The following is a 54,053-nucleotide window of genomic DNA, read 5'->3' on the forward strand; positions in this document are numbered from 1 at the left end:
GCCTTGCACCGTGACCGCGCCGAAGCGGGCCTGCAGATGGTCGGCGATGGCCCGCAGCAGGGCCGCCACCCGCCAGGGGCCGCGCGGGCCCAGGCCACTTGGGGAGTCGAGGAAGGACATGCGCTGGATTCCCAAGCTCGATGCGGGGTTAAAACTCCACAGCCGCGCCAGACAAGGCTTTGCGAGGCGTTGTCGCTGTCATCGCCTTGTCATGTCGTCGCAACTCGTTGATTTGATGATGTTTTTCAGTGCTCACGGATGCAGCAATCTGTCGGAAGCCTCGTCGCTGGGCCACTTTGCGGGGGCTCGCCCCAGGTTTCCCACAAAGTTATCCACAAGATTCGTGGATGACCGGCCGGTCGAACCACGGGGGACGTCGCGGATGTGCAGCACCTCACGGCCGATCGGGTCGCCGTCCCGGCGCTTGGGGTCATAATCGCCCCCGTTGTGCCCCCAGGACCCTCACCCCGCGAGGAGGATGCTCGTTGTTTTCGATCATACAAGCCGCCGGCTGGCCGATCTGGCCGCTCATCGCGTGTTCCATCGTGGCCCTGGCCTTGATCATCGAACGTTTCTCCAGCCTGCGCGCCTCGCGCATCGCCCCGCCCAAGCTGCTGGACGAGGTCCTGTCGGTCACCCGGGCCAGCCTGCCCTCGCCCGAGGTGGTGAACAAGCTGGCCGCCAGTTCACTGCTGGGGCAGGTGCTGGCCGCCGGGCTGCGCAGCGTCATCGCCGAGCCGCGCATCAGCGAATCCAACCTGCGCATCGCCTTCGAGACCGCCGGCCGGGCCGCCGCCCACACGATGGAGCGCTACCTGAACACATTGGGCACCATCGCCGCGGCGGCGCCGTTGCTGGGCCTGCTCGGCACGGTGATCGGCATGATCGAGATCTTCGCCTCGCAAGGCGGCGCCACCGGTGGCAACCCGCAGCAGCTCGCCCACGGCATCTCGATCGCGCTGTACAACACGGCCTTCGCGCTGATCATCGCGATCCCCTCGCTGATGTTCTACCGTTACTTCCGCGGCAAGGTCGATGAATACGTGCTGGACTTCGAGCAGGCCGCCGAACGCATGGTGCCCCACCTGATGCGCTTCACCGTCCAGCGTTGAGACCGCAAAGGCCGCCTGTGAAGAAGATGAACTTTCACCACCGCCGCATGGAAGAGCCGGAGATCGCGCTCATTCCGTTCATCGACGTGCTGTTGGTGATCCTCATCTTCCTGATGCTCACGACCACCTACTCCAAGTTCGCCGAACTGCAGGTGAACCTGCCGGTGGCCGACGCGCAGCCCCCGCGCGACCACCCCCGGGAGGTGATCGTCTCGGTCTCGGCCGATGGCCAGTACGCCGTCAACCGGCGCGTCGTGGACGGCCGTGCGGTGGATCTGCTGGCCGCCGAGCTGCGTGCCGCGGCCGGCGGCACCGAGGCCGTGGTGGTGATCTCGGCCGATGCCAACGCCGCCCACCAGAGCGTGGTCAACGTGATGGACGCCTCGCGGCGGGCGGGTTTGAACCAGCTGACCTTCGCGACCCGGCTGAGCGAGCCCGCGCGGGGCCGCTGAAGACCGTCAGCCCCGCGCGCGCGCCCATGCCCGTGTCTGTCAGGGTCTCGACACGCCTGCAGGCGGCATGGACCCGGCGCAGCGCGCTGGCTTGCCTGCTGTGGCCGCTGTCGTGCCTGTACCGGGCGCTGGCCACACTGCATGGCCGCGCCCACGCCTGGGGCTTGCGGCGCACCGAACGCCTGCCCTGCCCCGTGATCGTCGTGGGCAACGTGGTGGCCGGCGGTGCAGGCAAGACCCCGACGGTGATCGCCACGGTGCGCGCGCTGCAGGCCGCCGGCGAGCACCCGGGCATCGTGTCGCGGGGCTACGGGCGGACCGGCCGGGGGCTGTGCGAGGTCACCCCGGACAGCCCCGCGACGCAGGTGGGCGACGAACCTCTGCTGATGCGGCTGCGCACCGGCGCACCGGTGGTGGTGGGCCGCGACCGCGTGGCCGCCTGCCGCTTGCTGCTGGCCCGTCATCCCGACCTCACCGTGATCGTCTGCGACGACGGCCTGCAGCACCCCCGCCTGGCACGCGACATCGAGGTGCTGGTGTTCGATGAGCGCGGCATCGGCAACGGCTGGTGGCTGCCGGCCGGGCCGCTGCGCGACGATGCCGGCCGCCGCGCCGATCTGGTGCTCTACAACGCCCCGGCCCCATCCACGACGCGCCCGGGCTGGCTGGCACGGCGGGCCCTGGGCCCGGCGATCCCGCTGGCCGCCTGGTGGTCGGGCGCCCGCGCGGGACGGCCCCTGCCCGCGCTGGCCGGCGCTCGGGTGCTGGCCGTGGCCGGCATCGCCCATCCGCAGCGCTATTTCGGCATGCTGCGCGCCGCCGGACTGCAGGTGGAGACACTCGCGCTGGCCGACCACCATGTCTACACCGAGGCGCCCTGGGCGGACCATCCGGCCGAGGTGGTGCTGTTGACCGAGAAGGATGCCGTCAAGCTGCCCCCCGGCTCGGCGCTGGCCGACGACCCCCGGCTGCATGTGGTCGCGCTAGACTTCGAGCCCGATCCGCACTATCACTTGGCCTTGCAACGCCGGCTGCAGGGCGTTCGCGCCGCACAGGCGGCGCAGGAAGACCGCCGATGGACACCCGATTGATGGAACTGCTGGTGTGCCCTTTGTGCAAGGGGCCGCTGGAACACGACCGCCAGGCGCATGAACTGATCTGCAAGGCCGACCGCCTGGCCTACCCGATCCGTGACGGCATCCCGGTGATGCTCGAGGGCGAAGCGCGCACGCTCGATGGCCCTGTCACGACGCCAGCCGAGGTCGACACCCCGTGAGCTTCACTGTCCTCATCCCCGCGCGGCTGGCCTCCACCCGCCTGCCCCGCAAGCCCCTGGCCGAGATCGCCGGAATGCCGATGGTGGTGCGCGTGGCACGCCAGGCGCAGGCCAGCGAGGCCCACCAGGTCGTGGTGGCGGCCGATCATCCCGACATCGTGCGCGCCTGCGAGGCCCATGGCGTGCAGGCCCTGCTGACGCGCAGCGACCACCCCACTGGCAGCGACCGCCTGGCCGAGGCCTGCGAACGGCTGGGCCTGGACGGCCACGACGTGGTCGTGAACGTGCAGGGCGACGAACCGCTGATCGACCCGGCCCTGATCGATGCGACGGCGGCAGCGCTGCTGATGCGCGAGGACTGCGTGATGAGCACCGCCGCCCACGAGATCAGCTCACCGGCCGAGTTCACGAACCCCAACGTGGTCAAGCTGGTGTGCGATGCCGACGGGCGTGCGCTGTACTTCTCGCGCGCGCCCCTGCCCTGGTGGCGCGACGGCTACGCCCAGGGCATCCACACGCTGAGCCGTCCGGCGCCCTTGCGCCACATCGGCATCTATGGCTATCACGCGGGCTACCTGCGGCGCTTCCCCCTGCTGCCGCCCAGCCCGCTGGAGCAGATCGAATCGCTGGAGCAGCTGCGCGTGCTGTGGCACGGCGAGCGCATTGCGGTGCACGTGAGCGAGACGCTGCCCGGCCCGGGCGTGGACACCCCCGAGGACCTGGAGCGCGTGCGGGCGCTGCTGGGCGGCTGAACACCCTGGGCCATCACGGGGAAACCCCTGTCGGGCGCGTCAGTTTCGCGCAGGGGACCCCGTGATATCCTCGCCCGCAACTGGTGCCGGGCGTCTCGCGCCCGGTACGGCATTTTCCAAAGGATCCCCATGCGATTGATACTCTTGGGCGCACCGGGCGCAGGCAAAGGCACGCAAGCCGCATTCATCTGCCAGAAGTTCGGCATTCCGCAGATCTCCACCGGCGACATGCTGCGTGCGGCCGTCAAGGCCGGCACGCCCCTGGGCCTGGAAGCCAAGAAGGTCATGGACGCCGGAGGCCTGGTGAGCGACGACATCATCATCGGCCTGGTCAAGGAACGCATCGCCCAGCCCGACTGCGCCAACGGCTTCCTCTTCGACGGCTTTCCCCGCACCATTCCGCAGGCCGATGCGATGAAGGCCGCCGGCGTCAAGCTCGACTACGTGCTCGAGATCGACGTGCCCGACGAGGCCATCATCGAACGCATGAGCGGACGGCGCGTGCACGCGCCCTCGGGCCGCACCTACCACGTCAAGTACAACCCACCCAAGGTGCCGGGCAAGGACGACGTGACCGGCGAGGACCTGATTCAGCGTGACGACGACAAGGAAGACACCGTGCGCAAGCGCTTGCAGGTCTACCAGAGCCAGACCCGTCCGCTGGTCGACTACTACTCGCAGTGGGCCGCCACCGGCGACCCGCAGGCCCCGAAGTACCGGCGCATCGAGGGCCTGGGGTCGGTCGAGGACATCACCGCGCGAGCCCTCGCGGCCCTGGCCTGAACCGGCCTCAGGCGTCAGGGATCACCGCCGTCACTTCGATCTCGACCTTGGCACGGTCCTCGACGAGGGCCGACACCTCGATGGCGGTCATCGCGGCGTTGTAGCTGCCGATGAGTTCCTTGTAGGCCTGGCCGATCTCGCGCTGCTGCGCGAGGTACTCGCGCTTGTCGGTCACGTACCAAGTCATGCGCACGATGTGCTCGGGCCTGGCGCCCGCCTCGGCCAGCACCGCGACGATGTTGGCCAGAGCCTGTCGCACCTGGCCGGCCAGGTCGTCGGTGTGGAAGCGGCCCTCGGCGTCCCAGCCGATCATGCCGGCGACGAACACCATCTGGCCGCGCACGGCCACACCGTTGGCATAGCCCTTCGGGCGCGGCCAGCCCGGGGGTTGCAGGATCTTCATGTCCGATCTCCGTGTTGTCGGGGCGCAAAGCCCATCAGCGCGCGTCGCATGTCCTCGGGAATGGGCATGGCGCGATGGGTGTCGAGCGATGTGGTGACCAGCACCTGGCGGGCCGTGACGCGGGCTTCGTCGCCGCGGCGCACGCCCAGGCGCAGACCGATCGAGGCTCCGCCCACGCGCTCGAGCGACAGCCCCAGCGTCACGACCTCGCCCATGCGGCTGGGGGCGGTGAAGTCGCAGGCCAGGCTGACCGTGGGCAATCCCGTGCGACGCTCGCCCAGGATCTCGGCATAGGGCAGGCCCAGGGCCTCGGTGAACCAGTCCTCGACCAGTTGGTTGAACATGACCAGGTATTGGGGGAAGAACACCAGTCCGGCCGGGTCGCAGTGCGAGAAGCGGATGGGCTGCTCGCGCTCGAAGGCATGGCGCTGCGCGATCGCTGGCATGACGGCCCTCACACCCCGATGTAGCGGTGCCACAGCGCCGGGTCGGCCCCGAGCTGCTGCGAATCGCCCTGCCAGACCACCCGGCCGCGCTCGATGATGGTGTGGCGGTCGGCCAGGCGCATCAGACGCTGCACGTATTTGTCGATCACGAGGATGGTCTGCCCCTGGTCACGCAGGGCGGCCAGGCAGCGCCAGATCTCCTCGCGGATCAGTGGGGCCAGGCCCTCGGTGGCTTCGTCGAGCACCAGCAGGCGCGGGTTGGTCATCAAGGCCCGGCCGATGGCCAGCATCTGTTGCTCGCCACCGGAGAGTTGGTTGCCCATGTTGGCGGCACGCTCCTTCAAGCGGGGAAAGAGGGTGTAGACGCGCTCGAGCGTCCACGGGTCCTTCGCGGCGCAGCGGTTGGCCGCAAACGCCAGCAAGTTCTCCTGCACCGTGAGGTTGGGAAAGATCTGCCGGCCCTCGGGCACCACGGCCAGGCCCATGCGCGCGATGCGGTCGGGGTCGCGGCCGTCGATGCGCTCGCCGAGGAAGCGCACCTCCCCCCCTTTTGCACGCACCAGGCCCAGGATCGACCGCACCGTGGTGGTCTTGCCCATGCCGTTGCGGCCCAGCAGCGTGGCCACCTCGCCGGCGGTCATGGACAGATCGATGCCGAAGAGCACCTGGCTGCTGCCGTAGGCGGTCTCCAGGCCGCGGACTTCCAGCAAAGCACTCATGTCCCGATCTCCTCGAGCTCGTCGCCCAGGTAGGCCCGCTTCACCTCGGGGTGCTCGCGGATGGCCTGCGGGCTGCCGCTGGCGATGATGCGACCCGACACCAGGGTGGAGATGCGGTCGGCCAGGCGGAAGACCGCGTCCATGTCGTGCTCCACGAGCAGCACGGTCAGCTCGCGGCGCAGGCTTTGCAGCAGGGCCACCATCTGCTCGGACTCCTCCGGTCCCATGCCGGCCATGGGCTCGTCCAGCAGCAGCAGCTTGGGCCGCGTAGCCACCGCCAGCCCCACCTCGAGCTGGCGCTGCTCGCCATGGGCCAGGGCCCCGGCCAGGGCGCCCAAGCGCGCCCCCAGCCCCACGCGCTGCGCGATGGCGGCAGCCTCCTCGTAACGGGCATGCTCCTCGCGGGCCCGCCGCCACAAGCGCAAGCTCGAGCCCTGCCGGGCCTGCACAGCCAGAGCCAGGTTGTCGAGCACGCTCAGGCGCCTGAAGATGCTGGTGATCTGGTAGGAACGCACCAGGCCGCGCAGCACACGTTCATGCATCGGCAGGTGCGTGATGTCCTGGCCATCGAAGACGATCCGGCCGGCATCGGGCGCCAGCGCGCCCGAGATCTGGTGGATCAGCGTGGTCTTGCCGGCCCCGTTGGGGCCGATCAACGCATGCACCTCGCCGGGCAGCACCTCCAGGCTGGCCTGATCGGTCGCCGTCAGGCCGCCGAAGCGCTTGATCAGGCCCTTGAGTTCGAGCAGCGCCGGTGCGCTCATCGCGACTCCTTCGTGAACAGACCCATCAGGCCCCGCGGAGCCACCAGCACCACGAGCAACAACACCGCCCCAACGCCGAACTGCCAATGGATGGTGTAGCCCAGCGCGATCTCCTCCAGCAGCAGGAAGACCACGGCACCGACGAAGCCGCCGTACAGATGGCCCACCCCACCGAGGATGACCATGATCATCAGCGCCCCGGACTGCTGCCAGCTCATCAGCGCCGGGCTGACGATGCCGCTCTGGTTGGCCATCAGCGCCCCGGCCAAGCCGGCGATGGCCCCGGCCAGCGCGAAGGCGACGAGCTTGTAGCGGTACACAGCAAAGCCGATGGCCGCCATACGAGTCTCGTTCTCGCGCTGGGCCTGCAGCACATGACCGAAACGGGCATTGAGCACTCGCCAGATGAAGAGAAAGCAGGCAGCGAAAAGGGCAAGCACCACGTAGTAGAAGTGCAGGTCGTCGCGCAGGTTCAGTCCCAGGCCCAGCTCGGAGCGCTGCGGCAGCGGCAGGCCGTCCTCGCCGCCGTAGTCGCGCAGCGAGATCATCACGTAGAAGAGCATCTGCGCAAAGGCCAGCGTGATCATGATGAAGTACACGCCGCGCGTGCGCAGACTGATCGCCCCGATCACCAGGGCGAACAGGCCGCCCATCACGGTCGCCAAGGGCCAGGTCACCCAGCCCGAGACCACGCCGTGAACCATCGCAATGCCCACGGTGTAGGCGCCGATGCCCACGAAGGCGGCGTGGCCGAAGCTCACCATGCCGCCGAAGCCGAGGATGAGGTTGAGGCTGGTCGCGGCCAGGGCCAGGATGAGGATGCGGCTGCCCAGGCTGATGTAGAAGGCTTCGTCCAGGGCCTGGGCGACCAGCGGAAACGCCACAAGCACCGCCAGCAGCGGCAGGGCCCAGCGCAGGTGCAGCGGATGGTCGAGCAGCCCCGCGGGCGGCATCGGCGGCACGCTGCGGGAGGGGGGCTGGCTCGCCAGCGGCGCGGTGGTCGTGGTGCCTTGCATCGGTTCGCTCATGGTGTCTTCAGCCTCGCGCCGGGAACAGCCCTTCGGGCTTCCAGAACAGCACCACGGCCATCAGGACGTAGATCAGGATGGAGGCCAGCGCCGGGCCCACGCCGGAGGCCACAGCCGGCCCCAGCAGACCGCCCAGGGCCACAGGCACAAAGGTGCGGCCCACGGTGTCGACCACGCCCACGAGCAGCGAGCCCATCAGCGCGCCGCGCACCGAGCCGATGCCGCCGATCACGATGACCACGAAGGCCAGGATGAGGATGTTCTCGCCCATGCCCACCTGCACGGCCACCAGCGGCCCCAGCAGCCCCCCGGCCACCGCGCACAGCGCCGCGCCGACCCCGAAGACCGCCGTGAAGAGCTTGCGCACGTCCGAGCCCATGGCCAGCGCCATCTCGCGGTTGGAGGCGCCGGCACGCACCTGCATGCCCACCCGCGTGCGGGTGATGAGCAGGAACAGGCCCAGGGCGACGGCCAGCCCCACGCCGATGATGAGCAGGCGGTAGGCCGGGTAGTAGAAGCCGTCCCACAGCTCGACCGGACCGGCCAGCGCCGCCGGCGGGTTCAGCAGGATGGGCTGGGGCCCCCAGATCATGCGCACGGCCTCGTTGCACATGAGCAGGATCGCGAAGGTGCCCAGCACCTGGGAGAGGTGGTCGCGCTGGTACAGGCGCCGCAGGATGCTGAACTCCAGGGCCATGCCGAAGATCGCCGTGCCGACAATGCCCGCGGCCAGCCCCGCGGCAAAGGACCCCGACGCCTGGGCCACGGCCGCGGTGAGGTAGGCCCCCACCATGTAGAGCGAGCCATGGGCCAGGTTGATCATGTCCATGATGCCGAAGACCAGGGTCAGCCCGGCCGCCAGCAGGAAGAGCATGAGTCCGAACTGCAAGCCGTTGAGGGCCTGCTCGAGGATGAGCGTCAGGGTCACGGTCGCGCCTTCGCTTTACTTCATCTTGCAGGCGCCCACGTAGGCGTCGGCGTGGTTCTTGAACACCGTGCCCAGGGTGCGGTTGGTGATGCGGCCCTGGGAGTCCTTGTGCACGATGCGCAGGTAGTAGTCCTGGATGGGGTACTGGTTAGTGTTGAACTTGAAGGCACCGCGCACCGACTTGAAGTTGGCCGCCTGCAGAGCCTTGCGCAGCGCGGCCTTGTCCTCGATTCGGCCCTTCACGTCACGCACGGCGGCATCGATGAGCATGGCCGCGTCGTAGCCCTGCGAGGCATAGAGCGAAGGCAGGCGGCCGTACTCCTTCTGGAAGTCGGCCACGAAGCGCTTGTTCTGCGGGTTGTCCAGGTCGTGGGCCCACTGCGAGGTGTTGAACATGCCGAGCATGGGCTCGCCCACCGCGCGGATCACGTCCTCGTCGGCCGAGAAACCCGGGCCGAACAGGGTGGTGTCCTTGGACATGCCCGAAGCCACGTACTGCTTGATGAAGTTGATGCCCATGCCGCCGGGCAGGAAGATGTACATCGCATCCGGCCGGGCGGCGCGCACCTGCGCCAGTTCGGCCGCGTAGTCGAGCTGGCCCAGACGGGTGTAGATCTCAGAGACCACCTCGCCGCCCTGGTAGAAGCGCTTGAAACCCGTCAGAGCGTCCTTGCCGGCCGGATAGTTGGGTGCCAGCAAGGCCACACGCTTGAAGCCCTTGTCGGCCACCGTCTTGCCCACGGCCTCGTGCAGGTTGTCGTTCTGCCAGGCCACGTTGAAGAAGTAGGGATTGCACTGCTCGCCGGCATACTGCGAAGGGCCGGCGTTGGCGCTGATGTAGAAGGTCTGGTTGTCGAAGATGGGCTGACCCACGGCCAGCATCACGTTGGAGAACACCACGCCGGTCATGAAGTCCACGCGGTCGCGCTTGAGCAGGCGCTCGGTGGTTTGCTTGGCCGCGTCGGGGCTTTGCTGGTCGTCAGCGACGATCACCTCGGCCGGCAGCCCGCCCAGCTTGCCGCCGGTGTGCTTGAGCGCGAGGTTGAACCCGTCGCGGATGTCGATGCCCAGGCCCGCGCCCGGCCCGGACAAGGTGCTGAGAAAACCGATCTTCACCTTGTCGGCCGCCAAGGCGGGGTTGGCCAGCGCGCAAGCCGTCAGCGCAGCGCACACCAGGGTTCGGGGAATCAGGCGCATGGAACGTTCTCCTTGGTTGAGGGATCAGGCCGCCGAGCATGCCCGAGCCGGGCCGTCCAGGGTGAGCGGGTTCATACCGAGCGCAGCTTGAAGCGTTGCAGCTTGCCCGTCTCGGTCCGCGGCAACTGGGTACGGAACTCGATTGCACGCGGATACTTGTAAGGGGCCACGGTGCGCTTGGCAAAGTCCTGCAGTTCGCGCACCATCGCCTCATCCGGCGCATGGCCCTCGCGCAGCACCACGAAGGCCTTGACGATCTGGCCGCGCTGCTCGTCGGGTACGCCGATCACGCCGCATTCGGCCACGGCCGGATGCTGCAGCAGGCAGTCCTCCACCTCGACGGCGGCGATGTTGTAGCCGGCCGAGACGATCAGGTCGTCGGTGCGCGACTGGTAGTGGAAATAGCCGTCCTCATCGACGATGTAGGCATCGCCGGTGAGGTTCCAGCCCTGCTGAACGTACTGGCGCTGGCGCTCGTCGGCCAGGTAGCGGCAACCCGTGGGGCCCTTGACCGCCAGACGGCCCACGGTGCCGGCAGGCACCGGGCGGCCTTCGTCGTCGAGCACGCAGGCACGGTAGCCGGGCACCACGGTGCCGGTGGCCCCGGGGCGGGCATGCGCCTCGTCGGCCGAGATGAAGATGTGCAGCATCTCGGTGGCGCCGATGCCGTCGATCATCTCGATGCCGGTGTGTTCCTTCCACAGCGCCCGGGTGGCCGCCGGCAGGGCCTCCCCAGCCGAGACGCATTTGCGCAGGCTGCCGCCGCGGGGGGCACCGATGCGCAGCTCGCCAGCCTGCGCCGCCATCGCGCGGTAGGAGGTGGGCGCCGTAAAGAGCACGGTCGCGCGAAAACGCGGGATCGCCTCCAGCAGCATCGGCGGGCCGGCCTTTTCCAGCAGCACCGTGGAAGCCCCGATGCTCATCGGGAAGAGCAGCAGACCGCCCAGCCCGAAGGTGAAGGCCAGGGGCGGGCTGCCGATGAAGATGTCGTCGGCCTGGGCCTTGAGCACATGGCGCGGCCAGCAAGCACAGATGGCCATCACGTCGCGGTGGAAGTGCATCGTGCCCTTGGGCACGCCGGTGGTGCCCGAGGTGAAGGCGATCAGGCAGGTGTCGTCCGCGGCGGTGTCGACGTTGTCGAAGAACGGCGATTGACGCGCCATCGCGGCCTCCAGGCCCTGGGACGAATCGTCATGGAAGTAGCGGATCTCGCGCAGCACCGGATGCTGAGCCACCGCCAGCTTCAGCTCCTCGGCCAGTGAGGCGTCGCACAGCGCGTGGCTGACCTGGGCCTTGTCGATGATCTGACCGAGCTCCTTGGCGCGCAACAGCGGCATGGTGGCCACGGCGATGCCGCCGGCCTTCATCACCGCGAACCAGCAGGCGGCCATCATCGGGTTGTTGGGCGCACGCAGCAGCACCCGGTTGCCCGGCACCAGGCCCATGTCCTTCACCAGCACGTGCGCGATGCGGTTGGCCCGCTCCTGCAGATCGGCATAGGTCCAGCGTAACCCGCCAGGGGCCTGCAGGCACAAGCGCCCGCCCTGGCCTTGAGCCACCCAGCGGTCCAGCAGTTCGGTGGCGCAGTTCAGCCGCTGCGGGAAATGCAGTTCGGGCAGCTCAAAGAGAAACTCGGGCTGCCACTGCGGCGGCGGCAGGTGGTCGCGGGCGAAGGTGTCCACATGCGAGGTCCTCGTCGTCATGGCTGCCCCCTTTCCTTCACGTCCTTGAGCAGTTCGCGGGCGATGATGAGCTGCTGCACCTCGGTGGCGCCCTCGTAGATGCGCAGGGCACGGATCTCCCGGTACAAGCGCTCGACCGGCATCTCACTGACCACGCCAAGCCCTCCGAAGATCTGCACGGCCGCGTCGATGACGCTCTGCGCCCCCTCGGTGGCGCACATCTTGGCCATCGCCGCCTCGCGCGTGACGCTGCGGCCCTGGTCGCGCTGCCAGGCCGCCCGGTAGGTGAGCAGGGCTGCACTGTCCACCGTGGCGGCCATCTGGGCCAGCTTGGCCTGGGTGAGCTGGAAGTCGGCCAGGTGCTGGCCAAACAGGCGGCGGGTGGTGGCGCGCTGCAAGGCCTCGTCCAGTGCGCGGCGGGCAAAGCCCAGCGCCGCCGCGGCCACCGAGGTGCGGAAGACGTCGAGCGTGCGCATCGCCAGCTTGAAGCCCTCGCCGGCCGGGCCGATGCGGTGGGCCGACGGCACCCGGCATCCGGTGAATCGAAGCCGGGCCAATGGGTGGGGCGCGATCACATCGATGCGCTCGGCGATCTCGAAACCCGGCGTGCCGGCCTCGACGATGAAGGCCGAGATTCCCCGCGCTGCGGGCGCCTCGCCCGTGCGCGCGAACACCACATAGAAGTCGGCGATGCCGCCATTGGAGATCCAGGTCTTCTCGCCGTCGAGGACGTAGTCGCCGCCCTCTTGCCGCGCGGCGCAGGCCATCGCCGCCACATCCGAGCCGGCCTCGGGTTCGGACAAGGCAAAGGCCGCGATGGCCTCGCCGCGTGCCACACGCGGCAGCCAGGCAGCGCGCTGCTCGGGGCTGCCGCCCAGGCTGATCGCCCCGGAGCCCAGGCCTTGCATCGCAAACGCAAAGTCGGCCAGACCCGAATGACGCGCCAGGGTCTCGCGGATCAGGCAGATCGCGCGGGTGTCGATGGCTTCGCCCGCGCCGCCGTGGGCGGTGCCGGCCACCGCATGGCGCAGCCAGCCGCCTTGCCCCAGCGAGCGCACCAGGACGCGACAGGCCGCATCGACGTCGTGACCGTGGGCCTGTGGCACGTGTTCGCGCGCCCAGGCCTCGAGCGCCCTTGCCAGCTCCCGGTGATGCGGCTCGAAGAAGGGCCAGTCCAGGTAGGCGGTATCGGCCATCTCAGTTCCCCTGGAACACCGGACGCTGCTTGGCCACGAAGGCCTCGTAGGCGCGGCGGAAGTCCTCGGTGAGCATGCAGATCGCCTGGGCCTGAGCCTCGGCCTCGATGGCCTGGTCCACCCCCATGTTCCACTCCTGGTGCAGCATGGTCTTGGTGATGCCATTGGCAAAGCTCGGGCCGGCGGCGATCTCGCGGGCCCATTGCAAGGCCTCGTCCACCACGGCCTCGGGCGCGCACAGGCGGTTGAAGAAGCCCCATTGCAAGCCCTCCTCGCCGCCCATGGACCGGCCGGTGTAGAGCAGCTCGCTCGCACGCCCCTGACCGATGATGCGCGGCAACATCGCGCAGGCCCCCATGTCGCAGCCGGCCAGGCCCACGCGGTTGAAGAGGAAGGCCGTTTTGGTGCGAACGGTGCCCAGACGCAGGTCGCTGGCCATGGCCAGGATGGCCCCGGCGCCGGCACACACCCCGTCCACCGCCGCGACGATCGGCTGCGGACAGGCCCGCATCGCCTTGACGACATCGCCGGTCATGCGCGTGAACATCAACAGCTCGGGGGCCTTGAGCTGCACCAGCGCTCCGATGATCTCGTGCACGTCGCCGCCCGAGCAGAAATTGCCCCCCGCACCCGAGAGCACCACCGCCTTGACGTCCACCGCATGCTGCAGGGCACGGAAGAGGTCGCGCAGCTCGGCATAGGAATCGAAGGTGAGCGGGTTCTTGCGTTCCGGGCGGCTCAGGGTGATGTGGGCCACGCCGTTGTCGCACTGCCACAGGAAGTGGCGCGCAGCATAGCCCGAGAGTTCACGCCGGTTGCCGGCGGCCAGGGCCGGGTCCAGGCCGGTGGGGGTGGAAGGAGCGCTCATGCAACCTCGCTGGAGGGGGATGAAGACGGGGGTTCGGCCTGACGTGCGGCCATGTGCACGCGCAACTGGCCCAGCAGTTCGTACAGGGCTTTGCGGTCAGCCGCACGCAGGTCGGAGAAGAACTCGATGACCCAGGCCTCGTGTTCGGCGGCGATGCGCTCGAAGACCCGGCGGCCTTCGGCGGTGAGTCGCAGCAGGAAGGCGCGCCGGTCGTCGGGCGCAGGCTCACGCGCCACGAGCCCCTCTTTTTCCAGCTCGTCGGTCAGGCCGGTGATGCTGCCGCCGGTCACCATCAGGTAGCGTGACAGGGCATTCATGCGCAGGCCTTCCGGATGCCGGTGCAGTTGCGCCAAGTAGTCGAAGCGCGACAGCGTGATGCCAAAACGCGCGCGCAGGCGTTTGCGGATCTCGGTCTCGATCTGCGTGCTGCAGGCCAGCAGGCGCAGCCACAGCTTGAGCGCCATGTGGTCGTCCGAGGCCGCGCGGGCCTCCAGGCCGATGCTGTGTTCGTCCAGGCCGGGCACGAGACGGAGTCTGGAGCCGCGTTTCACATGACCTCCCCGCCGCTGACCGAGATCGCCTGCCCCGTCACCGCCGAGGCGGCCTCGCCGCACAACCAGGCCACGGCATCGGCCACCTCCTCGGGCTGCACCAGCCGGCCCTGGGGGTTGCCGGCCGCCAGCTCGGCACGCGCCTGGGCCGGGCTGCGTCCGGTCTTGGCGACGATGCCCTCGATGCTTTGGCGCAGCAGGTCGGTCTCGGTATAGCCCGGGCACACGGCATTGACCGTGACGCCCTTGCGGGCCAGCTCCAGCGCCAGCGCGCGCGTCAGGCCCACTACGCCGTGCTTGGCCGCGGTGTAGGCGGTGACGTAGGCGTAGCCGCGCAGACCGGCCGTGCTGGCGACGTTGACGATGCGCCCCCATCCGGCGTCCAGCAGATCGGGCAGCGCAGCGCGGGTGCACAGGTAGGTGCCGGTGAGGTTGACATCCAGCATGCGCTGCCACAGCCCCATGTCCGTCTTCGCCAACGGCGCGCTCTCGGCCTGGCCGGCGTTGTTGACGAGAATCGCCACCGGGCCCGACAGCTCGCGCGAGCGGGCAAAGGCCCGGGCCACCGATGTTTCGTCGGCCACGTCCACGGTCGCCACGGCATGGCCGTGGCCCGGCAGTTGCGCGCACAAGGCCTCCAAGGCTTGCGCCGTGCGGCCCATCAGCGTGAGGCGGTGGCCTTGCGCGGCCAGGCGGCGCGCAATGGCCGCGCCGATGCCTCGACCGGCACCGGTGACCACGGCATGTCGTGCGGTGACCATGCTCAGACCCCGAGGGCCCGGTTGGCCTGCTCGGCGGCGGCCAGGCTGCCCGACATCGCCCTCTCGCGCTCGAGGTTGCGCTCGAGCTGGCTCTTGGCCGACAGGTACTGCACCGGCCAGTCCACGTCGCCATAACCGAGTCGGGCGGCCTCCAGCAGCGTCCACGACGGGTTGGCCAGGTGCGGGCGCGCGATCGCGCACAGATCGGCCCGGCCCGCGGCGATGATGCTGTTGACCTGGTCGGCATCGGTGATGGCCCCGACCGCAATCGTGGCGATGCCCGCCTCGTTGCGCACGCGGTCGGCAAAAGGTGTCTGGTACATGCGGCCGTAGACCGGCTTCTGGTGGGGGCTGACCTGACCCGAGGAACAGTCGATCAGGTCGGCCCCGGCCGCCTTGAAGGCACGGCCGATGGCCACCGCGTCGTCCGGTGTGATGCCGCCCTCCACCCAGTCGTGCGCGGAGATGCGCACCGACATCGGGCGATCCTGTGGCCACACCTCGCGCAGCGCGGTGAACACCTCCAGCGGGTAGCGCAGCCGGTTGGCGAGGGATCCGCCGTAGTCATCGGTGCGCCTGTTGGTCAGCGGCGAGATGAAGCTCGACAGCAGATAACCGTGGGCGCAGTGCAGCTCCAGCCAGTCGAAACCGGCCTGCGCCGCACGCCGGGCCGCTGCCACGAAGTCCTCGCGCACGCGATCCATGTCCTGGCGGGTCATGGCACGCGGCACTGGCCCGTCGTCCAGATAGGGCACCGCCGAGGCGGAGATGAGCGGCCAGTTGCCCGAGCGCAGCGGCCGGTCGGCCCCCTCGTCCTGCCAGGGCGCGTTCGTGGAGCCCTTGGCACCCGCGTGGCCGAGCTGCATGCCGATCCTGGCCTCGGTGTGGGTATGCACGTAATCGACGATGCGCTTCCAGGCCTCGCGCTGGGCGTCGTTCCACAGGCCGGGACAGGCCGGGGTGATGCGCGCGTCGGGCGAGACGCAGGTCATCTCGGCAAACACCAGGGCGGCCCCGCCCATCGCCCGCGCCCCCAGGTGCACCAGGTGATAGTCGCCCGGCACGCCGTCGGTGGCGGAGTACTGCGCCATCGGCGAGACGACGACGCGGTTCTTCAGCGTCACCCCGCGCACCGTGAACGGCGTGAACATCGGCGGCACCGGCGCACGCACACCCTGGCGACGCACACCGGCGCGCTCGGCCAGCCAGTCCTCGAAGCGTTCCACATAGACCTTGTCGCGCAGGCGCAGGTTCTCATGGCTGATGCGCTGGCTGCGCGTCAGCAGCGAATAGGCGAACTGCTCGGGGGGCAGGTGCACATAGCGCGAGACGTTCTCGAACCACTCGGTGGAGTTGCGTGCGGCGTTCTGGATGCGCAGCACCTCGACGCTGCGCACCGCCTCGTAGTCGCGCAAGGCGGCGGCCAAGTCGCCCGGGCGGCGCCGGATGCTGCGCGTCAGCTCGATCGCGTCCTCCAGCGCCAGCTTGGTCCCCGAGCCGATCGAGAAGTGGGCCGTGTGGGCCGCATCGCCCATCAGCACCACCGGGGCGCGGCCGTTGTGATGCACCCAGGTCTTGCACACCACGCGCGGGAACTTGATCCACTGGGCCGAGCCGCGCAGGTGGGCGGCGTTGGACATCAGCTTGTGGCCGTCGAGGTACTTCGCAAAGAGCCGCTCGCAAAAGGCGATGGACTCCTCCTTCTCCATCTTGTCCAGACCCGCCTTGAGCCAGACCTCCTCGGGCGTCTCGACGATGAAGGTGGAGGTGTCGGTGTCGTAGCGGTAGGCATGTGCCTGAAACCAGCCGTGCTCGGTCTCCTCGAACGCGAAGGTGAACGCCTCGAAAAGCTTGTGCGTGCCCAGCCACACGAAGCGGCAGCGACGCACGTCGATGTCGGGCTGGAAGGTGGCCGCGTACTTGCTGCGGATGCGGCTGTTCAGGCCGTCGCTAGCGATGATCAGGTCGGCATCGGGGAAGTCCTCATCGCTGCCCACCTCGGTCTCGAACACCAGCTTCACCCCCAGGGCCTCACAGCGGGCCTGCAGGATGTTGAGCAGGCGCTTGCGCCCGATCCCGCAAAAGCCGTGACCGCCGGAACGGATCGTGCGCCCGCGGATGTGCACGTCGATGTCGTCCCAGTGATTGAAGGCATCGAGGATCTGCGAGGCCGTCTCGGGGTCGGCCTGCTGCAGATTGCCCAGCGTCTGGTCCGAGAACACCACGCCCCAGCCGAAGGTGTCGTAGGGACGGTTGCGCTCGACCACCGTGATGTCATGGGACGGGTCGGCGCGCTTCATCAGCAACGCGAAGTACAGGCCCGCCGGGCCGCCTCCGATGCACACGATCTTCATGCCCGTGATCTCAGGGGTTGGCGATGCAATTAATTTAGAACTCAAGTATTTGGAGGTCAAGCAATTCACTCCTGGGGCCAACCCCACCCGGGTTTCCACTGAGGCACCGCGGCCCTTCCGGGTGTCCCTGGGTTTGGGTCACAATTGACGTTTACGTCAACGTCACTTCACCCCTCACCCGCACAAGGAGCACATTCATGGACATCAAGGGCAAGGTCTTCATCGTCACGGGCGGCGCCTCGGGCCTGGGCGAAGGAGCGGCGCGCATGCTGTCGCGCGAGGGCGGCAAGGTCGTGATCGCCGATCTGCAAGCCGACAAGGGCGAGGCCGTGGCCCAGGACATTGGCGGCGTGTTCGTGAAATGCGACGTGGCCAGCGAGGACGATGGCAAGGCGGTGATCGCCCAGGCCGTCTCGCTGGGCAAGCTGGTGGGCCTGGTCAACTGCGCAGGCATTGCCCCGGCCGTCAAGACCGTCGGCAAGGACGGGGCACACCCGCTGGCGGTGTTCACCAAGACGATCACAGTCAACCTGATCGGCAGCTTCAACATGATCCGCCTGGCGGCCGAAGCCATGTGCAAGAACGAACCCGAGCCCACCGGCGAGCGCGGCGTGCTGATCTCCACCGCCTCGGTGGCCGCCTATGACGGCCAGATCGGCCAGGCAGCCTACGCCGCCTCCAAGGGGGGTGTGGTGGGCATGACGCTGCCGATCGCCCGCGACCTGGCGCGCAACGGCATCCGCAACATGACCATTGCCCCGGGCATCTTCGGCACGCCCATGCTGTTCGGCATGCCCAAGGAGGTGCAGGACGCCCTGGCCGCCAGCGTGCCCTTCCCCAGCCGCCTGGGCACCCCCGAAGACTACGCCAAGCTCGTGCACCAGATCATCACCAACGAGATGCTCAACGGCGAGGTGATCCGCCTGGACGGGGCCATCCGCCTGGCGCCGCGCTGAGCCCCGCGATGCGGTGCCGCGCGGCCATTGCCGCCTGGCTGGCCCTGCTGCTGGGCTGCGCGGCGGCGCCCGTACCGGACGTCGTCCGGCCCCACCAGCCCGAGGCGGCCACCGGCCTGAGCCAGCGCTCGGCCGTGCTCGTGCGCGAGCAGGCGGTGGCCGCGGCGCACCCGCTGGCCGCCGAGGCGGGCTGGCGCATGCTGCGCGCCGGCGGCACGGCCGTGGATGCCGCCATCGCGGCCCAACTGGTCCTCACCCTCGTCGAACCCCAGTCCAGCGGCATCGGCGGCGGCGCCTTCTTGCTGCACTGGGACGGCCGGCGGCTCGACGCCTGGGACGGCCGCGAGACCGCGCCGGCGGCCGCCGACGAACGCCTTTTCCTCGATGCCCAGGGCCGCCCCTTGCCCTTTCGCGAGGCCGTCGTCGGCGGCCTGTCGGTGGGCACGCCCGGCGTGATGCGCTTGTTGGAGGCCGCACACCGCGCGCACGGCCGCCTGCCCTGGGCCCAGCTCTTCGAACCCGCCATCGCGTGGGCCGACGAAGGTTTTCCGGTCGGCGTTCGCCTGCACGCCTTGCTGCGATCCGATGAATCCCTGCGGCGCGACCCGGCCGCCGCCGCGTATTTCTACGGTCCCGACGGTCAACCCCATCCCGTGGGCCACCGGCTGCGCAACCCGGCCTTGGCGGCCATCTTGCGCACGCTGGCCCGCGAGGGGGCCGACGCCTTCTACCGCGGCCCGATCGCGCGCAGCATCGTTGCCAAGGTGCGCAGCCACCCCACCCGGCCCGGGCGCCTGAGCGAAGCCGACCTTGCCGCCTACCAGCCGCGACGGCGCGAGGCGCTGTGCAGCCCGTGGCGCAGCTGGCGCCTGTGCGGCTTCCCCCCGCCCTCGTCCGGCCACCTGGCCATCGCCCAGATCCTGGGCCTGCTCGAGCACGCTGCCCCGCCCGGCCCGGCGCGGGTGGCGGGGCTGCCCGGCCCCGACTTCCTGCATGCCTACGCCGAAGCCTCCCGGCTGGCCTTCGCCGACCGTGCCCAGTACGTGGCCGACCCCGATTTCGTCGCGCCCCCGGCGGGCCACTGGCCCAGCCTGATTTCACCGGCCTATCTGGCCGAGCGCGCCCGGCTGATCGGCCCCCGCGCGATGCCGCGCGCCCTGCCCGGACGCCCCGGCGGTCAGCCCAGCGCCTGGGCGACTCAGCCTGAGGCGCCCGAGCGCGGCACCTCGCATCTGTCGGCCATCGATCGCGAGGGCCGCGCCGTGGCGCTGACCACGACGATCGAGGACGCCTTCGGTGCCCGGCTCCTCGTCGACGGCGGCACCGGTTTGCCCGGCGGCTTCCTGCTCAACAACCAGCTCACCGACTTCGCCTTCGTGCCCACCGATGCCGACGGCCGCCCCGTAGCCAACCGCGTCGAACCCGGCAAGCGTCCCCGCTCGTCGATGAGCCCCACCCTGGTCTTCGACCGCACCAGCGGCGAGCTCGTGCTCAACGTCGGCTCGCCGGGCGGTTCGCTGATCATCCATTACACCGCCAAGGCCCTGCTGGGCACCCTGGCCTGGGGCCTGGATGCGCAACAAGCCCTGGACCTGCCGAACTTCGGCACCACCGGCGGCCCGCTGCTGCTGGAGGAAGGACGCTTTCCCCCCGGCACGCTGGAGGCGCTGCGCCGGCGCGGGCACACGGTGCGCGAGGCGCCCATGACCAGCGGCGCCCAGGCCCTGCAGCGCCACCCCCGCGGCTGGCTGGGCAGCGCCGATCCGCGCCGCGAAGGCGCGGTGCGCGGCGAGTGAATCCTCAACGGCTCGCCACCGGCCGCCCCTGCGCGGCCAGGGCGCGGATCTGCGCGGCCGCTGCATCCAGCGCCTCGCGCGGTGCGCGACCCGCGTTGATCTCGCGCAGCGCGGCAGACAGGTGCTGCCAGAACCAGGTCATCTCGCTGTTGCTGGGCATGGGCCGGCCCGCGTAGATCGCCTCCATCGAGGCACGCACCCGGGCATCGGCATACAGGCGCCAGAACATGCGGCGCGAAGCCGGCACCCCCAGGGGCTTGTCGGCGTTGATGGCCTGCAGGCTCTCGGGCCGCAGCAAATGGTTCTCGATGAAGTCGATCGCCCACGCGCGATGCGGCGTGCCCTCGACCACCATCGCCCCCAGCACCCCGACAAAGGGCCTGGCCGGCTTGCCGCCCAGCGTGGGCAGCGGGGCCACCCCGAAATCGATACCGGCCGCAGCCAGCCCCTCCCAGGCCCAGGGGCCGGTGATCCACATCGCCTGCTGGCCGTCGCGCATGTCAGCCTCGGCCTCCGAGTAGCTCAAGCCGCCCTGCGGGATCACGCCGGCGGCCATCAGTTGCTGCAGGTACTGCCCGGCCCGCACCGCGCCGGGATGGTTGATGCCCGTGTCGCGCGGCTCGTAGCTGCCGTCCAAGCGGCGCTGGAACACATAAGCCCCGCCGGCGGCCATCAGCGGCCAGGTGAAATACGGGCTGCCGGTCTCCCAGCCCAGGGCCCGGATGCCCTTGGGCTTGAGTTTCTCGTGCAGGGTCAGCACCTCCTCGAAGCTCGACGGCGGCTGGCCGACCAAAGCCTTGTTGTAAACCAGGGCCACAGCCTCCACCGACAAGGGATAGCCCCACAGCTTCCCGCCCTGGGTGAAGCCGTCCCAGGCCACCTGCACGATGTCGCTGCGCACGCTCTCGCCCGGCTGCACCGGCGCGATCCAGCCGCGCTGGATCCAGTCGCCAATGCGGTCATGGGGCCAGATCCAGATGTCCGGCCCGGCCGCACCGCCCTCCTTCATCACCGCCTCGAAACGATCGACGGCCTGCTCGAAATGCTGCACCACCACCTTGCGCCCGGTGCGCTGGGCATAGGCCTGCGCCACGCGGCGCAAGCCCTCGTGGCCCTTGTCGGCATTGATCCAGACCGTGAGCGGGTCCTCGGCGGTGCGGGCACGCGCCGGGAGCGGCCACGGCCCTGCCAAACCACAGGCCCCCAGGTGTAGAAGTTTGACTACATTTCTCCGATCTCTGCGCATGCCACCTCCTCGGAATCCAGCGTTCCAGGCGGCGCAGTCTATGGGCGGAAAAATCTCTGAAAATCGGGGTTCTCCCGCGGCACGGAGGGCGAGCGGCCACGGCTTGCGCGTACGAGACCTTGACGAACTACAGAAGAAGTATTTTTACTACATCTTTGTCGACGCGACGCTCGATGCGCAAAGCGCGATCTGCCCCCCCCTGCGGGCGGTAGACTCCCGGCGTGATCCCTCCCGGCTTCAAACAGGACCTGCTCGCCCGCCTCGACATCGTCGAGATCGTGGGCCGTCACGTCCAGCTCAAGAAGGCCGGCATCCACTTCAAGGGCCTGTGCCCCTTCCACGGCGAAAAGACGCCGAGCTTCATCGTCAGCCCCTCGCGTCAGACCTATCACTGCTTTGGCTGCGGCGCGCACGGCAACGCCATCGACTTCCTGATGGAACACGACGGCCTGGGCTTCATCGATGCGGTGCGCGAGCTGGCCCAGCAAGCGGGCTTGGCCGTGCCCGAAGACGACAGCAGCCCCGAGGAGCGCGCACAGGCTCAGCAGCAGCGCGAACGCCAGCACACGCTCACCGAGGTGCTGGAGCGCGCGGCCGCCCATTACCGCAAGCAGCTCAAAGCCAGCCCACGCGCCATCGACTACCTCAAGCGGCGCGGCCTGACCGGCGAGATCGCCGCACGCTTCGCCCTGGGCTATGCGCCCGAGGGCTGGCGCACGCTGGCCAGCGCCTTCCCCCGTTACGACGACCCGCTACTCGAAGAAAGCGGCCTGGTGATCGTGCAGGGCGAGGGCGACGAGGCCCGCCGCTACGACCGCTTCCGCGACCGCGTGATGTTTCCGATCCGCAGCGTGCGCGGCGAGGTCATCGGCTTCGGCGGACGGGTGATCGACCAGGGCGAACCGAAATACCTGAATTCCCCGGAGACCCCGGTGTTCGTCAAGGGCCGCGAGCTCTACGGCCTGTACGAGGCCCGCCAGGCGCTGCGCCAGCTCGGCTACGCCCTCGTGGTGGAGGGCTACATGGACGTGGTCGCCCTGGCCCAACTGGGCTTTCCCAACGCCGTGGCCACGCTGGGCACGGCCTGCACGGCCGAACATGTCCACAAGCTCCTGCGCTTCACCGACACCGTGGTCTTCAGTTTCGACGGCGATGCCGCCGGCCGTCGTGCGGCCACCCGGGCACTGGAGGCGGCCCTGCCCCACGCCACCGACACCCGCACGATCAAATTCCTCTTCCTGCCGCCCGAGCACGACCCCGATTCCTACATACGCGAGCATGGACGTGAGGCCTTCGCCTTGTGCGTGGCGCAGGCCGTGCCGCTGTCGCGGCAGATCCTGGACACCGCCCGCGAAGGCCTGGACCTGGGCAGCGCGGAAGGCCGGGCCCACATGCTGGCCGCCGCCAAACCCCTGTGGAACGCCCTGCCCGAGGGCGTGCTCAAGCAGCAGATCCTGTCCGACCTGGCCCAGGCCGGCGGCCTCCACCCACCCGACCTGCTCGCGCTGTGGCAGGGCCGCCCCCCAGCGCCGGGGCGCGGCGGCGACGGCCCGGGGCGCCGCACCGGCTGGCGCTCGCGCGAGGAACCGCCCCGTCCCAGCGGCCCGCGTAAGGCCCCGCCGGGGCCGGCCGAGCAGGCGGTGCGTCTGCTATGGCTGCACAGCCCCTGGTGGGACCGCCTCACCGGCGAAGACCACGAGCTGCTGCATGCCCTGCCCGCCCCACTGGGCCCGCTGTGCGCCTGGCTTGAACGCCACCTGGCCGAGCACGGCCCGCAACCCTGGTCGGCCCTGGACGAGGCGCTGTCGGGCCACCCCCTGCACGAGGCGGCGCGCCGGCTGGCCGGAACCATCCACCCGGACGACAACCTCGGCTTTTCGGACCTGCGCGCCCTGCTCGACCGCCTGATCATCGAGCGCCTCAAGGCCGAGGAGACACGGCTGATCGAACATGCTGCCCGCGATCCGGCCGCACTGCAGCACTATCGCGAGGTCCACGAGCGCCGCCGCCGCCTCGAGGCCGCGCGTGCGGCCGAGGCCGGCTCCTGACCCACCCCTCGGACCGGCCGCGTCCGGCACCAGGGTCTTTGACGGATGGACCCGTGTCGACGATAATGCTAGGTTTATTGATGCGGCAAGAGTGACAGCAGATCCTGGGGGCCCCGGCCACCCGCGACACGGGTTCCATATCCAGGCCACCCCGACCCCGCCAGGTCTGCCATCCATCCCCGTTCACGCCAGCTTGCCCTCTTGAGTCGACACCTGCCGGCCTTATCTAGGTCTTGCGGTGTCGACCGGTTTCGTTCGTGCATCGCCTGCGTGTCGCCCCGGCCCTTGCGGCCCGCGCCCGGCTGCTGCACCGGCCGAGGCCACCCGCCCCAGACCATCCGAGGAAACGCATGACCGCCAAGAAAAGTGCCAGCTCCAAGGCGTCCGCTCCCAAAGCCGCCGCTGCCGAAACCGCTGCCGACAAGAAAAAGACCGCCAAGGCTGCGGCCGTGACGGAGGCCCCGGCCAAGGCCGCCACGTCCGCGAAATCGGGCGGCACCCGTGCCGCCAAGACCGGCGCGGCTGCGGAAAGCGCCTCCAAGGCCCGGCGGGGCCGCAAGCCCAAGGCCGAGACCACCTCGGCCAAGAAGGGCCGTGCCGATCTCGATGCGGACGAGGATTTCACCGACATCGACGCCGAGCTCGAGGCCGAGATCGAGCCGGAGGTCGAAGCCATCGAAGAAGGCGACGACAAGCCCAAGGCCAAGCCGCTGCGCATGAAAGTCAGCCGCGCCAAGGAGCGCGCGCTGATGCGTGAGTTCGGGCTGGACGAGACCACCCTGACCGAGGAAGAGGTCAACAAGCGCCGCACCGAGCTCAAGACCCTCATCAAAATGGGCAAGACGCGGGGCTTTCTGACCCACGCGGAGATCAACGACCACCTGCCCGAGAAGCTCGTCGAGACTGAGATCATGGACGCCATCGTGTCCATGCTCAACGACATGGGCATCGCCGTCTACGAACAGGCGCCCGACGCCGCCACGCTGCTGATCGCCGGCGGCACCACCACCACCGCCACCGAGGAAGAGGCCGAGGAGGAAGCCGAGGCCGCGCTGTCCACGGTGGACAGCGAGTTCGGCCGCACCACCGACCCGGTGCGCATGTACATGCGCGAGATGGGCTCCGTCGAGCTGCTCACCCGTGAGGGCGAGATCGAGATCGCCAAGCGCATCGAGAAGGGCCTGCAGGACATGATGCTGGCCATCTCCGCCTCGCCCACCACGATCGCCGAGATCCTCTCGCTGGGCGACAAGATCGCCGCCGGCGAGCTGCAGATCTCCGAGGTGGTCGACGGCTTCGTCTCCGACGACGAGGCCGACGACTACGTCGCCGAGGAGGACTTCGACGAGTTCGACGAGGACGACGACGACGATGGCAACGGCGGCTCCAAGGCGCTGACCAAGAAGCTCGAAGAACTCAAGACCGCGGCGCTGGAGAAGTTCGCCAAGCTGCGGATCGAGTTCGACAAGATGCGCCGCGCCTACGAGAAGGACGGCTACAAGTCGCCGGCCTACAACAAGGCCCAGCAGGCCATCTCCAACGAGTTGATGACCATCCGCTTCACGGTCAAGACGATCGAGAAGCTGTGCGACATCCTGCGCTCGCAGGTCGACGACGTGCGCCGCTACGAGCGCGAGATCCGCAAGATTGTGGTCGACAAGTGCGGCATGCCGCAGGAGCACTTCATCAAGACCTTCCCGGCCAACGTGCTCAACCTCAAGTGGGGCGAGAAGGAGGCCGCTGCCGGCAAGCCTTACAGCGCGGTGCTTGCACGCAACCTGCCGGCCGTGCAGGAGCTGCAGCAAAAGCTCATCGACATCCAGGCCCGCGCCGTCGTGCCGCTGGAAGATCTCAAGGAGATCAACAAGCGCATGAACGAAGGCGAGGCAGCCTCGCGCGAAGCCAAGCGCGAGATGATCGAGGCCAACCTGCGTCTGGTGATCTCGATCGCCAAGAAGTACACCAACCGCGGCTTGCAGTTCCTCGACCTCATCCAGGAAGGCAACATCGGCCTGATGAAGGCGGTGGACAAGTTCGAGTACCGCCGCGGCTACAAGTTCTCGACCTACGCCACCTGGTGGATCCGCCAGGCCATCACCCGCTCGATCGCCGACCAGGCGCGCACCATCCGCATCCCGGTGCACATGATCGAGACCATCAACAAGATGAACCGCATCTCGCGCCAGCACTTGCAGGAGTTCGGCTTCGAGCCCGATGCGCCGACGCTGGCCGAGAAGATGGAGATGCCCGAGGACAAGATCCGCAAGATCATGAAGATCGCCAAGGAGCCGATCTCGATGGAAACCCCCATCGGCGACGACGACGACTCCCACCTGGGCGACTTCATCGAGGACACCAACAACACCGCGCCCGTGGATGCCGCCATGCAGGCCGGCCTGCGCGAGGTGGTCAAGGACATCCTCGACAGCCTCACCCCGCGCGAGGCCAAGGTGCTGCGCATGCGCTTCGGCATCGAGATGAGCACCGACCACACGCTCGAGGAGGTGGGCAAGCAGTTCGACGTGACACGCGAGCGCATCCGCCAAATCGAGGCCAAGGCCATCCGCAAACTCAAACACCCCAGCCGCTCTGACAAGCTGAGGACGTATCTCGACAATCTTTGATTGGCGAGAGACGTCTCACCACAGGTGGCGGGACTCGCGCAGCGAGCCCCCTCGGCTTGCGCCATCAGGCACAAGCTGAGGACGTCTCTCGACAATCTTTGATGGGCGACAGACGTGCCACCGCAGGTGGCCCCGCGATGGTTTTGCATGAAAGCAACGGCCCCGCCCCGGTACGGTGCCGTTTCCGTTCCGGTGGTCCGCAGGCAGCAGCTACACTGCATGTGAGATTTCTCACAGCCCGTCGATGCCCTCTTCCAGCGAGCGTACCGTCCTGTTTGCCGATCTGCGCGGCAGCACCTCGCTCTACGAATCCCTCGGCAATTCCCAGGCTGCCGAGATCGTCACCCGCACCATCGGCATGCTCAGCCAGGTGGTGCGCCAGCGCGGCGGCACGGTAGTCAAGACGCTGGGTGACGGTGTGATGGCCGTCTTCGACAGGCCGGCTCGCAGCCTGCGCGCGGCCTGCGAGATGCAGGAAGCCATCGCCCGCATCATGTCCGATGCCCACACGGGCGCCGCGTCTCTGAAACTGCGCGTGGCTCTGGCCCACGGAGAGATCGTCGATGTGGCCGGCGACTGTTTCGGCGACGCCGTCAACGTGGCGGCCCGGCTGCTCGAGCATGCCGGCGACAACGAAGTGCTGGTCACCGACGCCGTGCACGAGCAGCTCGGCCGCCTGGATCGCCAGCGTTTGCGCAGCCTGGAGCGGCTGCATCTGCGCGGCCGGGCCGAGCCCTGCCGGGTCTTCGTGCTGGAGACCTGGGCCGACGATGCTCCGGTTTCCACGCTGTTCTCGGATTTCACCGACACCCCTTCGGCCGACTGCTTGCGCCTGACGGTGGGAGGCGTGCACCAGGTCTACACCCCTCAGCAGACCCCCGTGGTGCTGGGCCGCAGCCCCGAGTCCACGCTGTGCATCGACGACACCCGCGTCTCGCGCCTGCATGCGCGCATCGAATGGCACGGCGGCAACTTCCATCTCGACGACCAGAGCAGCAACGGCAGCTACGTGCGCTTTGCCAACGAGGCCGAGACCGTGGTGCTGCGCCGCGGCCGCTGCATGCTGCACGGCCATGGCGTGATCGGACTGGGGGCACCCCCCGGCGACCCCAAAGCCGCCTGCCTGCACTTCGAGGTCTTCAGTGTCGGGCCCTGAGGCGCGCCCCCGCACCGCCCCTCAGGCGCCCAGCCGATCCGCCAGTTCCCCCAGATGGCGCACCACATGGTGGGTGCCGTCCGGTGCCCCGTCGGTCTCGGCGTGGATGTCGGGGCGGGCCATCCAGGCGGCCTGCAGCCCCGCATCGAGGGCCCCCCGCACGTCCAGGCACGGGTCGTCGCCGACATGCAGCACCTGAGCGGGCTGCGCCCCGGCACGACGACAGGCCTCCATGAAGATGGCCGCATGGGGCTTGCCCACGCCGAAGCTGCGTGCGCTGACCACGCCGCGGAACCAGCGGTCCAGCCCGATGATCTGGAGGTCGGCGTTGCCATTGGTCAGCGCCACCAGCGGGAAGCGCGCCGCCAGGCGTTCGAGCGCCGGCACCACGTCGTCATAGATCTCGACCCGGTGCCGCCAGGACAGGAAGGTTTCGAAGGCCGGCTGCGCGAGGCCCACATCGTCGCCGGCCAGGGCGAGCGCACGCCGAAGGCTCTCCAGGCGGATGGCGCTGAGATCGTGGGCCCAGTGCGGGTGGGTGCGGGCCACCTCGTCGCGCAGCGCCCGCAAACCGGCGGTGTCAAAACGCCCGGCCGTGGCCGGCGCATGCCGCCGCAGCCAGGCATGCAGTTGCGCCTCAGCCCGCTCGATGGCGGGCCACACGGGCCACAGGGTGTCGTCCAGGTCGAGCGTGAGGGCCAAGGGAGGCACGGCGGGTTGCGCAAAGTACGTCACCCCCACACAGTAACGCATTCGTCAAGGACTGCCACCAACCTGGGGCCATCCCGCAGTCCGATCGCGCAGATCGCGCCACCACTTCCCCTGTAGTGCCCGGCGGACTTCTGCCATCCCCATCCTTCACCCGGACACCATGTCCTGCCCGAGCGTCGCCGGCCTCAGCCTGCTCATCGCCAAGCGCCTGATCGATGCCCAGGTGCGGGCCGACATCGAGCGTGTGGCGCCCCGGCCGGGCGTGACCGTCTGAGCCCCACCCTCCACAGGGGCGACCCCGCCCGGCGGTGGTGGGGTCGGCGCGGCTCGGGAATAATCCAGGGCCCACAAGGAGCCCCACCCCGATGCGCTTCGCCCCCGAACCGGCCCATGCCCACGGCCGCGAGACCACCACTGGCGTGTTGCTGTGCAACCTCGGCACCCCCGACGCCCCCACCGCGCCGGCGCTGCGCCGCTACCTGGCCGAATTCCTGAGCGACCCGCGCGTGGTCGAGATCCCCCGCTGGCTGTGGAAGCCCATTCTGCACGGCATCGTCCTGCGCGTGCGCCCGTCCAAGTCTGCCGCCAAATACAAAAGCATCTGGACCGAGGAAGGCTCCCCGCTGCGCGTGTGGACCGAACGCCAGGCCAAGCTTGTGCAAGGCTACCTGGGCGAACGCGGCCACCGCGTGAAGGTGGCCGCTGCGATGCGCTACGGCCAGCCCTCCATTGCCACGCAACTGGATGCCCTGAAGGCCGCCGGGGCCACACGGGTGCTCGTGTTGCCCCTGTACCCCCAGTACTCGGGCACCACCACGGCCAGTGTGATCGACGCGGTGGGCGCCTGGGCGGCGCACACGCGCGCCGTGCCCGAGTTGCGCTTCGTGAACCGCTACCCCGACCATCCTGGATACATCGAGGCCCTGGCCCGGCGCATCGGCCAGCACTGGAGGGACCACGGCCGGCCCGACCGGCTGGTGCTCAGCTTCCACGGCGTGCCACAACGCACCCTCGAGCTGGGCGACCCCTACCACTGCGAGTGCCACAAGACCGCCCGCCTCGTGGCCGAGCGTCTGGGCCTGCGTCCTGAGCACTACCGGGTCACGTTCCAGAGCCGCTTTGGCAAGGCGCAGTGGCTGCAGCCTTACACCGAGCCCACGCTCGTCGAACTCGCCCGCCAGGGCGTGGGGCGTGTCGACGTGATCTGCCCCGGCTTCGTCAGCGACTGCATCGAGACCCTGGAGGAGATCGCGATGGAAGGCCGGCAGGCCTTCCTCGGCGCCGGCGGCCGGGAGTTCCACCACATTGCCTGCCTGAACGACCTGCACGAATGGATCGTCGCGCTTTGCGACATCGCCGAACGGCACCTGGCCGGCTGGCCCACGCGCGAGGCGTCCGACGCCGCGGCATTGGCGCGCCAGCGCGAGCGCGCCCTCGCGCTCGGCGCGGCCGCCTGAGGTCGGCATGGACGGTGTGCGCCTGGACAAGTGGCTGTGGGCCGCGCGCTTCTACAAGACGCGCAGCCTGGCCACCGACGAAGTCAGCAAGGGCCGGGTGCGCGTCAACGACCAGCCCGCCAAGCCCTCGCGCGAGATCCGTGTCGGCGACCGCCTGAGCCTCCAGCAGGGGTGGTGGACCCGCGTCGTGATCGTGCGCAGCCTCAGCGAAGTGCGCGGTCCCGCCCCGGTGGCTCAGCAACTCTACGAGGAAACGCCGGAAAGCCTGCGCGCGCGCGAGGAAGCAACCCGCCAGCGGCGCTTCCTTGCCGACCCCGCCCAGACGATCGAACAGGGCCGTCCCACCAAGCGCGACCGGCGCAAGCTGGCCGATTGGCAACGCTGGAGCGCATCGCTGGACGATCCGCCCAAGCGCTGATGCGGGGCCGCCGGCATCCGCGCTGCATGTCCGGCCCCGGCGCCCTGCACCTCAGGGGGCCACGCACTCGATCCGGGTCGCACGGACATGATCGCCGGCGATCCGGCCCGTCACCCGCACACGTACGCCGTTGGCCGGTTCGCACCCACGCTGCGTGCTGGCGTCCAGTTCGACGACCGTGTCACGCACGGTGAAGCGCGATCCGGACAAGCCTGACACCTCCCCGGTCAGTCGCGCGATGGACGCCTCGCTGTCTGCCGTGCGCAACTCCAAGCGGGCGTCGCGCAGCACCTGCAGCACCGCGTCGTAGCGCGCCTGCACGTCCACGTAACGCCCCTCCACCAGGTCGTCCAGGCTCCCTCCGTTCACCTGGGCCGACGCCCGCTCGATCACGGCGTCGGCGATGCACACGTAAACCAAGGGAGGCCGCTGGGCATCCGTACAGGCCTGAACCGGCCCCGACAGGCGCACCGACTGCTGCGGCAGCCATTGCCGGCGCAGGATCTGGATGCGATCGGCCTCGACATACGGGTCGCCCGGCGGGCCCAGGATGCCTCCGCGCGTCCACACCCGCACCGACTGCCCCTCGGCCAGTGCCTGGGCACGGGGAACGATGACCGTGCGGCCGTCCCGCTGCACCCGCAGGTTGCCGATGTTGAAACCCTCCGGCGTCAGGCCTTCGACGACGCCACCCAGGCGCAGCCAGGGGCTCTGCCCCGGCCTGTCCACCGTGGCGATCCGGGAGGCCACGATCTCGCGCACCCCACCGCTCATGCGGGCCAGGCCGTGCACTTCCACCCGCTGCCCCACCCGCAATGCCGAGGCGTCGGCCACCCCCACCAGCAGGGTCAGGGGCCCCTGCGCAGCATCGGTATTGACCCGCACCCGCTGGCCGGCCACCTCCAGCGGCGCGACCGAGGTGACCGAGCCGATCACCTGGGGCGAGATGCGGATCTCGGAGACCACACGCCGCCCTGCGCCATCGATCTCGAACTCGAGTTCGACGCGCTGGCCCAGGCCAAGCCGGACCTGCCCCGCAGGGATATCGGGGGCCCCCTCGACGCTGTCCAGGCGCACCCGGGCATTGGCATCGTCGAGCTCCAGGCCGTCGACCCACACGCTGCCAAAGCCCGACACCGCCCCCGACGACGACACCGGCGCCCCCGTCCCCCCCGAGCCCACACCACCGCCGCCGCAGGCGGCCAGCCCCCAAGCGACCACCAGGGCCATCAGGCCGCCCCGGCCCCATGTCAGGAAGATGCTCACGGCGACGACTCCTTCGGCGAGGCCGCTGCATCACTGCGCGGCGCCTCGGGCTCCATGTAGTAGTACACGCCAAAGCGCATGCGGTGAGGTTGCGAGGTCTGCCGGTCGGCCTGGTAGCGTCGATGGGCTTCCTCGGCCATGCGGGCGAAGTCCTGGGCCCACAGCCGCCGCGCCAACGCCCCCAACTCCTCGGCCGAGGCACGCGACAGGCCGCTGGCGAACACGCTTTGCTCGAGCAGCCGTGGTTCGGTGGTGGTCAGGTTGTGCACCGCGGCAGCCAGGTGATCGGCACCGTTGGCGGCGAACAGCTCGGCCATGGCCGCCTCGTCGGCCGAAGGCACGTAGCTCTCGGCCACGAGCTCCACCCACTCGCCGTCGATGCGCACCAGGGACAGCCGCTCCAGCTCATCGAGCAGGGTGCGCGGATGCACGTCGGTGGACACTTCCCGCGCCAGGGCTTCGAACGAGCCGCGCTCGCCCAGGCGCGGCAGCCGCAACGGGCGAGCACTGGCCGGATCGCGCCAGCGCGGGTCGGTGGCCCAGCGGGTGAAAACCAGCGACGCCGGCGAAAAGCTCTTGTCGCGCTGCAAAGCGCGGCCCAGATGGGCCAGCGCGCGCACGTCCTTGCGGTGCACGCCACTGAGCACGCTCAGGGCCGAATCGGTGGTGCGCCGCCCCTGGCGGCGCAATTCCTCGCCCGCCACCTCCACGAAGACACGCTTGAGCGCCGCAACGAAAGCCCCATACTGCACCCCCTGGCGCAGCAGCCAGCGCACCACGGGGGTGGCCAGCGCCAGCGCGGTGCGCAAGGCCAGGTCGGCACGGCGCGCACCCGGCGCCCCCGCACGGGAGTCGATGGGCTCGGCAGAGGAAGGGGTGTCCACGGGCGAATGGGACCGGTTCACAGGTTCAGGTCCACATCCTACCTTGCGCAAGATTCCCAGGCGTCCCCCGCTTCGGGGAGCGGCCGACCCGGCCGAGGCCGATTGCCGGCAAAATGCGCAATTTTGCTGTCCAAGGCCGCCCTTGGCCTCTTGAACTCCCGGGGCACGCCCCCATCTGCGCGCCACTCGATGGGAACCACGACATGACAGAACCGCAAAATCCTGAACAGAATCAAGCCCCTGCCCCCGAACTGACGGCCAAGCCGGCCGAACAGGTGGCCCTTGAACAGAAGCTGGCCGAACTCGAGGCCCGGCATGCCGAGGTGTCTGACGCCTACCTGCGTGCCAAGGCCGAGGTCGAGAACACCCGCCGCCGCTCTGAGGAGGAAATCGCCAAGTCGCGCAAGTTCGCCATCGAGGCGTTCGCCGAGAGCCTGCTGCCCGTGAAGGACAGCCTGGAGGCGGCCCTGGCGGTCGAGAACGCCACCCCCGAGCAGATGCGCGAGGGCGTGCATGCCACGCTGCGCCAGCTCACCCAGGCCCTGGAGCGCAACAAGGTGCTCGAGGTGAACCCGGCCACCGGCGAAAAGTTCGACCCCCATCAGCACCAGGCCATCAGCATGGTGCCTGCCGAGCAAGAGCCCAACACCATCGTGGCCGTGCTGCAAAAGGGCTACGTGATCGCCGACCGGGTGCTGCGCCCGGCCCTGGTCACCGTGGCGGCCCCCCGCTGAAAGCCCTTGAAAAGCCCCTCACTTATCCACAAGTAGCGGACAACCGAATCTCTCAGATCAGGAGCATCCAACATGGCAAAAATCATCGGCATCGACCTGGGCACCACGAACTCGTGCGTGGCCATCATGGAGGGCAACACGCCCAAAGTCATCGAAAACAGCGAGGGCGCCCGCACGACGCCGTCGATCGTCGCCTACCTGGAAGACGGCGAAGTGCTGGTCGGTGCCTCGGCCAAGCGCCAGGCGGTCACCAACCCGAAGAACACCCTGTATGCCGTCAAGCGTCTGATCGGCCGCAAGTTCACCGAGAAAGAAGTGCAAAAGGACATCGACCTGATGCCCTACTCCATCGTGCAGGCCGACAACGGCGACGCCTGGGTCGAAGTGCGGGGCAAGAAGCTCGCTCCCCCGCAGATCAGCGCCGAAGTGCTGCGCAAGATGAAGAAGACCGCCGAGGACTACCTGGGCGAGCCCGTCACCGAGGCCGTGATCACCGTGCCGGCCTACTTCAACGACAGCCAGCGCCAGGCCACGAAGGACGCCGGCCGCATCGCCGGTCTGGAAGTCAAGCGCATCATCAACGAGCCCACCGCAGCCGCCCTGGCCTTCGGCCTGGACAAGACCGCCAAAGGCGACCGCAAGATCGCGGTGTATGACCTGGGCGGGGGCACCTTCGACATCTCCATCATCGAGATCGCCGATGTAGACGGCGAAAAGCAGTTCGAGGTGCTGTCCACCAACGGCGACACCTTCCTGGGCGGCGAGGACTTCGACCAGCGCATCATCGACTACATCATCGGCGAGTTCAAGAAGGAGCAAGGCGTCGACCTGACCAAGGACGTGCTGGCGCTGCAGCGCCTGAAGGAGGCCGCCGAGAAGGCCAAGATCGAGCTGTCCAACAGCTCGCAGACCGACATCAACCTGCCCTACATCACGGCCGATGCCTCCGGGCCGAAGCACCTGAACATCAAGCTCACGCGCGCCAAGCTCGAGGCCCTGGTCGAGGACCTGATCGAGCGCACCATCGAGCCCTGCCGCATCGCCATCAAGGATGCCGGCGTGAAGGTGAGTGACATCGACGACGTGATCCTGGTCGGCGGCATGACCCGCATGCCCAAGGTGCAGGAAAAGGTCAAGGAGTTCTTCGGCAAGGATCCGCGCAAGGACGTCAACCCCGACGAGGCCGTGGCCGTGGGCGCGGCCATCCAGGGCTCGGTCCTGGCCGGCGACCGCAAGGACGTGCTGCTGCTCGACGTCACTCCGCTGTCCCTGGGCATCGAGACCTTGGGCGGCGTGATGACCAAGATGATCAGCAAGAACACCACCATCCCGACCAAGTTCTCGCAGGTCTTCTCGACGGCCGACGACAACCAGCCGGCCGTGACGATCAAGGTCTACCAGGGCGAACGCGAGATGGCGGCGGGCAACAAGTTGCTGGGCGAGTTCAACCTCGAAGGCATCCCGCCGGCCCCGCGCGGTGTGCCCCAGATCGAGGTGACCTTCGACATCGACGCCAACGGCATCCTGCATGTGAGCGCCAAGGACAAGGCCACGGGCAAGGAGAACAAGATCACCATCAAGGCCAACTCCGGCCTCACTGAGGAAGAGATCCAGCAGATGGTGAAGGACGCCGAGCTCAACGCCGCCGAGGACAAGCGCAAGCTCGAACTGGTGCAGGCGCGCAACCAGGCCGATGCCCTGGTGCACAGCGTGCGCAAGTCCCTGGGCGAGCATGGCAGCAAGCTCGAGGCCTCCGAGAAGGAAGCCATCGAGTCGGCCCTCAAGGACGTCGAAGAAGCCCTCAAGGGCGAGGACAAGGCCACCATCGAAGCCAAGAGTGAGGCGCTGATGAAGGCCAGCCAGAAGCTGGGCGAGAAGGTCTATGCCGAGATGCAGGCGGCCCAGGCCGCCGCCGGCCAGGGCGATGCCGCCGCCGGTGCCCAGAGCTCGGCCAAGCCCGCCGACGACAACGTGGTGGATGCCGAGTTCACCGAAGTGAAGGACAAAAAGTAATCGACGCTGGCCCGCCCCCGGGGCTGGCGGCTCCAGCCGCCGGGGGCCGGGATGAAAGCACCCCCGTGGGCAGCGAACACTGCGCACGGGGGCTTTGCGTTTGAAGGTGACCTAGAACATGGCAAAGCGCGACTACTACGACGTCCTGGGCGTGGCGAAGAATGCGTCCGACGAGGACATCAAGAAGGCCTACCGCAAGTTGGCCATGAAATACCACCCGGACCGCAACCAGGGTGACAAGGCCAAGGAAGCCGAGGAGAAGTTCAAAGAGGCCAAGGAAGCCTACGAGATGCTCTCGGACCCGAAGAAGCGCGCGGCCTACGACCAGTACGGCCATGCGGGGGTCGACCCGAACATGGGCGGTGCGGGCTTTCGCGGCGGGCCCGAGGGCTTCGGCGGCTTCGCCGAGGCCTTCGGCGACATCTTCGGCGACATCTTCGGGGCGGCAGGGGCGCGCCGCGGCGGCCCGCAGGTCTACCGCGGCAGCGACCTGTCCTATGCGATGGAGATCACGCTGGAGGAAGCCGCTCACGGCAAGGAGGCGCAGATCCGCATCCCCAGTTGGGAAGAATGCGACACCTGCCACGGCACCGGTGCCAGGCCGGGCACCAGCGCCAAGACCTGCGGCACCTGCCATGGTTCTGGGACCGTGCACCTGCGCCAGGGCTTCTTCAGCATCCAGCAGACCTGTCCCCACTGTCACGGCAGCGGCAAGGTCATTCCCGACCCCTGCCCCAGTTGCGGTGGCCAGGGCCGGCTGAAGAAGTCCAAGACGCTGGAGGTGAAGATCCCCGCCGGCATCGACGAAGGCATGCGCATCCGCTCGGCCGGCAACGGCGAGCCCGGCACCAACGGCGGCCCGCCGGGCGACCTGTACATCGAGATCCGCATCAAGAAGCACGAGATCTTCGAGCGTGACGGCGACGATCTGCACTGCACCGTGCCGGTGAGCATCACCACCGCCATCCTGGGCGGGACCATCGAAGTGCCCACGCTGTCGGGCCGCGCCGAAATCGAACTGCCCGAAGGGACCCAGCACGGCAAGACCTTCCGCCTGCGCGGCAAGGGCATCAAGGGCGTTCGCTCGGCCTATCCCGGCGACCTGTACTGCCACATCCAGATCGAGACGCCGGTCAAGCTCACCGAGCACCAGCGCAAGCTCGTCAAGGAACTGGACGAATCGCTCAGGAAGGGCGGTGAACGCCACTCGCCCCATGCCAAGAGCTGGACCGACCGGGTCAAAGACCTGTTCAAGTGAGAGCGTCCCGCGGGGGCTGTACCCGCGGGAAATGCAGAGACATCTCGGTATGGCCCTGACCCGACCATGCCGAGGCGTAGCCGCCGTGCGAGCGCATCACCGCCTGGGTGATGGCCAGGCCCAGCCCCGTGCCCTCGCTGTGGCCATGTCGGCGTGACCGGTCCACACGGAAGAACCGGTCGAACAACCGGGGCAGATCCTGCGCCTCGATGTCTGGGCCCTCGTTGCACACCGTCAGCACGTGCTCGGTGGCCCGTGCCTGCAGCGTCACGCGCACCGTCGTGCCCGGCCAGGCATGCCGCAGCGCGTTGGACAGCAGGTTGCTGATGGCACGGCGCACCATGAGCCGGTCTCCCATGACCTCGCAGGCCCCGTCGACCACCAGGCGCAGGCCCTTGTCTTCCGCCAGGGCATCGTAGAAATCGAACAGCGCCCTCACCTCCTCGGCCAGGACGATGCGCTCCGGCCGTGGCAGGGCCAGTCCGTGATCGGCCTGGGCCAGGAAAAGCATGTCCGAGACCATGCGGGCCAGGCGCTGCAGTTCCTCGGCGTTGGACGCCAGGATGTCGCGGTAGGCCTGCACATCGCGCGGCTGCGCCAGGGCCACCTGCGTCTGCGTGAGCAGGTTGCTGATGGGAGTGCGCAGCTCGTGAGCCAGGTCGCCGGAGAACTGCGACAAGCGCTCGATGTCGCGTTGCAGACGATCAAGCATGGTGTTCAGCCCCTGGGCCAGATCGGCCAGTTCCACCGGCACATCCTGCACCGGCATGCGATGCTCGAGCTGCCGCGCCGTCACGCGTTGGGCGCGGGCCTTCATCTCCCGCAGCGGAGCCAGCCCGCGCCGCGCCGACCACCAGCCCAGCAGGCCGCTCGCCAACGCCGCCACGGCCAGATAGACCGCCAGCGACCGGGTCAGCGCCTGCATGAAGTGCTGGTGGTGGTGGATGTCCAGCGCCAGCGTGAGGACCAGGGGCTGTGAGCCGCCAAGTGCGGCCGTCGGCTCCAGCGGGATCACCAGGGCCCGGAAGGTGCGCCCGGCCTGGGTCCATTCGAAGGGCGGCACCGCCCCCTTCAGCCGCCGCACCGCCTGCGCCAGCCCCAGCGCATCCCGGTCGTACACGATCCGGTCGCCGGCATGGAGTTCGGCATGCAAGCCCTGGTGACTCGACAGCAGGTGATCCAGGTGGCGGGCCAGCTCGTCCGCCGAGCGACTGTCGGCAACGATCTGCACGATCAGGCGCGACTTGTCACGCAGTAGCTCTTCGTCGAGTTCCACGAAATGCGCATCCGTGACCCTGAGCACGAAAAGACCCAGGCCCAACAGCACAGCCAGCGACACCAGGGTGTAGAGCAGCGTCAGGCGTGCCGTCAGCGTGAGCTGGCGCCTCATGCCCGGGCCTCAGGCACTTCAAGCACGTAGCCCATGCCACGCACGGTGTGGATGAGCCGTGGCTCGAAGCCTTCGTCCACCTTGGCCCGCAGACGGCGCACCGCCACCTCGATCACGTTGGTGTCGCTGTCGAAGTTCATGTCCCACACCTGCGAGGCGATCAGCGAGCGCGGCAGCACCTCCCCGCTGCGGCGCATCAGCAGCTCGAGCAGGCCGAACTCCTTGGCCGTCAGATCGATGCGGCGGCCCGATCGCGTCACGCGGCGACGCAGCAGGTCGAGCTCCAGGTCGGCCACCCGCAGCGTCGTGGCCTCCAGGCCCGCGCGGCCTCGGCGCAGGATGGTACGCACGCGCGCCAGCAGCTCGGCAAAGGAAAAAGGCTTGACGAGATAGTCGTCCGCGCCCAGCTCCAGCCCACGCACCCGGTCCTCCACCTGGTCTCTGGCCGTCAGGAACAGCACCGGCATGTCACGCCCCTGCCGGCGCAGGGTCTGGAGCAAGGTCCAGCCGTCCATGCCAGGCAGCATCACGTCCAGGATGACCAGATCGGCCTCGCCGTTCAGGGCGAGGTGCAAGCCATCGGCCCCGTTCACCGCCAGCTCCACGCCGAAGCCCGCCTCTCGCAGGCCCTGGCGCAGGTAGTCGCCCGTCTTGGGCTCATCTTCGACGATCAGGATCTTCACGGCCGCTGCACTGTCTGAAACACCCGCAAGTGTGCCTGGGCTGCCACACGATGGACCACACCTGACAGATTTGTCATTTTCCAGACAGCTTCACGTCGGCAGGCCCCGCCAAAAATGCACCCACCCGTTGACCTACATCATGGCCGTCATGCTCCCTCTCAAACATCCGCTTCTCGCAGCCGCCGTCTGGGCCGGGCTGGCGACGGTTGCGCCAGCCGCCGTGGCCGCGCAGGCCGACACCCCCATGGGCTGGCGCGAGGCCAACGACGCAGTCGGGCAATTCCAGCGCGGGCACATCGACGTGCTGCGCTGGGAGCAGGCCAACCTCCAGGCACCACCCGAGCCGGCCGCACCGGCTCCCACGCTGGTGTTGCCGGCGCCTGCCGACGCTGTACGGCAGGCCTGGAAGGCCCACCTTTCGCTGGCCGGCGTGCAGGCTCAACTCGGGTCGGCGTTGACGGAGGCGGTGGCCCAGGGCCGCTGGATGGATCTGGACCCGTCGCTGCACCGCCGCGTGCATGGGCTGGGCGAGCTGCTCGCCGTGGCCCGGGAAGCGCGCCTGGCCTGGATCCAGGCCGTGGCGGCACGCCAGGCTGTGGGCTTGCATCGTGAGAGCCTGATCGCCGCCGAGACGGCCCACGAACTCGGTCGCCGGATGGTGCAAGTCGGCAACTGGAGCCGTCTGCAGGGCGCCCCCGCCTCGCTGGCACTCAGTGAGGCACGCATGGCCCTGCAACGGGCCGAGTACACCGATGCTCTGGCCGAACGAGAGCTGATCCGCGTGCTGCGGCTGACGGGCCAGCACGACCGGGTGGCGCTGCCCGAAGGCCTGCCGGCCCTGCCCGACACCCTGATCAGCACCGAGGCGCTGGACGCGCACCTGCAGCACCTGCGCGACCAGTTGCAGCGTGCCGAAGCCCTGCGCGCTGCTTCATACGCCCGCATGGCCCACAAGGCCTACCGCACCAGCCACGCCCTGGCCGCAGGCTACCGCGACGAGGTCCTCAAGACGCGCGAGCTCATGGCCGAGGAAACCGTGCTGCGCTACAACGGCATGCTCAAGAGCGTCTGGGATGTGCTGACGGAAACCCGCCTGCGCTTTGCCGCCGCTGCCGAAGCCGTGAACGCGCAGCGCGACTTCTGGCTCGCCGAAGCAGACCTCCAATGGGTGCTCCAGGGCGGCGAGCCCAGCAGTTTCGTGTCACTGGGCGGCGGCAGCAGCGCCGCCGCAAGCGCAGCCCCGGCCCACTGATTCCTTCTCATTGCGTACACCACCATGCAAGCCTTCTCGTCCCGACGCCGGTTCTTCGCGGGCGCCGCTGGCGCCGTGGCCGGACTGACCGTGGCCCGATCCGCCCTGGCCGCACTGCCGGAACCGGTCGTGCAGACCTCCCCGCAAACGGCCGCGCCACTGGTGCCCCCCAACGGCAGGCCCTACAACCCTGTGGTCACCCTCAATGGCTGGACCCTGCCCTGGCGCATGAACAACGGTGTCAAGGAGTTCCACCTCGTGGCCGAGCCCGTGGTGCGCGAGATCTCGCCCGGCTTTCACGTCAACCTGTGGGGCTACAACGGCCAGAGCCCCGGCCCCACCATCGAGGTGGTCGAAGGCGACAAGGTCCGCATCTTCGTCACCAACCGCCTGCCGGAGCACACCAGCATCCATTGGCACGGCCAACGCCTGCCCAATGGGATGGACGGTGTGACGGGTCTGAACCAGCCGCCGATCCCGGTGGGAAAGACCTTCGTCTATGAATTCGAAGCCCGCCGCCCCGGCACCTTCATGTACCACCCGCATGCCGACGAGATGGTGCAGATGGCCATGGGCATGATGGGCTTTTGGGTCACGCATCCGCGCACCAAGCATCCCCACATCAGCGAGGTGGACCGCGACTTCTGCTTCCTGCTCAACGCCTTCGACGTGGAGCCCGGCAGCAAGACACCGCGCATCAACACGATGCTCGACTTCAACATCTGGTGCTTCAACAGCCGCGTGTTCCCGGCCATCGACACCCTGAATGTCCGGCTGAATGACCGCGTACGCATCCGCGTGGGCAACCTCACGATGACCAACCATCCCATCCACCTGCATGGGCACGAGTTCCAGGTGACGGGCACCGACGGCGGCCCCACGCCGCCGGGCACGCGCTGGTACGAGGTCACCACCGACATCGCCGTAGGGCAGATGCGCCAGATCGAGCTCATCGCCGACGAGGAAGGCGACTGGGCCATGCACTGCCACAAGAGCCACCACACGATGAACGCGATGGGGCATGACGTTCCCACCATGATCGGGGTGGATCACCGTGGCCTGGTGAGCAAGATCCAGAAGGTCGTGCCCGACTACATGCTGATGGGCGAGCGCGGCATGGCCGACATGGGCGAGATGGAAATGCCCCTGCCGGACAACACTGCACCGATGATGACGGGCCAGGGGCAGTACGGATCGCTCGAGATGGGTGGCATGTTCACCGTGTTCAAGGTGCGTCGGGACCAGCGCCCTGGGGACTACAGCGACCCCGGCCCCTTCAAGCACCCGCCGGGCACCGTGGCCTACGAGTGGACCGGTGCGCCTCCGAGTGCCGTGCGTGCCAACCCCTCTTCGCCCGAAACGCCACCGGCACGCGCCGTCAAGCCTCACGGCAAAGGCCACGCCCACTGACACACCAAGCCCAAGGAGTTCATTGATGACGAAACCTGCTCTCGCACTCACCCTCGCAGGCCTGCTGGCGCTGCCCTTCGTTGCTGCGGCCCACGGGGACAGTCACCATGGCGGCCACAACGGCCCTGTGGTGATGGAGCAGAAACCCTGGGGCATTGCTGGGCAGGCCAAGGCGGTGAAACGCACGATCGAGGTGAAGATGACCGATGACATGCGTTTCACCCCGCGCGAGATCGAGGTACGGCAAGGCGAGACCATCCGCTTCATCCACCACAACAGCGGCAAGGTGATGCACGAGTTCGTGCTGGGCACGCGCAAGGAGCTCGAAGAACACGCCGAACTGATGAAGAAGTTCCCGGACATGGAGCATGACGAGCCCTACATGGCCCATGTGGCGCCGGGCAAGACGGCCGAAATGATCTGGCACTTCAACCGCGTGGGCGAGTTCGAGTTCGCGTGCCTGCTGCCGGGCCACTTCGAGGCGGGCATGATCGGCAAGATCCGGGTGGTCCGGCGCTGACATTCCCTTGCACCCTTGTCGGGCCCCATGGCCTATAGTGGGACGGCTCCCTTGCCCGAGCCGCCATGCCACGACGCACGTGCCTCCCACTCCACTCCCATGGCTTGATATTGCGGCACCTTCTGGGTGCCGGGTTGCTGGTTGCCCTGGCCTCCCCCGGGATCGCAGCCCCTGAGGATGAAGAGGTCGCCACCCCCGAAACGCCTCTCATGGACGCGGCCGTCACGGCGCGGGAATCGCTGAGGGCCACGACCGAATGGCTGGCTCGCGGCGTGGACAGTTGGTTCGGCGACCACCCCTTTGAGGACGGCGGCTCCGTGCGTAACGGACGCTTCCAGTTGCGGCTGCTGCTGCGCGAACGCAATTCGCCCGACCTGGGCGCCCGCTTCAATGCCAGCTTTCGCCTGCCCAACATCGAACGGCGCACCGCCCTGTTCTTCCTGGGCCGCGACGACCCCCGGGAGGTGGTGACCGACCAGCCGCAGGCGCTGACCCGCGAGCAGCACCTGCAGCGCGAAAACTCGCGCAGCGATGCCTTCTTCGCCGGCCTGGGGGTGGACGCCGGCGGCGGTTTCGACCTCCGCGTGGGCCTGCGCGGCGGCCCCAAGCCCTATGCGCAAGTGCGCTACCGGCACGAATGGCCACTCGGCCCGAACGACCGTCTCGACTTTCGCGAAACCGTCTTCTGGACCCGCGCCGACCGCGTGGGCTCCACCACCGCGCTGTCGTACGAGCACGATTTCAGCACCACCCTCGTCGGGCGCTGGCTCCATGCAGCCACCTACACACAGCGCAGCCAGCGATTCGAGTGGTCGAGCAACCTCGGTCTGTACCGCTTCTTCGGTGACCAGCGCCTGCTGTCCACCGAAGCCCTCTTGCGCGGCCGGGAAGGAGGGGGCGTCAACATCGAAGAGTACGGCCTGCAACTGAGCTGGGAGCAACCTATGCACGAGGACTGGCTGCTCGGTGAAGTCTCCCTGGGCCACTTCCGCGAACGCGAGACGGCTGACGAACCGCGCCGGGGCCTGTGGGCCCTGGGCCTGACGCTGAAGATCCGGTTCTGATCCCCCGGCTTCAAAACAGCTCGGCCTGGCGTTCGTCACCCGGGGGCTGGAAGGCCGTCGTGTCCAGGAGCGGTGCACGCCGCGCCACCCCGGCGCGGGCACAGGCCTTGTCGACGCGCTGAGCAATGAGCTGCGCCCACAGCCCCTCCCCCTTCATGCGCGAACCGAACTCGGCGCGGTAGTCCCTCCCGCCACGCAGATCACGCACCCTCGCCATGATGCGCCCGGCGCGCCCGGGCACATGCGCTTGCAGCCACTGCTGGAACAGCGGGTTCACCTCCCAGGGCAGACGCAAGACCGTGTAATGGATCGATGCAGCCCCCGCGTCGGCCGCTGCATCGATCAGCCGCTCGATCTCGGGCTCGTTCAGGAAGGGAATGATCGGCGCCACATTCACACCCACCGGCACGCCGGCGCGGGCCAGCGTCCGCACTGTCTGCAAGCGCCGATGCGGTGCCGCCGCGCGCGGCTCGAGGCGGCGGCACAGTGCAGCGTCCATCGTCGTCACGCTCACGAAAACCATCGCCCGGCCTTCGGCAGCATCGGCGGCGATCAGGTCGAGGTCACGCTCCACGCCCGAGGACTTGGTGACGATGGTGTACGGGTGTCGGCAGCGATGCAGCACCTCCAGCACCGAGCGCGTGAGCCCCAGGCGGCGCTCGATGGGCTGGTAGGCATCGGTGGCCGAGCCGATGTTGATCGGGCTCACCCGGTAAGCAGGCCGCGCCAGTTCCCGTGCCAGCACCTCGGCTGCATTGACCTTCGCCACCAGCTTCGTTTCGAAGTCCAGCCCGGGCGACAGATTCAGGTAGCTGTGCGTGGGCCGCGCGTAGCAGTAGATGCAGCCATGCTCGCACCCCCGGTAGGGGTTGATCGACCACTCGAAGGGAATGTCGGGCGAGTCGTTCGGGCTGAGCAGGGAGCGCACGCGCTCTTCGCTCACCTCGGTGCGCGGCGCCGGGGCCGCCCCATCGGACGCCGAGTCCGCCTGCGCCAGCGAGTCCCATCCATCGTCAAACCATTCGCGCTCGCTGCTTTCGAAACGATGGGCCAGCCGCCAACCCGTGCCACGGCCCTTGAAAACCAAAGGGTGGGAAGGGGGATTAGCCATGGAATCCGCGACCCAGAGACTGTATATACGTACAGTAATGGATCGCCACCCCGCTGTCAAACCCTCCCTCGGGTCGGACTCGGCCTTCCGTCCAATGACAACCCGATGCGGCGGGCCACCTCGACCACGGCCTTGTGGAAGGACTCGACGATGGGGGCCAACATGATGCGGCGCTCAACGCCCTGGACGAGGCGCTGACCCGACTGAGCGCCCAGGCCGCCCGGCTCCACCGGAAGATCGCCACCGAGGTGCAGGCCGACCGCCGGCGCGGGGGCACCTGACGCCGTTGGCGCAACGGCAGCGCCCCCTGAACCTCGTCATCCCGAGCCAACGCCGGCTCCCCGTTCGGCTTGGCCGTGCGCATGCCGGTCGGATTCGACAGGCATGCGGCTGACCTCCGCGAGGCCCCGGGGCGCTGCTCTCAGGCAGCACACAACTGGGCCTTGGCGGCCAGGTACTCGCTGCGCAGACGCTCGATGAAGACGCGCGCGGGCACCACCTCCTTGATGGCACCCACGCCCTGCCCGGCACCCCAGATGTCCTTCCAGGCCTTCTTCGCCCCCTCGCCACCGAAATTCATCTTGCTCGGGTCGCTCTCAGGCAAGGCGTCGGGGTCGAGGCCGGCACGCACGATGGAACCGCGCAGATAGTTCCCGTGAACCCCGGTGAAAAGGCTCGAATAGACGATGTCCTGGCTGGTGCTCTCGGTGATCATGCGCTTGTAGTCGTCCACCGCCCTCGCCTCCTCGGTGGCGATGAAGGCCGAGCCGATGTAGGCGAAGTCCGCCCCCATCGCGCGTGCGGCCAGAATGGCACGGCCATTGGCAATCGCTCCAGAGAGGGCCAGCGGGCCGTCGAACCACTCGCGGATCTCCTGCACCAGCGCGAAGGGGCTGGTGGTGCCTGCATGACCTCCGGCCCCGGCGGCCACGGCAATCAGCCCGTCGGCCCCCTTGTCGATGGCCTTGTGCGCGAAGGTGTTGTTGATGATGTCGTGCAGCACGATCCCGCCCCAGCGGTGCACGGCATCATTCACGTCCGTGCGCGCCCCCAGCGAAGTGATGATGATGGGCACCTTGTACTTCTCGCACAGCGCCATGTCGTGCTCGAGTCGGTCGTTGCTCTTGTGCACGATCTGGTTGATCGCAAAGGGAGCGGCAGGACGGTCCGGATGCTGGCGATCGTGGGCTGCCAGTGTCTCGGTGATCTCGGCCAGCCATTCGTCGAGCTGAGAAGCCGGGCGCGCATTGAGCGCCGGCATCGAGCCGACGATGCCGGCCTTGCACTGCTCGATCACGAGACGGGGATTGCTGATGATGAACAGCGGCGAGCCGATGACCGGCAGCGGCAGGTTCTGAAGAACGGTGGGCAGTGGCACGGGATGCTCCTCGACTCAAAAAGCCTCGATGTCCAGGCCCATCACGCTGTCGGCGCCGTCGACGATTGCGTCGCGCACGGCCGGCGCCTTGGCCAGGATGTGCTCGGCATAAAAGCGCACGGTGGCGATCTTCGCCTGCATGAAGGCGGTGTCCTCACCGGCGGCCAGCCGGTCCTCGGCCACCATCAGCGCACGCGCGAGCTGCCAGCCGGCCACCACGTTGCCCGCGAGCATCAGATAGGGCACGCTGCCGGCGAAAGCAGCGTTCGGACTCGCCTTGGCCTGGCTGACGATGAAGTCCACCACCTGCACGAAGGCTTCACGGGCAGCTTTCAGACGCTTGAGCACCGCGCGGGCGGCCACACTGTCGCGGCGAGCCAGTGCGGTCTCGGTGGCCTCGATCTGCCCTGCGATCGCCTTGGCCACCTGGCCGCCATCACGGGCCGTCTTACGGCCCACGAGATCGTTGGCCTGGATCGCCGTGGTCCCTTCATAGATGGGCAGGATGCGCGAGTCGCGGTAGTGCTGGGCCGCGCCGGTTTCTTCGATGAATCCCATGCCGCCGTGCACCTGCACCCCCAGGCTGGTCACCTCCAGGCTCATCTCGGTGCTGTAGCCCTTGACCAGCGGCACCATGAACTCATAGAAAGCCTGGTTCTGTTTGCGCACGTCCGCATCCGGGTGCGCGTGAGCAGCGTCGTAGGCGGCTGCGGCCGTGATGGCCATCGCGCGGCAACCCTCGGTGTACGCCCGCATCGTCATCAGCATCCGACGCACGTCCGGATGGTGGATGATGGGCGCGCTGCCCGGCTTGGAGCCATCCACCGGGCGGGACTGGATGCGCTCCTTTGCATAGGCCACGGCCTGCTGATAGGCCCGCTCGGCCACCGCGATGCCCTGCACACCCACGGCATAGCGGGCTGCATTCATCATGATGAACATGTACTCCAGGCCGCGGTTCTCCTGCCCCACCAGGTAGCCCACGGCCCCGCCATGGTCGCCAAACTGCAGCACCGCCGTCGGGCTGGCCTTGATGCCCAGCTTGTGCTCGATGCTCACGCAGTGCACGTCATTGCGTTCGCCGAGCGTGCCGTCGGGCTTGACCAGGAACTTCGGCACGATGAACAGCGAGATGCCTTTCACCCCTTCGGGCGCACCGCTCACGCGGGCCAGCACGAGGTGGACGATGTTCTCAGCCATGTCGTGCTCACCGTAGGTGATGAAGATCTTGGTGCCAAAGAGCTTGTAAGTGCCGTCCGGCTGAGGCTCGGCACGCGTGCGCACCAGGGCCAGATCCGATCCCGCCTGAGGCTCGGTGAGGTTCATCGTGCCCGTCCACTGCCCCGAGATCATTTTGGGGATGTAGGTGCGCTGCTGCTCGGGTGAGCCGGCCGTCAGCAGCGCCTCGATGGCGCCATCGGTCAGCAGCGGGCACAGCGCGAAGCTCAGGTTCGCGCTATTGATCATCTCGATGCAGGCCGCGCCGATGGTCTTGGGCAAGCCCTGGCCGCCAAAATCGGTGGGATGCTGCAGGCCCTGCCAGCCGCCCTCGGCAAACTGACGGAAGGCCTCCTTGAAGCCCGGCGTCGTGGTGACTTGGCCGTCCTTCCAAGCGCTCGGATTGCGGTCGCCTTCCACATTGAGCGGCGCCACCACCCCCTCGTTGAACCTGGCGCATTCCTCCAGGACGGCCTGGGCAGTCTCCACGCCGGCGTCCTCGAAACCAGGCAGCTTCGCCACCTCGGCCAGACCGGCCAGTTCCTTCATGCAAAACAGCATGTCCTTCACGGGGGCACGGTAACTCACGGCATCTCCTCGCTTGTCACTCAACGGACAACTTGTGCACCAGGCGGAAAAAAGACCCGTGGCCTGTGCAGGGGGCGCACGGGTCCCGCGGGCCGCGACACGACGGCGTCACGGCCCTGTATCGGCTTCACAGGCTCTTGACCAACTCCGGCACGGCCTCGAAGAGGTCGGCCTCCAGGCCATAGTCGGCTACGGCGAAGATCGGGGCCTCGGGGTCCTTGTTGATCGCCACGATCACCTTGGAGTCCTTCATGCCCGCCAGGTGCTGAATGGCCCCGCTGATGCCAGCCGCGATGTACAGCTGCGGCGCCACGATCTTGCCCGTCTGGCCCACCTGCCAGTCGTTGGGTGCATAGCCCGCATCCACCGCCGCGCGGCTGGCGCCCAACGCCGCCCCGAGCTTGTCGGCCAGCGGGGTGAGCACCTCGTTGAACTTCTCGCTGGAGCCCAGCGCCCGCCCACCCGAGACGATGATCTTGGCCGCCGTCAGCTCGGGCCGATCGCTCTTGGTGACCTCGCGGCCCACGAAGCTGGACAAACCGGCATCGGCCACTGCCGCGATGCTCTGCACGGCCGCGTTGCCCCCGCTGGCCGGCGCTGCATCGAAGCCGGTGGTGCGCACGGTGATGACCTTGACCGCGTCGGCGCTTTGCACGGTGGCAATCGCGTTGCCGGCGTAGATCGGGCGCTCGAAGGTATCCGGCGCCACCACCTTGACGATGTCGGAGATCTGCGCCACATCGAGCTTGGCCGCCACCCTCGGGGCAGCGTTCTTGCCGTGGGCGGTTGCCGGGAAGAGGATATGGCTGTACCCGCCGGCCACGGCCAGCACCTGGGCGGCGATGTTCTCGGCCAGTTGCTCTTCGAGCTGGGGAGCATCGGCGTGCAGCACCTTGGCCACCCCGGGGATCTGGGCGGCCTGCCGGGCGGCCTCGCCCACGTTGTGACCGGCCACCAGCACATGCACGTCCGACCCGCAGGCCAACGCAGCCGTCACGGTGTTGAACGTGGCCCCCTTGAGGGTGCCGTGCTCGTGTTCTGCAATGACAAGAATGGACATGACGGGGCTCCTCAGATGACCTTGGCTTCGTTCTTGAGCTTGCTGACCAGCGTGGCCACGTCGGGCACCTTGACGCCCGCGCCCCGCTTGGGAGGTTCGGCCACCTTCAGGGTCTTCAGCCGCGGGGCCACATCCACCCCGAGGTCGGCCGGCTTGAGCACCTCCAGGGGCTTCTTCTTGGCCTTCATGATGTTGGGCAGCGTCACGTAGCGCGGCTCGTTCAGGCGCAAATCGGTGGTGACGACGGCCGGCAGTTGCAGCTTGATGGTCTCCAGACCGCCATCGACCTCACGAGTGACGACCACCGCGCCATCGGCCACCTCCACCTTGCTGGCAAAGGTGCCCTGGGGGCGGTCGAGCAGCGCCGCCAGCATCTGGCCGGTCTGGTTGCAGTCGTCGTCGATGGCCTGCTTGCCCATGATGATGAGCTGAGGCTGTTCCTTGTCGACCACGGCCTTGAGCAACTTGGCCACGGCCAGCGGCTGCAACTCGGCATCGGTCTCGACGAGGATGGCCCGATCGGCCCCGATGGCCATCGCCGTGCGCAGCGTCTCCTGGCATTGCGCCACGCCGCAGGAAACCGCCACGATCTCACTGACCACCCCCTTCTCCTTCAGACGGGTGGCTTCCTCCACCGCAATCTCGTCAAAGGGGTTCATGCTCATCTTGACGTTGGCGATGTCCACCCCCGTGCCGTCGGACTTCACACGTACCTTGACGTTGTAGTCCACGACGCGCTTGACTGCGACCAATGCCTTCATGCGACGCTCTCCTTCGGATTGACGTAAACGTAACATCCCATTCTATGGTGCAGTGCACAGCCAGACTGTTGTCCTGGCGACAAGCGAACCCGGGTTAACCCTTAGCGTCGCGATCTGCACAAAATAGAACGATCGTTCGATTTTGTGCATTCTAGCGGATCGCCCCCCAGGGCCGTCCAGTGACCCAGCCTAGAGTCGGGTCTCCAGGTCCTACACTGCGATGCCTTGGCTGATGACACCCATGACCCTGCCTCCTCGCACCGCCGGCCCCGCCTCGAGACCTCCCTGCATCGGCGTGTTCGACTCCGGGTTGGGCGGACTGTCGGTGCTGCAGGCCCTGTGCCAAGCCATCACCGGAGTGCACTGGGTCTATGTGGCCGACAGCGGTCACGCACCTTATGGTGAACGTGACGAGGCCTACGTGATGGAACGCTGCCGCCGGATCACCGCCTTCCTACGCGCCCAGGGGGCCGACATGGTGGTGGTGGCCTGCAACACCGCCACCGCCGTGGCCATCGACGCTTTGCGGCGCGAGCACCCTGGCCTGCCCTTCATCGGCGTCGAACCCGGCCTCAAGCCTGCGTTGTTCCGCAGCCCCAGCGGCCGCGTGGGTGTGATGGCCACCGAGGCCACGCTGCGAAGCCCGCGCTTCGAGCGCCTGCTGAAGCGCTGGCAAGGCTCATGCAGCGTCCTGTGCGTGCCCTGCCCCGGTCTGGCACAGGCCATCGAAACCGTCGATCTCCACCATCCTGCCTTGCACACGCTGGTCCATCGATGCGTCGCCCCGCTGCGCGACCACGGTGCAGACACCGTCGTGCTGGGGTGCACGCACTACCCCTGGGTCGCACCCGCGATTCATCAGGCGCTCGGCCCCCAAGTCACGCTCATCGACACGGCCTCGTCCGTGGCCGCCCAGGCTGCACGGGTGCTGGCCGGGCTGCGGGGATGGAACCGCAGCGTCGCGCTCTCTGCGGTGAGGGCCTACGCCAGCGGTGCCGGTGAAGTCTTGCACCGCTTTGCCCGGCGCCACTTACCCGCGCTGGACTGGCCCGTGCCCGAACCATTGCCCGCATGATCGGCCCCGCCCAACCTACACAGGCTCCATGCAGGATCTCAATCGCCGGCAGGCGAGAGGCGAAACTCCCGCACCGTGGGCAGCGCCGTCAGCGTGGACGCCAGGCGTGACAGACGTTCGCCGGCCTGGGTGCGCACGACCATGCGGTACTCGAAGACCGTGCCTTCGGCCTCGAGCCGGTACGTGAGGTTCGCGATCGAAAAGCCATGCACTTCGAGCAAATGGCGCAGCTCGTCTTCCGGCATCACCTGACCTCGCTCGAAACACACACTGAAATGGGCGTGCTGCCGCGTGGGCATGCGGCCTTCGATCAAGCGGAACACCGCCAGCACGCCAAGGGTGATGACCGTTGCCAACGCGGCAGCGAAGAAAAAACCCACGCCGATCAGAATGCCCACCGCGGCCGTCACCCAGATCGACGCCGCCGTGGTGAGCCCACGCACCGACAGCCCCTCCTTGAAGATCACCCCCGCTCCCAGGAAACCGATGCCCGTCATGATCCCCTGGGCCATGCGTGTCGGGTCGATCTGGGCCCGCGTGGCCCCGGGGCCGGCGAACCACTCGGCGTGATAGACGGTGACCAGCATCAAGAGGCTGGAGGCCAGGCACACCAAGGTGTGGGTGCGGAAACCCGCCGGGCGCCCGTGGTAGCTGCGCTCCAGACCGATGAGCCCCCCTGCCAGAACGGCGCCCAGCAGATGCATGCTGATCTCTCGATAGACGAAGGGCACTTGGGCCAGCAGGTCAGGCATGTGCAAATCATGCCCAGGGGACACCCCTTCTGTCCAGCCATCGGGCCGGCCCCGCGGGCATGACCTACAATACCCAGCGACGGGCCTCCCCGCATGGGAGCATGGCCAACCGGGTCAGGTCGGGAACGAAGCAGCCCTAACCATCGCGAACAGTGCCGGGGTTAAGGCTCGTCACCCCGTCTTGCCGGCTGAGGGCATCTTCTGTCTGCCGGGCCTGAACCCACGGCATGCAGCCTGGGCTGATCGGCCGATCCCGCCCTGGCGCTGATCGCCATCACCATGGCGGCCGCCGTCGCCTGCACCAAGCTTTCTGCGGCAAAGCCAGCAATGGCCAGCGTGGCCAAAGCAAGCCGGGCGCGGGCTTCGGGCCGTTCGTGGCGCATGCCCGACTCGATGCGCCGCGCTGCCCCAGTCTTCAGCCACTGCGCCGCGCCCGTGCGATCGCCTTCGCGGCCGCAATGGCCGCTTCATCCCGATACCCCGGCTCCCGCCGCCACGGATCGTCTGGCTCGATGCGGCATTCGTCTTCCACCCACTGCGGCCACTGCGGGATCTTGCTCGTGCGCATCACGATCCAGCGGAACAGGCTCTCGGGCAAAAAGAACACTTGCGCCAGGACCTGCAGCAAGGGCGAGCCATTCAGGGTCAGCGTGATGCGCTCCCAACCGAAGGCCCATGACTCCTTTTGGCGGTCGATGGGCGGCAGCATGATCAGCGGCACCGGATGGATCCTCTGCAAGGCCACGCCCGGCCCCTCCTGCATGTACAGCCTGAAGAACTCGAAGTGGTTGCGCAGATCTTCTTCGCCTTCTTTGCCCTTGGTGTTCACGCTCAACGCGAACGTCTCAAGAACCGTCTTGCCCGATTCATCCATCACGTGGCCCACCACGTTGAGCCAGCCCAGCGGGTTGGCATGGCCCAGAATCGTCCAGTACACCCGATCCCACGGCACCTTGAGCACCGATCCGTCAGGACGAAAAGCGTACACCTGACGGTTCTTGCGGTTGAACCGGATCGGGTAGTGCGTGTAGGTGAAGGCGTCACACAGGAAGATGTAGACCGTGACACCTAAGAGCACTGGGAACCAGAAAAGAAAGAACAAGCCAATCGGGTGCCAGTGCTTGAAGATATTGGTAACAACGACCCACAGACCAAAAGCAGCAGCGGCAAAGGCAGCCGCCCCGAACATCGCCCCAAACCCTCTCTCCTCATACCACTTGTCCACGCACTCAACAAAGGTCGAGTTCAGGCGGATCAGCGACAACTGGTAGTGCGGCGCCTCACCCGCCGGCTTGCGAATGTCCAGACGCAGCTCGCGCTCGCGCGCGGTGAGCGGGCGCTTCACGTGGAAACGATGGATCACATTCTTGATCAAGGGCATTGACCGCTCCTCAAACTGCCGTGGCCAGCGCCACGCCGTACGCGGCCCAGCGCTTCCAGGGCTTGCAGCTCCTCGTCCAGCGTCTTGAACTTGTTGGGCCCGATTCCTCTTACCACCCCACCCCCTTGCGCAGCGGCTGCCCGATGGCCTGGCGCACGGCCTGCGGCCACTCATACAGCCGCGAGGTGTGCGCCACCAGCCACAGCCCCGTGGCCTGGCCCATCACAAACAATGTCAACCCGGCACCAGCGATCAAGTGGTAAAAAAGCGTGATCCCCGGATGCTCCCGCCACCACCAGCCATAGCGCGGCCCGAAGGGCCCGGTGCGCCCGGCCGCTTGCCACCAGCTGGGCTTATCGTCGCTGCGCCCATCGAGCGGCTCGCCCGGGTGCGGCAGGTGCGGCCCGCCTTGTTCCATGACGCGGCGGATGTGCTCCCACAGCGGGGCCACCATGGCCTCGGTCAAGGCCAGACCCAGCGCCACCTGGAAATGCCCGATCAGCGTGGGATCGTCCGTGCTCTTGCGCACCGTGAACGCCAGCCGGTGGATGCGCCGCACCCCCGTGCCCGGGTTGGGCGCCACTTCGGTGTGGTGCTCGGCCTGCACCAGGTCCCACTCGTAGGCGCAGGCCCTGACCGGCCAGGGCTTGAGCAGGCCCCACAGGCCCGGGACCACTTCCTGCTGCATCACGTACACCTTGCGGTGCCGCCGGTCAAAGACCACCGGCAGATCCCGCGGGCCGCCCCACAGCAGCCGCACCGGCGTGCCCACCATCCACAGAAGATAGAGCAGGGAGAAAGCGGCCATGGCGAGTCCCCCTATCGCCGACACATAGCCCATCCAGGCAGCCTTGGGGGACAAAGAAATCAAAAAGGGCAAGATGACAAAATACCCTCCCAGCACTGCCCCCCCCACCGACCATCAACCCGATGGCCGCCTGGATCATGGGCATGCCCTCCAGCTCCTGGCGCATCGCGGTGAACTCGATCGCATCGGCATAGATCGCCTTGATCCAGCCGTAGGCCTGGGGCCGCTCGGCCGCCTTTTGCTTCTTGTCGTACACCCCCAGGGCCGGGCGCAGCCTCTTGCCCCCACGCTTTTTGACGTCGTCCACGCTGGCGCTGCTCAGAGCCACCCGCTCGCCGGCCGCGTAGATGGGCATCACATGCTGGCCGTGCCCGTACAGCGGCTCCAGCACCACCCGGCGTTCGCCCGCGCTCATGGCCGAGGTCCTCCCGCGGGGATCGATGCCGGCTGCACCCCGGGCGCTTCGGGCACGCCGCTCTGGCGGCCCAGCGCTTCCAGGGCTTGCAGTTCCTCCTCCAGCGTCTTGAACTTGTTGGGCCCGATCCCGAAGTACGTGCGCCTCAAAAACGCCTGCTGCTCACTGGGAGTCAGCACCACCGCCAGCACCTCACCGACCAGGCTCAGCCCCACCAGGATCAGGCCCCAGCCCGTCAAGCTCAAGCCCAGCCCCGTGGCCGCCCTCAGCCCCAGGTGCATGTAGCCGGCGCGCAGCAACTGCAACACAGGAATGCTCAGAAAAGCCACTCCACTGCCAGTCATGCCCACGATCGCACCAGCGACTCCGCCCGAAACCGCCCCCTCATTACTCCCCTACATCGAAGACGACCGGCTTGCCGTGCTCCCGTTCCAGTTGCCAGACCTTGTAGATCCAAAGGTAAGCTCCGCAAGCCAAGCGGCCAAGCATATAGATTGTCAAAGGCAACGTTAGGACTGCGACAAGAAGTAGCACCGCTGACATACCACTCGTGTCGACCAATAGGCGTTGCATCGGATAGGCCATCGGAATGCCCATCAGAAGGTAGGGGCCGATCCGGTGACAAATCTTGCTTGCCAGGGTCGTGTCACGAACGCGCGGCGCATCCAAGTCTGTTTTTACAGGGTGGCGCAGGACAATCTTTGTCGCATGAATCACGAACTCCCGTTCGAAAAAGCGCATCTCCTCAACACGCCGCTTGAGCGAAGACATGGCCGTGGCGCACCAAAGTACTGCCGCTCCGAAAAAAATCGCGAGAATCAGTGATTTACTCTGAAGCGATATATCCGGGGCCAGCAAGAACGCAAACCCAGCGCCTGCGGTCATGAACAACAATGGGCTAAGCCCAATACCCATCAGGATGCGGCTAATAAGGAGCCTATCCAGGCTCGCTGGCGCAAAGAAGCTGGCAATCAGACACGCAAGAGCCAGCCCCCCTCCAAAAATGAGTGCATCGGACGGCATAACGGCGAGTGCTCCCCATTCACTGCTGGCAAGCAGCAAAACCCCAGCCGGTAACAAACTAGAGAGCATCCAAAGCCATGCGGCGGCCCGCATGCCCGCGCGCGGGTTCGATACTGCCGTCATCACGGACCTCCACCGTGAACTAAGGAAGGTCTGCACAACACCCGCCGTAGCGTGAGTTGATGCACTCGATTTCGGAAGGCGGCGTTTTCAGGCTCGCGAAGTCGGTTTGAAGGCCGATTTCGCCCCGATTCGCGGCCCCCTGGCCGCCTGCAGACGCACTCATCCCCGCATCTCCTTCAGCAACGTGTGCCGCACCATCCAC

The 54,053-nt window shown here is 68.0% G+C and carries 53 protein-coding genes and 1 other RNA gene (1 of these 54 only partly in view); 23 read left to right on the forward strand and 31 right to left on the reverse strand.

Translation table 11 applies throughout. The features are described 5' to 3' along the window. Positions 1-120, reverse strand: partial view of an exodeoxyribonuclease VII large subunit gene (gene xseA / locus AC1ECW_RS14155; RefSeq protein WP_481202084.1) — the beginning only. Its footprint begins 1,179 nt before the window's first position; only the first 120 of its 1,299 coding nucleotides appear in the window; the start codon lies at positions 118-120; its stop codon lies off the left edge, out of view. 365 nt (positions 121-485) lie between these two features. On the opposite strand from xseA, the gene AC1ECW_RS14160 reads away from it, so the two are divergent. The 6 genes from AC1ECW_RS14160 (at position 486) to adk (ending at position 4,375) form a co-directional block, all read left to right on the forward strand. After that, positions 486-1,112 carry a MotA/TolQ/ExbB proton channel family protein gene (locus AC1ECW_RS14160; RefSeq protein ID WP_409710589.1) on the forward strand — a complete coding sequence of 209 codons (627 nt, stop codon included), beginning with the start codon at positions 486-488 and terminating at the stop codon, positions 1,110-1,112. A 26-nt stretch (positions 1,113-1,138) separates the two neighbouring features. Further along, positions 1,139-1,564, forward strand: coding sequence for an ExbD/TolR family protein (locus tag AC1ECW_RS14165; protein ID WP_481202085.1), 426 nt, complete (start codon positions 1,139-1,141; stop codon positions 1,562-1,564). A 26-nt stretch (positions 1,565-1,590) separates the two neighbouring features. After that, a complete protein-coding gene (lpxK, locus tag AC1ECW_RS14170) occupies positions 1,591-2,655 on the forward strand; it encodes a tetraacyldisaccharide 4'-kinase (RefSeq protein WP_481202086.1) in 1,065 nt (354 codons plus the stop codon). Beyond that, a complete protein-coding gene (locus AC1ECW_RS14175; protein WP_481202087.1) occupies positions 2,640-2,840 on the forward strand; it encodes a Trm112 family protein in 201 nt (66 codons plus the stop codon). Before lpxK ends, AC1ECW_RS14175 begins: the two co-directional genes overlap by 16 nt. Continuing rightward, positions 2,837-3,592: a 3-deoxy-manno-octulosonate cytidylyltransferase gene (gene kdsB / locus AC1ECW_RS14180; RefSeq protein WP_409706886.1), complete on the forward strand. Its 756-nt coding sequence runs from the start codon at positions 2,837-2,839 to the stop codon at positions 3,590-3,592. The genes AC1ECW_RS14175 and kdsB overlap by 4 nt, the downstream gene beginning before the upstream one ends. Positions 3,593-3,721: 129 nt before the next feature. Then, positions 3,722-4,375: an adenylate kinase gene (gene adk, locus AC1ECW_RS14185; RefSeq protein WP_409706883.1), complete on the forward strand. Its 654-nt coding sequence runs from the start codon at positions 3,722-3,724 to the stop codon at positions 4,373-4,375. Positions 4,376-4,382: 7 nt separating this feature from the next. On the opposite strand, the gene AC1ECW_RS14190 is transcribed toward adk, so the two are convergent. From AC1ECW_RS14190 to AC1ECW_RS14250, 13 genes are all read right to left on the reverse strand, one after another. Continuing rightward, positions 4,383-4,778 (reverse strand): RidA family protein, encoded by a 396-nt coding sequence (locus tag AC1ECW_RS14190; protein WP_409706880.1) that lies wholly within the window; start codon positions 4,776-4,778, stop codon positions 4,383-4,385. Further along, positions 4,775-5,224 carry an acyl-CoA thioesterase gene (locus AC1ECW_RS14195; RefSeq protein WP_409706878.1) on the reverse strand — a complete coding sequence of 150 codons (450 nt, stop codon included), beginning with the start codon at positions 5,222-5,224 and terminating at the stop codon, positions 4,775-4,777. Before AC1ECW_RS14195 ends, AC1ECW_RS14190 begins: the two co-directional genes overlap by 4 nt. 8 nt (positions 5,225-5,232) lie before the next feature. After that, complete coding sequence (locus AC1ECW_RS14200; protein WP_409706875.1) at positions 5,233-5,943, reverse strand: ABC transporter ATP-binding protein; 711 nt, start codon at positions 5,941-5,943, stop codon at positions 5,233-5,235. Beyond that, positions 5,940-6,707, reverse strand: a complete 768-nt coding sequence (locus AC1ECW_RS14205; protein ID WP_481202088.1) for an ABC transporter ATP-binding protein — start codon at positions 6,705-6,707, stop codon at positions 5,940-5,942. The genes AC1ECW_RS14200 and AC1ECW_RS14205 overlap by 4 nt, the downstream gene beginning before the upstream one ends. Further along, positions 6,704-7,660 carry a branched-chain amino acid ABC transporter permease gene (locus AC1ECW_RS14210; protein WP_481202110.1) on the reverse strand — a complete coding sequence of 319 codons (957 nt, stop codon included), beginning with the start codon at positions 7,658-7,660 and terminating at the stop codon, positions 6,704-6,706. The genes AC1ECW_RS14205 and AC1ECW_RS14210 overlap by 4 nt, the downstream gene beginning before the upstream one ends. 82 nt (positions 7,661-7,742) lie before the next feature. Further along, positions 7,743-8,663 (reverse strand): branched-chain amino acid ABC transporter permease, encoded by a 921-nt coding sequence (locus AC1ECW_RS14215; protein ID WP_409706865.1) that lies wholly within the window; start codon positions 8,661-8,663, stop codon positions 7,743-7,745. A gap of 15 nt (positions 8,664-8,678) precedes the next feature. Next, on the reverse strand, positions 8,679-9,860 hold the full coding sequence (locus AC1ECW_RS14220) for an ABC transporter substrate-binding protein (RefSeq protein WP_409706862.1): 1,182 nt from the start codon (positions 9,858-9,860) through the stop codon (positions 8,679-8,681). Positions 9,861-9,931: 71 nt separating this feature from the next. Beyond that, on the reverse strand, positions 9,932-11,563 hold the full coding sequence (locus AC1ECW_RS14225) for an AMP-binding protein (protein WP_481202089.1): 1,632 nt from the start codon (positions 11,561-11,563) through the stop codon (positions 9,932-9,934). Next, complete coding sequence (locus AC1ECW_RS14230) at positions 11,560-12,738, reverse strand: acyl-CoA dehydrogenase family protein (protein ID WP_409706856.1); 1,179 nt, start codon at positions 12,736-12,738, stop codon at positions 11,560-11,562. The genes AC1ECW_RS14225 and AC1ECW_RS14230 overlap by 4 nt, the downstream gene beginning before the upstream one ends. Position 12,739: 1 nt before the next feature. Beyond that, the gene (locus AC1ECW_RS14235) at positions 12,740-13,606 is read right to left on the reverse strand and encodes an enoyl-CoA hydratase family protein (protein ID WP_481202090.1); all 867 of its coding nucleotides are present in this window, start codon (positions 13,604-13,606) and stop codon (positions 12,740-12,742) included. Further along, positions 13,603-14,157, reverse strand: coding sequence for a MarR family winged helix-turn-helix transcriptional regulator (locus AC1ECW_RS14240; RefSeq protein ID WP_409709530.1), 555 nt, complete (start codon positions 14,155-14,157; stop codon positions 13,603-13,605). Before AC1ECW_RS14240 ends, AC1ECW_RS14235 begins: the two co-directional genes overlap by 4 nt. Next, positions 14,154-14,918 carry an SDR family NAD(P)-dependent oxidoreductase gene (locus tag AC1ECW_RS14245; RefSeq protein WP_481202091.1) on the reverse strand — a complete coding sequence of 255 codons (765 nt, stop codon included), beginning with the start codon at positions 14,916-14,918 and terminating at the stop codon, positions 14,154-14,156. The genes AC1ECW_RS14240 and AC1ECW_RS14245 overlap by 4 nt, the downstream gene beginning before the upstream one ends. A gap of 2 nt (positions 14,919-14,920) precedes the next feature. After that, entirely contained in the window at positions 14,921-17,272 is a 2,352-nt protein-coding gene (locus tag AC1ECW_RS14250; protein WP_409709537.1) for a bifunctional salicylyl-CoA 5-hydroxylase/oxidoreductase, read from the reverse strand. A 197-nt stretch (positions 17,273-17,469) separates the two neighbouring features. On the opposite strand from AC1ECW_RS14250, the gene AC1ECW_RS14255 reads away from it, so the two are divergent. Beyond that, positions 17,470-18,228: a 3-hydroxyacyl-CoA dehydrogenase gene (locus AC1ECW_RS14255; RefSeq protein ID WP_409709540.1), complete on the forward strand. Its 759-nt coding sequence runs from the start codon at positions 17,470-17,472 to the stop codon at positions 18,226-18,228. 8 nt (positions 18,229-18,236) lie between these two features. Beyond that, entirely contained in the window at positions 18,237-20,024 is a 1,788-nt protein-coding gene (locus AC1ECW_RS14260) for a gamma-glutamyltransferase family protein (RefSeq protein ID WP_481202092.1), read from the forward strand. 4 nt (positions 20,025-20,028) lie between these two features. On the opposite strand, the gene malE is transcribed toward AC1ECW_RS14260, so the two are convergent. Next, entirely contained in the window at positions 20,029-21,216 is a 1,188-nt protein-coding gene (gene malE / locus AC1ECW_RS14265; RefSeq protein ID WP_409709299.1) for a maltose/maltodextrin ABC transporter substrate-binding protein MalE, read from the reverse strand. A 275-nt stretch (positions 21,217-21,491) separates the two neighbouring features. Between malE and dnaG the strand changes: the two genes are divergently transcribed. The 3 genes from dnaG to AC1ECW_RS14280 all read left to right on the forward strand — a co-directional run bounded on the left by dnaG (position 21,492) and on the right by AC1ECW_RS14280 (position 27,098). After that, positions 21,492-23,318, forward strand: a complete 1,827-nt coding sequence (gene dnaG, locus AC1ECW_RS14270) for a DNA primase (protein ID WP_409709296.1) — start codon at positions 21,492-21,494, stop codon at positions 23,316-23,318. Between the two features lie 350 nt (positions 23,319-23,668). After that, on the forward strand, positions 23,669-25,942 hold the full coding sequence (gene rpoD, locus AC1ECW_RS14275) for an RNA polymerase sigma factor RpoD (protein WP_481202093.1): 2,274 nt from the start codon (positions 23,669-23,671) through the stop codon (positions 25,940-25,942). Between the two features lie 244 nt (positions 25,943-26,186). Beyond that, entirely contained in the window at positions 26,187-27,098 is a 912-nt protein-coding gene (locus AC1ECW_RS14280; RefSeq protein WP_481202094.1) for an adenylate/guanylate cyclase domain-containing protein, read from the forward strand. Between the two features lie 21 nt (positions 27,099-27,119). Here AC1ECW_RS14280 and AC1ECW_RS14285 read toward each other — a convergent pair whose 3' ends face one another. Further along, the gene (locus tag AC1ECW_RS14285; RefSeq protein ID WP_481202095.1) at positions 27,120-27,851 is read right to left on the reverse strand and encodes an HAD family hydrolase; all 732 of its coding nucleotides are present in this window, start codon (positions 27,849-27,851) and stop codon (positions 27,120-27,122) included. A gap of 323 nt (positions 27,852-28,174) precedes the next feature. Between AC1ECW_RS14285 and hemH the strand changes: the two genes are divergently transcribed. Both hemH and AC1ECW_RS14295 read left to right on the forward strand, forming a co-directional pair. After that, entirely contained in the window at positions 28,175-29,266 is a 1,092-nt protein-coding gene (gene hemH, locus AC1ECW_RS14290) for a ferrochelatase (RefSeq protein ID WP_409709773.1), read from the forward strand. Between the two features lie 7 nt (positions 29,267-29,273). After that, a complete protein-coding gene (locus tag AC1ECW_RS14295) occupies positions 29,274-29,684 on the forward strand; it encodes an RNA-binding S4 domain-containing protein (protein ID WP_409709770.1) in 411 nt (136 codons plus the stop codon). Positions 29,685-29,735: 51 nt separating this feature from the next. Here the strand turns inward: AC1ECW_RS14295 and AC1ECW_RS14300 are convergent, their stop codons facing one another. Beyond that, positions 29,736-30,950 (reverse strand): DUF5666 domain-containing protein, encoded by a 1,215-nt coding sequence (locus AC1ECW_RS14300; protein WP_409709767.1) that lies wholly within the window; start codon positions 30,948-30,950, stop codon positions 29,736-29,738. Continuing rightward, complete coding sequence (locus AC1ECW_RS14305; RefSeq protein WP_481202096.1) at positions 30,947-31,834, reverse strand: DUF6502 family protein; 888 nt, start codon at positions 31,832-31,834, stop codon at positions 30,947-30,949. The genes AC1ECW_RS14300 and AC1ECW_RS14305 overlap by 4 nt, the downstream gene beginning before the upstream one ends. Before the next feature lie 203 nt (positions 31,835-32,037). On the opposite strand from AC1ECW_RS14305, the gene grpE reads away from it, so the two are divergent. The 3 genes from grpE to dnaJ all read left to right on the forward strand — a co-directional run bounded on the left by grpE (position 32,038) and on the right by dnaJ (position 35,839). Continuing rightward, complete coding sequence (gene grpE, locus AC1ECW_RS14310) at positions 32,038-32,568, forward strand: nucleotide exchange factor GrpE (RefSeq protein ID WP_481202097.1); 531 nt, start codon at positions 32,038-32,040, stop codon at positions 32,566-32,568. Positions 32,569-32,640: 72 nt separating this feature from the next. Further along, positions 32,641-34,581, forward strand: a complete 1,941-nt coding sequence (gene dnaK / locus AC1ECW_RS14315) for a molecular chaperone DnaK (protein ID WP_481202098.1) — start codon at positions 32,641-32,643, stop codon at positions 34,579-34,581. Positions 34,582-34,699: 118 nt separating this feature from the next. Further along, complete coding sequence (gene dnaJ, locus AC1ECW_RS14320; RefSeq protein WP_481202099.1) at positions 34,700-35,839, forward strand: molecular chaperone DnaJ; 1,140 nt, start codon at positions 34,700-34,702, stop codon at positions 35,837-35,839. On the opposite strand, the gene AC1ECW_RS14325 is transcribed toward dnaJ, so the two are convergent. Then, entirely contained in the window at positions 35,832-37,229 is a 1,398-nt protein-coding gene (locus tag AC1ECW_RS14325; RefSeq protein WP_481202100.1) for a heavy metal sensor histidine kinase, read from the reverse strand. The two genes, dnaJ and AC1ECW_RS14325, sit on opposite strands and share 8 nt — an antisense overlap. Next, entirely contained in the window at positions 37,226-37,912 is a 687-nt protein-coding gene (locus tag AC1ECW_RS14330) for a heavy metal response regulator transcription factor (RefSeq protein ID WP_481202101.1), read from the reverse strand. Before AC1ECW_RS14330 ends, AC1ECW_RS14325 begins: the two co-directional genes overlap by 4 nt. A 148-nt stretch (positions 37,913-38,060) precedes the next feature. Here AC1ECW_RS14330 and AC1ECW_RS14335 point away from each other — a divergent pair, with 148 nt between their 5' ends. The 4 genes from AC1ECW_RS14335 (at position 38,061) to AC1ECW_RS14350 (ending at position 42,158) form a co-directional block, all read left to right on the forward strand. Further along, positions 38,061-39,164: a TolC family protein gene (locus AC1ECW_RS14335; protein ID WP_481202102.1), complete on the forward strand. Its 1,104-nt coding sequence runs from the start codon at positions 38,061-38,063 to the stop codon at positions 39,162-39,164. A 24-nt stretch (positions 39,165-39,188) separates the two neighbouring features. After that, positions 39,189-40,574 carry a multicopper oxidase family protein gene (locus AC1ECW_RS14340; RefSeq protein ID WP_481202103.1) on the forward strand — a complete coding sequence of 462 codons (1,386 nt, stop codon included), beginning with the start codon at positions 39,189-39,191 and terminating at the stop codon, positions 40,572-40,574. Positions 40,575-40,599: 25 nt separating this feature from the next. Further along, positions 40,600-41,094, forward strand: a complete 495-nt coding sequence (locus AC1ECW_RS14345) for a cupredoxin domain-containing protein (protein WP_409705337.1) — start codon at positions 40,600-40,602, stop codon at positions 41,092-41,094. A gap of 209 nt (positions 41,095-41,303) precedes the next feature. Then, a complete protein-coding gene (locus AC1ECW_RS14350) occupies positions 41,304-42,158 on the forward strand; it encodes a hypothetical protein (RefSeq protein ID WP_409705334.1) in 855 nt (284 codons plus the stop codon). A 10-nt stretch (positions 42,159-42,168) separates the two neighbouring features. On the opposite strand, the gene AC1ECW_RS14355 is transcribed toward AC1ECW_RS14350, so the two are convergent. After that, on the reverse strand, positions 42,169-43,269 hold the full coding sequence (locus tag AC1ECW_RS14355; protein ID WP_481202104.1) for a PA0069 family radical SAM protein: 1,101 nt from the start codon (positions 43,267-43,269) through the stop codon (positions 42,169-42,171). 134 nt (positions 43,270-43,403) lie between these two features. Here AC1ECW_RS14355 and AC1ECW_RS14360 point away from each other — a divergent pair, with 134 nt between their 5' ends. Beyond that, positions 43,404-43,550: a hypothetical protein gene (locus AC1ECW_RS14360; RefSeq protein WP_409705328.1), complete on the forward strand. Its 147-nt coding sequence runs from the start codon at positions 43,404-43,406 to the stop codon at positions 43,548-43,550. Between the two features lie 140 nt (positions 43,551-43,690). Here AC1ECW_RS14360 and AC1ECW_RS14365 read toward each other — a convergent pair whose 3' ends face one another. The 4 genes from AC1ECW_RS14365 to AC1ECW_RS14380 all read right to left on the reverse strand — a co-directional run bounded on the left by AC1ECW_RS14365 (position 43,691) and on the right by AC1ECW_RS14380 (position 48,274). Continuing rightward, positions 43,691-44,647, reverse strand: a complete 957-nt coding sequence (locus AC1ECW_RS14365; RefSeq protein ID WP_409705325.1) for an NAD(P)H-dependent flavin oxidoreductase — start codon at positions 44,645-44,647, stop codon at positions 43,691-43,693. 15 nt (positions 44,648-44,662) lie between these two features. Next, positions 44,663-46,453 (reverse strand): acyl-CoA dehydrogenase, encoded by a 1,791-nt coding sequence (locus AC1ECW_RS14370; protein WP_409705322.1) that lies wholly within the window; start codon positions 46,451-46,453, stop codon positions 44,663-44,665. A 127-nt stretch (positions 46,454-46,580) separates the two neighbouring features. Then, positions 46,581-47,513 carry an electron transfer flavoprotein subunit alpha/FixB family protein gene (locus AC1ECW_RS14375; RefSeq protein WP_409705319.1) on the reverse strand — a complete coding sequence of 311 codons (933 nt, stop codon included), beginning with the start codon at positions 47,511-47,513 and terminating at the stop codon, positions 46,581-46,583. Positions 47,514-47,524: 11 nt separating this feature from the next. Further along, positions 47,525-48,274 (reverse strand): electron transfer flavoprotein subunit beta/FixA family protein, encoded by a 750-nt coding sequence (locus AC1ECW_RS14380; protein WP_409705316.1) that lies wholly within the window; start codon positions 48,272-48,274, stop codon positions 47,525-47,527. A 241-nt stretch (positions 48,275-48,515) separates the two neighbouring features. Between AC1ECW_RS14380 and murI the strand changes: the two genes are divergently transcribed. Further along, entirely contained in the window at positions 48,516-49,349 is an 834-nt protein-coding gene (gene murI / locus AC1ECW_RS14385) for a glutamate racemase (RefSeq protein WP_409705314.1), read from the forward strand. A 38-nt stretch (positions 49,350-49,387) separates the two neighbouring features. Here the strand turns inward: murI and AC1ECW_RS14390 are convergent, their stop codons facing one another. Next, on the reverse strand, positions 49,388-50,101 hold the full coding sequence (locus AC1ECW_RS14390; protein WP_481202105.1) for an MgtC/SapB family protein: 714 nt from the start codon (positions 50,099-50,101) through the stop codon (positions 49,388-49,390). 78 nt (positions 50,102-50,179) lie between these two features. On the opposite strand from AC1ECW_RS14390, the gene ffs reads away from it, so the two are divergent. Beyond that, an RNA gene (ffs, locus tag AC1ECW_RS14395) (signal recognition particle sRNA small type) lies at positions 50,180-50,277 on the forward strand. A 239-nt stretch (positions 50,278-50,516) separates the two neighbouring features. On the opposite strand, the gene AC1ECW_RS14400 is transcribed toward ffs, so the two are convergent. The 5 genes from AC1ECW_RS14400 to AC1ECW_RS14420 form a co-directional block, all read right to left on the reverse strand. Then, positions 50,517-51,482: a DUF6708 domain-containing protein gene (locus tag AC1ECW_RS14400; protein ID WP_481202106.1), complete on the reverse strand. Its 966-nt coding sequence runs from the start codon at positions 51,480-51,482 to the stop codon at positions 50,517-50,519. 109 nt (positions 51,483-51,591) lie between these two features. Continuing rightward, positions 51,592-52,290: a DUF6708 domain-containing protein gene (locus AC1ECW_RS14405; protein ID WP_481202107.1), complete on the reverse strand. Its 699-nt coding sequence runs from the start codon at positions 52,288-52,290 to the stop codon at positions 51,592-51,594. Beyond that, the gene (locus tag AC1ECW_RS14410) at positions 52,196-52,705 is read right to left on the reverse strand and encodes a hypothetical protein (protein ID WP_481202108.1); all 510 of its coding nucleotides are present in this window, start codon (positions 52,703-52,705) and stop codon (positions 52,196-52,198) included. The genes AC1ECW_RS14405 and AC1ECW_RS14410 overlap by 95 nt, the downstream gene beginning before the upstream one ends. Next, entirely contained in the window at positions 52,702-53,049 is a 348-nt protein-coding gene (locus AC1ECW_RS14415) for a hypothetical protein (protein WP_409708274.1), read from the reverse strand. Before AC1ECW_RS14415 ends, AC1ECW_RS14410 begins: the two co-directional genes overlap by 4 nt. Before the next feature lie 43 nt (positions 53,050-53,092). Further along, positions 53,093-53,851, reverse strand: a complete 759-nt coding sequence (locus AC1ECW_RS14420) for a hypothetical protein (protein WP_409708271.1) — start codon at positions 53,849-53,851, stop codon at positions 53,093-53,095. Between the last annotated feature and the right edge of the window lie 202 nt (positions 53,852-54,053).

The sequence above is a fragment of the Caldimonas hydrothermalis genome, assembly GCF_056746695.1.

Bases quoted from the DNA above. Each gene is read 5' to 3' on its own strand.
- AC1ECW_RS14165 (WP_481202085.1), top strand. From the start codon at position 1,139: ATGAACTTTCACCACCGCCGCATGGAAGAGCCGGAGATCGCGCTCATT.
- lpxK (WP_481202086.1), top strand. From the start codon at position 1,591: ATGCCCGTGTCTGTCAGGGTCTCGACACGCCTGCAGGCGGCATGGACC.
- AC1ECW_RS14175 (WP_481202087.1), top strand. From the start codon at position 2,640: ATGGACACCCGATTGATGGAACTGCTGGTGTGCCCTTTGTGCAAGGGG.
- adk (WP_409706883.1), top strand. From the start codon at position 3,722: ATGCGATTGATACTCTTGGGCGCACCGGGCGCAGGCAAAGGCACGCAA.
- AC1ECW_RS14190 (WP_409706880.1), bottom strand. From the start codon at position 4,778: ATGAAGATCCTGCAACCCCCGGGCTGGCCGCGCCCGAAGGGCTATGCC.
- AC1ECW_RS14195 (WP_409706878.1), bottom strand. From the start codon at position 5,224: ATGCCAGCGATCGCGCAGCGCCATGCCTTCGAGCGCGAGCAGCCCATC.
- AC1ECW_RS14200 (WP_409706875.1), bottom strand. From the start codon at position 5,943: ATGAGTGCTTTGCTGGAAGTCCGCGGCCTGGAGACCGCCTACGGCAGC.
- AC1ECW_RS14205 (WP_481202088.1), bottom strand. From the start codon at position 6,707: ATGAGCGCACCGGCGCTGCTCGAACTCAAGGGCCTGATCAAGCGCTTC.
- AC1ECW_RS14210 (WP_481202110.1), bottom strand. From the start codon at position 7,660: ATGCCGCCCGCGGGGCTGCTCGACCATCCGCTGCACCTGCGCTGGGCC.
- AC1ECW_RS14220 (WP_409706862.1), bottom strand. From the start codon at position 9,860: ATGCGCCTGATTCCCCGAACCCTGGTGTGCGCTGCGCTGACGGCTTGC.
- AC1ECW_RS14225 (WP_481202089.1), bottom strand. From the start codon at position 11,563: ATGACGACGAGGACCTCGCATGTGGACACCTTCGCCCGCGACCACCTG.
- AC1ECW_RS14230 (WP_409706856.1), bottom strand. From the start codon at position 12,738: ATGGCCGATACCGCCTACCTGGACTGGCCCTTCTTCGAGCCGCATCAC.
- AC1ECW_RS14235 (WP_481202090.1), bottom strand. From the start codon at position 13,606: ATGAGCGCTCCTTCCACCCCCACCGGCCTGGACCCGGCCCTGGCCGCC.
- AC1ECW_RS14245 (WP_481202091.1), bottom strand. From the start codon at position 14,918: ATGGTCACCGCACGACATGCCGTGGTCACCGGTGCCGGTCGAGGCATC.
- AC1ECW_RS14250 (WP_409709537.1), bottom strand. From the start codon at position 17,272: ATGAAGATCGTGTGCATCGGAGGCGGCCCGGCGGGCCTGTACTTCGCG.
- AC1ECW_RS14255 (WP_409709540.1), top strand. From the start codon at position 17,470: ATGGACATCAAGGGCAAGGTCTTCATCGTCACGGGCGGCGCCTCGGGC.
- AC1ECW_RS14260 (WP_481202092.1), top strand. From the start codon at position 18,237: ATGCGGTGCCGCGCGGCCATTGCCGCCTGGCTGGCCCTGCTGCTGGGC.
- rpoD (WP_481202093.1), top strand. From the start codon at position 23,669: ATGACCGCCAAGAAAAGTGCCAGCTCCAAGGCGTCCGCTCCCAAAGCC.
- AC1ECW_RS14280 (WP_481202094.1), top strand. From the start codon at position 26,187: ATGCCCTCTTCCAGCGAGCGTACCGTCCTGTTTGCCGATCTGCGCGGC.
- AC1ECW_RS14285 (WP_481202095.1), bottom strand. From the start codon at position 27,851: ATGCGTTACTGTGTGGGGGTGACGTACTTTGCGCAACCCGCCGTGCCT.
- hemH (WP_409709773.1), top strand. From the start codon at position 28,175: ATGCGCTTCGCCCCCGAACCGGCCCATGCCCACGGCCGCGAGACCACC.
- AC1ECW_RS14295 (WP_409709770.1), top strand. From the start codon at position 29,274: ATGGACGGTGTGCGCCTGGACAAGTGGCTGTGGGCCGCGCGCTTCTAC.
- grpE (WP_481202097.1), top strand. From the start codon at position 32,038: ATGACAGAACCGCAAAATCCTGAACAGAATCAAGCCCCTGCCCCCGAA.
- dnaK (WP_481202098.1), top strand. From the start codon at position 32,641: ATGGCAAAAATCATCGGCATCGACCTGGGCACCACGAACTCGTGCGTG.
- dnaJ (WP_481202099.1), top strand. From the start codon at position 34,700: ATGGCAAAGCGCGACTACTACGACGTCCTGGGCGTGGCGAAGAATGCG.
- AC1ECW_RS14325 (WP_481202100.1), bottom strand. From the start codon at position 37,229: ATGAGGCGCCAGCTCACGCTGACGGCACGCCTGACGCTGCTCTACACC.
- AC1ECW_RS14335 (WP_481202102.1), top strand. From the start codon at position 38,061: ATGCTCCCTCTCAAACATCCGCTTCTCGCAGCCGCCGTCTGGGCCGGG.
- AC1ECW_RS14340 (WP_481202103.1), top strand. From the start codon at position 39,189: ATGCAAGCCTTCTCGTCCCGACGCCGGTTCTTCGCGGGCGCCGCTGGC.
- AC1ECW_RS14345 (WP_409705337.1), top strand. From the start codon at position 40,600: ATGACGAAACCTGCTCTCGCACTCACCCTCGCAGGCCTGCTGGCGCTG.
- AC1ECW_RS14350 (WP_409705334.1), top strand. From the start codon at position 41,304: ATGGACGCGGCCGTCACGGCGCGGGAATCGCTGAGGGCCACGACCGAA.
- AC1ECW_RS14355 (WP_481202104.1), bottom strand. From the start codon at position 43,269: ATGGCTAATCCCCCTTCCCACCCTTTGGTTTTCAAGGGCCGTGGCACG.
- AC1ECW_RS14375 (WP_409705319.1), bottom strand. From the start codon at position 47,513: ATGTCCATTCTTGTCATTGCAGAACACGAGCACGGCACCCTCAAGGGG.
- AC1ECW_RS14380 (WP_409705316.1), bottom strand. From the start codon at position 48,274: ATGAAGGCATTGGTCGCAGTCAAGCGCGTCGTGGACTACAACGTCAAG.
- murI (WP_409705314.1), top strand. From the start codon at position 48,516: ATGACCCTGCCTCCTCGCACCGCCGGCCCCGCCTCGAGACCTCCCTGC.
- AC1ECW_RS14390 (WP_481202105.1), bottom strand. From the start codon at position 50,101: ATGCCTGACCTGCTGGCCCAAGTGCCCTTCGTCTATCGAGAGATCAGC.
- AC1ECW_RS14400 (WP_481202106.1), bottom strand. From the start codon at position 51,482: ATGCCCTTGATCAAGAATGTGATCCATCGTTTCCACGTGAAGCGCCCG.
- AC1ECW_RS14405 (WP_481202107.1), bottom strand. From the start codon at position 52,290: ATGGCCGCTTTCTCCCTGCTCTATCTTCTGTGGATGGTGGGCACGCCG.
- AC1ECW_RS14410 (WP_481202108.1), bottom strand. From the start codon at position 52,705: ATGAGCGCGGGCGAACGCCGGGTGGTGCTGGAGCCGCTGTACGGGCAC.
- AC1ECW_RS14415 (WP_409708274.1), bottom strand. From the start codon at position 53,049: ATGACTGGCAGTGGAGTGGCTTTTCTGAGCATTCCTGTGTTGCAGTTG.
- AC1ECW_RS14420 (WP_409708271.1), bottom strand. From the start codon at position 53,851: ATGACGGCAGTATCGAACCCGCGCGCGGGCATGCGGGCCGCCGCATGG.